We start from the raw sequence: 57,671 nt of genomic DNA on the forward strand, positions 1-57,671 counted from the left end.
ACAATTACGCTGACAAAATCTTCATCTGGCATGACCGGACCCGATATGACCGACCTTTGTATCTGTTGACCAGCTTGGAATATGGCCCGCAAGCCGAAACATATTACCGAAAGAGGTATCACATTGAAACCTTTTTCGGCGATATCAAATCTCGCGGATTCCACATTCATAAAACCAGGATTGAAGAGCCTCAAACCTTGTTCAATCTCTTGATCGTGGCTAGCCTGGCTTTCATCATCTGTATCTTGTTCGAGTTTGATGCCCGAACCTCAGCCCAGTTGGGTAAATTCTGCCGTAAAGACCGAATCGATAGCTTGTCCGTGTTTCAGATTGGACTGAGGGCTGTCCGATTTTATGTCAGGCATGCTTTAAATCTTTCTTTCCAATTTTCAAAGAACTTCCCGTAAAATAAAAGTGTACGGCAATGAAATGGCGTTTGGAAATCGAACTAAACACAAAAATAAAATTTCTAAACTGAACAGAAAAGACAGCTGTTCTTTTAGTCGTTTTAAGGAGGTAAAAAAGCCCGTTTTGTAGTCTGTTGGCTAGTTTTGCTGCCCGGCCCAACGAAACATCGCTAATTTTACGACTTTAGATAGAAGACTCGACTGTTTATTTATTTTTACCAACCGATCAACTTTGCAAAAACTGCCAATTATGAAAAAGATAATGCAATTTGCCTTTCCTGTATTCATGCTGTTAGCTATCGCCCAAAACACAGCTACAGCACAGCGCAGCGACACAGACCGCTACTTCGACGAAAGCCAGGGGTTTACACACCGGCTTTGGTATGGGGGGGGAATCATCCTGGGCTTTTTTGGCGCCAATGGGGAAAGTACATTCTCTCTGGGGGCTACTCCGCTCATTGGTTATAAGATCACTGATAACTTTTCTGTAGGGCCACGCTTTTCACTAATATACACCCACTACCGGCTACAAACCGGATTAGACCGGGTAACGACTACCAATCTCTTTGATTATGGCATTGGGGCATTTACGCGTTATAAAGTATTCCGCAGCTTCTTCATCCATTTAGAGTACGGGGCTGATAATGAAGAGTTTGTAACCGAATATGATAGTTTCAATGATGAAATCATCAGCACAAGATCCATCCGTAGCAATGCCTACGTTGGAGCAGGTTACAATGATGGGAACGGTATCTGGGGGTATGACATTTACCTGCTCTACAATACATTAGCGCCGGAAAACAGCCTTGGCCCACCCATTGAGTTTCGCTTCGGCCTGACTTATAATTTCTAATGGATGGAATCGCAGATACGCTTAACCATCCAGGTCCCTCAAGGGAAAGCTCTTCTGTGATCGTATTTCGTTCCTGACATTTTCAGTAATCGAAAAGCCGGTATCAAATTGCTCTGATACCGGCTTTTCTATACCTTTTACCGAACTATTTTAACGGCCGCCGACCATCACCTTAACAGCTTTGGCAGCATCACCGTTTTGCAGGTGCAGTACGTACAGCCCTGGTACCCAGTTGGCCACCTCAAAGGTGTGGTTGTTGGTCCCCTTGGCCGTTTCTAGGCGTACCGTTTCCACGAGTTGCCCCTGACTGTTCAGCACCCGGAGGATACTCTGCGGAGCCGCCGCCTCTTCCAGGAAGAACTGCACGTTCAGGAACTGTGTAGCTGGATTTGGTGCAGCAGCCAGGCTGAGGATAGCATCAGGCCCGGCTGTACGTTCCACCGTTAGCTCGCCTAGAGTCGGTGCCTCTACCCGGTTTACCGTGATAAAGTTGCCGGAAAGGTCCCAGCAATCTTCGCTCAGCATGTCTGTACCGGCATTGCTGCCCGGGAACGCAAACAGCTCACCGGTATAGGAAAGCCCCCAAATCCGGCTTACGCCCACTGAGGTATTCTCGAAGTCGTAAGTCCCATCAACGGAAATATCCAGGATATGGTTATCGGTATCCGTAATCAGGTACAGATAAGGTATGTTCTGGCTTGCGCCCAAATTGATAAAGGACAGCAAGTCAGGCATGGTATCCCCTACCGTTACGGTCACTTCGTCCTCACCATTATCAGTAAAAATGGTGCCTGCTTCCGGCCCTTCGTACACTACAGTAATGTAATTCTCCGAATACTCGAAGCAGTCTGCTGATGCTGGCGTAGTTGGGATTTCATTCCCAAAATTAAGGCTCAGGTCCCCTTCCAGACTCACGCCCCAAATGTGGTAGATACCCGGCATCGCGCCCTCAAAGTCAATCACATCAATTTCGATATCATCTACGATGACCTGATTATTCTGGTTCGTAATGATGTAACGATAGATCGGATCCTGACTGGTCGTGGAAACCACTACAAAGTCGGGCGCATTACCGCCAGGGCAGATGTACACGGTATCTGTACCGCCAACTTCAGACAAAACTCCGCCGTCCACAGCAGGGCCACGGGTGATCGTCAGGAAGTTATCAGAAAGTTCGTAGCAGCTCGTAGAGAGCTCAATGGCGGCGGCATCCTCTCCGAAAAGGTCATTAAGCAGGCCGCTGTAGGACAAGCCCCAGATGCGGAATACGCCTTCCGGCAATTGAGCAAAGTTGAAGCTGCTGCTTTCGATCGTATCAATGACGATGTTGTTGACATCCGTAAGCAGGTAGAGGTAGCTGTTGAAAGAACCGCTTGTGGTTACAAACTCCACCGTGCCATCAGTTGGCCCAAGACAAACCAGGAGATCGGTTTCGCCGCCACCTGTGGTCAGGCTTCCGCCTTCGGGTGCATCTCTGAGAACCGTAACAAAGTTGTCCGAAAGGTCTGCACAGCCATCAGAAAGCTGAATATTGGTCACCACCTGACCCGGTCCTGCCAGTAGGTTACCGGTGTAGGAAATGCCATAAATCCTTGCCGCCCCGCTACCGGAGGTCTCAAAGTCAAACTGATTCCCGCCCGGAACAAAACCGAGGATAATGCCAGCATCATTCGTCAGCGCGTAGGTGTAGTTGGCACCCGTGGCAGTTGAGCTGTTGGAGAACGTGATGACATTAGGCTCTCCGTCTCCCTGACAGATGCTGATCACATCCTGACCAATGCCTAAGTCAGTGAAGATGACACCGCCGTCCACGCCTACTGCATTGATCTCGACAAACTGCCCCGTCAGGTCGTAGCAATCATCAGAAAGTGGATCAATGAAGATATTAGCACCCGGAAGGACGGAAATCTGCCCAGTATAGGACACACCATAGATACGGTAAGTCCCTTCCTGAATATTTTCAAAATCAAAGACTGAATCAATCGCACTTACCAGGAAGTCATTCTCATCCGTAATCAGGTAAGCATAGGGATTATCAGAAGCCCCGGTAACTTCAAAAGCCACAGAGTCCGCCACACCGTCCCCGACGCAAAGGTCCAGGCTGATTGGGCCGGCAACCGTCCCGATAGAACCAGCATTAGGCTCTACACGAATAATCGTGATGAAGTTATCGGAAAGGTCAAAACAGTCATCGCTAAGTTCGACTACGCCAGCGTCATCTCCTACTTGTGCGGTGATATTACCCGTGTAGGCAAGCCCCCATACGCGGGCCACGCCCTCGCCCAGCGGCTCAAAATCGTAGCTGTCGCCTGCTATCAGATCAAGGATTACATTGTTCTCATCGGTGAGGACATAGGTGTAAAGACCTGCTGTGCCAGTGCTGTCAAAAACAAGCACATCTTCCATACCGTCACCAGGACAAGTTACGACCTCGGTTTCTCCATCCGTAGTCGCCACCATACCGCCATCCGGTACCTGACTGAAAATGGAAACAAAGTTATCCGATACAGTGAAGCAGTCATCCGCCAGCACATCGGTATTCACATCTGCACCAATTAGGATTGTAGCCAGGTTCCCGGCATAAGCCAGACCATATATACGGTAATCATTCTCTGCAAACTCATCGAAATCTACCTGATCTTCAGTAATGGTCGTCAGAATGATATCATTTTCATCAGTGAGCAGGTAGATAAAGCTGCCCGACACGCCTGCGCTGTCAAGGCTAACGATATCTTGCACACCATTGCCAGGGCAAACATACAGTTCGGTTGCACCGCCTTCGATACGAACAATGCCACCATTCGGCACTTCACGGACTATAGTGATAAAGTTATCGGAAAGGTCGAAGCAATCATCACTCAATGGCACATCCGCCGCATTATCGCCGGGCGCCGCAGTGATGGTTCCGGTATACGCCAGTCCCCATACACGGCTGATGCCGATACCGCCTGCATCAAAATCAAATGCATCGGAGGTGATCAAATCGATGATTACATTATTGGTGTCCGTCAGTACATAAACATACTGTCCGGCTGTTCCTGTGCTGTCGAAAGTCACGACATCGGCATTGCCGTCGCCAGGGCAGGTTGTCACCATTTCAGCGCCGGAGGTTGTCGAAACCATACCGCCCTCCGGAGTTTCCCGCAGTACAGTGATGAAGTTGTCGGACAGATCGAAGCAGTCATCGCTCAGCCCTACTGCAGCGGCATCATCTCCTACATTAGCGGTGATATTACCCGTATAAGCCAAGCCCCAAATTCGGCAAGTTCCCGCAGGAGCGCCGTCCAGGTCGAAGGCATCGCCGGAAGGCAAGTCCAAAATGATATTGTTGTCGTCTGTAATCACGTAAGTGTATAAACCGGCAGAAGTATTGGCGCTGTCCGCCATGATAATATCCGGCATACCGTCGCCAGGGCAGGTGTAAATTGTAGTCTCGCCATTTGGCATAGCTACTGTACCGCCCTCCGGCACTTCACGAACTACAGTGATGAAGTTCTGAGAAAGATCAAAGCACTGATCGGCCAGTGCAACAGCAGACGCGGTATCACCAACCTCTGCCGTGATATTGCCAACGTAGGACAAGCCCCAAATCCGGCAATTACCGGCCGGTGCACCGTCAAAGTCGAAGGTATCGCCACCCGGCAAGTCCAGGATGACGTTGTTCTCATCCGTAATCACATAAGTAAATGGCGTAATTGCAGCCAGAATACTGTCCACAGAGACGATATCCGCCACGCCATCACCCGGGCAGGTGTAGACGGTTGTTTCACCATCTTCTGTGGTAATCTCGCCGCCAAAGGGCACTTCGCGGATGACGTCCACAAAGTTTTCAGAAAGGCTGAAGCAGTCGTCGCTAAGCATTGCCGTGGAAGCCGTATCTCCCGGCTCGGCAATCAGGTTGCCGGTGTAAGCCAGGCCCCAAACCCGCACAATACCGGTTTGATTGGTCTCGAAGTCGTAGACATCCACCGGGAAGGCATCGAGGATAATGTTTTGCTGGTCTGTAACCACATAAATGAAGTTGGGCCCTACCACGCCGGCGCTGTCAAAGGCCAACACATTGGAAAGGCTGTCGTCCGGGCAAATAAAGGCAAGGTCACCACCGCCTTCCAGCTCCACCGTTCCACCTACGGGTACCTCACGCACAACGGTGATGAAGTTGTCGGAAAGATCAAAGCAATCATCGCTCAGCATCGCTACGGAAGCGGTGTCGCCAATCATTGCCGATATTGCCCCCGTATAAGCGACCCCCCAAACACGAACAATCCCAGTCTGATTGGTCTCAAAGTCGTAGCTGTTACCATTGACAAAATCCAGGATCACATTATCCTCGTCTGTGATGACATAGGCAAATGGCCCCGGATAAGTACCCATGCGCTCAAAAGTGAGGACATCAGCCATCCCATCGCCAGGACAGGTAAAGGCCTCTGTAATCCCACCGTCCAGGCTGATTGTTCCACCATCCGGTGTTTGACGAATCACCGTTATGAAGTTTTCAGAAAGGCTGAAACACTCATCGGTCAGTTCCACATCGGAAGCAATATCACCTACTTCGGCAGTGATGTTGCCGGAGTAAGCCAGGCCCCAAACCCGGCACGTACCAGCAGGGGCATCGTCAAAATCAAAGCTGTCGCCGCCCGGCAGGGCCAGGATTTCATTATTCTCATCCGTAATCACGTAGGTGTAAGCGCCCTGAGAAGTACCGGCGCTATCGAACTCAATGACGTCTGCCACTCCATCACCAGGGCAGGTAAAGACGGTGGTCTCTCCGTCTTCGGTGGCTACGGTGCCACCATTAGGCGTTTCCACAATTACGGTGACAAAATTATCAGAAAGATCATTACACTCATCAGAAAGTATTACTGCTGAGGCATCATCTCCTGCCCCGGCCGTGAGGTTGCCGGTGTAAGCCAGGCCCCAGGCATAGTAAGTGCCTTCTATGAGTGCATCAAAATCGTAAGTGTCTCCATCTGCCAGGTCTACGATGATTAGCTCATCAGTAGTGATGACATAGGCGTAAGTACCCGTGGAAGTACCCGTCGTTTCAAAGCCGATCACATTAGGCGTGCCATCAGGGCATACGATGATGGGGTCAAGCCCGCTCACTGCGGCCACTGTACCTCCTTCCACCGCTTCGCGCCGGACAGTGATGAAGTTCTCTGATAAGCCAAAGCAGCCATCAGCCAATGCTGCAGTAGCGGCGTTATCGCCAACCTCCGCCAGAAGTGTTCCACCGTAAGCCAGGCCCCAAACCCGGCAAACGCCCACATCGGTGCCTTCAAAATCGAAGCTCCCGGAAGGGGCTATCGCAAGGATATTGTTATCGGTATCTGTTATCAGGTAGGTATATTCGTCCGCTCCGGCTGAAGTATTGACAAATCCAAGTATATCAGCTACACCGTCACCTACACAAACGAAGGTCTCATCGCCACCATCTTCAAGCCGCACAGTAGCGCCATCCGCTTCCTGACGATCTACCGTGACAAAATTGTCAGAAAGGTTGAAGCAACCGTCCGAAAGGTCAGTTGCGGCAGCATCCATACCTTCCATTGCGGTAAGGTTGCCCGTATAGGAAAGCCCCCAAACCCGGCAAATACCGACAGGAGCATCTTCAAAGTCGAAGCTGTCACCACTGACAATACTTAGGATGACGTTATTCTCATCAGTCACCACATAAACATAGGGAGCAGTAGCGGTGGTTTGGTTGGTGAAGGTCAACACATCAGCCTGCCCGTCATTCACACAAACCAGTGCTTCTGTGCTGCCATCTTCGAGGGCCACGGTGCCCCCATCAGGTAAGGCACGGTCGATCTCAATAAAGTTGTCAGAAAGCCCAAAGCATTCTTCTGCCAGTTGTGTGGCAGCGGCATCGTCTCCGGGCTGAGCCAGCAAGCCTCCGGCGTAAGCCAGGCCCCAGACCCGGTAATTGCCTTCCGGCAAAAGGTCGAAGTCATAGCTGTCGCCATCAATGATTTCAATGATAATATTGTTCTCGTCCGTGAGCAGGTAAACATAGCCTGCCGTCATATCGCCTGTAGAAGTAAAGGACAGCACGTCCGAGATGCCGTCTTCCGGGCAAATGAACTGTGATGTACTGCCATCAGAGAGCGATACGTCTCCTCCATCGGGCACGAAGTTGATCACCGGAATGAAGTTGGTGGTCAGGGCGCCACAAATGGAGGCGAGGTCAGCCGTTTCGGCATTCTGTCCGGGCTCTGCGGTAACCTGCCCCAGCCAGGCAAACGCCCAAACCCGAAAGTTGCCTGCACCCAGCCCTTCGAAGCTCAGGGTGTTGTCGATGCTTACCTGCAGGATGGTGTTGTCCTCATCCGTGATGAGAAAACCAAATGGCATCGCCAGGGTACTGGTCGAGAAGTCGTAGGTCTCTGCCAGCCCATCACCTTCACAGGTGACGATTTCCGTTCCTCCTCCACGCAGCTCAATGGTTGCGTAATCAATACAATTGACCGGGAATTGGGCCCAAGCCGTTGTGGACGCGAACAACAGGCTCAGTATCCCGAGTAGTAGACTTTTGACCTTCATAGATAATTGCGGTTTTACTTTTTATTCTGACAGCTGCAAATCTGATGCCAGCTTCTTTTAGTTTGAAATCAAAGGCTTTTACCAGCTGCCAAAATAGTTGTTAGTTATTTTGGAATTATGAAATAGCTGAACTCAATCATTCAGTGCTGCGCAAGATAGCACTGATGCTGTAATAATGAATCCATCAAAAAACAAATGAGGGGTAATTTGTCCTGACGATTCTGCAAAACACATGTCATTCGTCAGGTTTGTATACGCAAATACGTAGAGTAGGTTTCCCAAAGCGTTAGCAATGCGCTCTTTACAGAATACGTTGACAAGTTATTATAATTTTTTCTATAAAAAAAGCTCCGGTTCGAAATTTGGGGGTCAATCACATAAGTTTATCAACACCTGATAGTCATCGAAAGCGGCATTCTCTGCTTTCATTTCCAGCATTTCCAGCCATGGAGCATCTGCATAGTGTGCGTCGAGGTCAGCGGCGGTTTCCTCACACCGGATTTCTACCTGCCCGTTTTGGATTTGTGCCAATCTCCAGTTGTAGGTTTTGATCATGCGGTCCCAGATACGCTGATTGACCTCGCCCGTATCGGTGTCAGGCATAATAGCTTCAGCTGCCTTAAAAGCATGATTGTTCCGGGCAAGGATCTTCCCTTTATTGATGATGTAGAAAGCGGTGTGTGGCCAACCTCTATCCTGCCCCAGCATCTTAGCGTACAATACTAACTGTAAATCTTCTTCATTGCGCAACAGGGCCTCCCGGTACCCCATACCCGACCATTTGAGATCGAGAATACAGTACTCTTCGCCTCGCTTGAGCACCAGGTCAGCATAACCTTTCAGATGAGCGCTCACAAAAGTACCTTCCAGGGCTTGCTCGGTAGCAGCAATAGCCCAGCCACCTTCCTGAATATGCCGGATCAGATTCCAGGCCGAGCGCTTGACCAGTTCCATAAAACGGACCCGCTCCGGCTCTCTGCCGTACATCAGCAATACGGTACCTTCTTTTTTTAGCAGCTCCTGCTCAATAGACTCCAGGTAGCGGACTACCTGCTCCTGCGTCCATCGGTGGGCCGATTCTTGCTTTAGCAGCTCTTCAAAAAACCGGTGCGCCAGATTGCCCTGCAACGCCCGCTCATCTACAATGCTTAGGAGAGCAGAAGGGCGGAGGTCCGCCTTGTAACGGAACAGCCATTTGTGTGGATAATAAAACAAATCACTCAGGCTGCTGTAGGATGCCCTTTCTTCCGGCTTAGCCAAATGCCCTGCACCTTTTATAATATGAATGAACGGTACCGGGCGACCGAGCCCACGAACCTGCAGGGAAGTCGTGGCAGGAGGGGCAAACCACCTTTCGAGCCCGCCTTCTTCCAGGGTACAAATGATCTGCTCCAGCCCTTCACAACGGGCTTCCAGGTCTCCCATAATCGGGTGCGGGTTCACTTCCTGCCCATTGATGTGCTCAGGTGCCACAAGCATCAGCCGGTCAGTGGCATGTAACAAAGGCCTGAGCCGGTGCCATAGCTGCAGTGCATTTTCCTGCTCCGGCCCCGTGAGTTTTATGCCCTCCTTGGTAAGGTATTGACGTTCCGGTTCGTACCAGCGGGAAAAAAAGTAAGCTTTCTCTGCCTGAGCGAAGTTCCACCAAACCAGGTCACTAACCGGCCCTGTAACACTGCCGGCTCTATTGGTATACCGCAGGAAGCCCTGAGCACGGCGGTTGAGCTGTACCGGAGCAGGTTCGTAAATCGTGCGCACCACCCGTTCCAATTCCAGTGCAGTCAGCTGTTCTTCCGGCAGGGCATAAAGCAGGGCACTAATCCGGCGTGCCTGTTCGGCCAATACCAGGAAGGAAGTGTTATTGCTGTTTTCCCCCTCTGTATAGGCCTGCGCCCAGTTCGCAAGATAATCGAAAACCTCGATGGCCTGCGACTTAGGTACCCGGCCGGATACCGGAAACCGATCCCGCTTGAACCAGAATTTGTACTGCTGCCCTGCCCGCACCGGGTCATCTTCACTGGGGCTGCCGGAGGCTTCCTCTTCAAGTGCTCTAAAATAAGCTGCAATTGTAGTGCTCCACTTTTCTCCGAACAGCCCGGGCCGTTCAGCCATCAGCAAGGCAATTTTATTAGCCAGCCCTCTTTCAAGGGGCTTCACCGCCAACGAAACGAACTCCATGACTTTATAAGGGTCGATCGGCTCCCAGAGAAAAACCGTGGCCAGCTTCAGTACTTGCAGGGTTGGGCGGGCCAGAGAAGCCGAAAGCAGCCCCAGTTCAGGGAGCCCTTCCTGTGAAAGAGCGTGCTCCAGGGACTGACACTGACCGGGTACTACCAGAGCAGGGCGGTAGCTTTCATTCTGACGCAGCAAACTGGCAAAATAGGCTGATAGCTCCGTATCTCTTTTCCCCTGAAGCAAAAGGAGAGAGCCGTCACCCTTCAAACGCACTTTCTCAGGTTTGCCCTTCACATCCGCCAGCAGACTACTCTGCAGGCGGGCGAGGTCACTGTCTCCATTTGCCTGAGGCGGGGCATTCCAAACCATTTCAAGGCCTTGGCTGTACAGGGCTTCAAGCAGCCTTTGGATCCCATTCGGCAGCAATTCCTGAGGTTCCTGGCAGACTAGTTTTTCGAAAGGCAGCTCCCCCTTTTCCACTTCGGCAATGATTTCGATCAGCCGGTCAGCAAAACCAGTGGCCAGCCCTACGGACAAGCCTTTTATCCGGGCTTCCAGTTCGGCAATACATTTTAGCCGTTCCGGCATCCCGGGGTGGCGTTCAAAATCCCAGCCCGCCATCATCAACTCATCCCGCCGCCCAAGCATATCAGTAGCTACGGCGAAAGGGTCGGTCTGAAAAGAGGCGCTGAAAAAGGCACCAGGAGCTGAGCGCAGGTAATGCCCCAATTGCTGACGGTACTGTTCAATGCGCAGGTACTCGTTATCTTTGGGAATGTCAGGCAGGCCTAATATGGTTTCGAGATAGCGCACCAGCCCCTGCGGCCCAAATACTGCCTGACCGGACTGATTGGTGCTTATGGCGGGCAAGGGCGCATCATCGAGGGTCATCCCAAAGGTTACGATCATCTTTTTAAAGGCTTAAAATGGTAAAATCAGGTTTACGAATAAGGTTGTTGCGGACCACAGGGCACAACCGCCGCAAAGCCACTGAAAATAAATATACGTATTCTCTACAGAAGAAAGCGCTGTGAATCTGTGTAATTTTTCTTATTTTGGACCTTATTCCCTCCATTTTTCACCCCCTCCATTTTATTTGAAAAGATAACACAAATAGCCATGAAGACTTCATTGTTTGCTATGCTGATCAGCTTGATTTTCTTAACAGCCGCTGCTCCGGTTCAGGCAGCGGTAGCAGTTCCGGAGGCAGCTTTGTCCCAAAAAGAACAGCGCACCCTTCGCCGGTTTGACCGGCAACAAAAGCGATTGGAAAAGCGCGTGGAACGTTGGAAAGAACGAGCACAAAGAAAGGTAGCTTCCGAAAACAACGCCGGCAAGCGCACCCTGAGCCTTATTTTAGGGAGTGCAATGCTTGTAGGCGGTATCGTATTGGGTGTTATTGCTTTTGGTGGTTCGGCAGGAGGCTTTTTCTTTTTCCTTGCGGGGCTTCTGTTGGTGGGCGCAGTAATCCTGCTGCTTTTCGCGCTTTTGAAAAAAGATAAGCAAACAGAAGATTAAGCTGGGGATTGTTTAGCCCCCCATTTCCTTTCTCAGGTCTTCCATTTGGCTATGCCAAAGCTGCTTTTGATCATCAACTTCATCGTCATCGCAGAAGTCCGTAATGACTAAAATGGTTTCGCCGGTAACCGGAGACTTTGAGATATCAAACTCAAGATATTCTTCTTCTTCTGCCTCCTCCCACCGAAAGCGAAGTTTTTCGTTTTCGATGTCTTCGATCAGTTCGGCTTCTTCTTCGGATCCGCTCCACGAGAAGGTATAGGTCTCTCCCTGAATGTCTACTTCATCACAAAACCAACGGACGAGGCAGGAAGGCGTGGTAAAGAACTTGTAGACGATAGCCGGAGAAGCTTTGAAGATGAATTCTAAGGTAAATTTAACTCTTTCCATGTGCAGTAGGGTTATTGGAAAATCAGGCAGGAAGAATGACGGAGAAGGGGGAAGGCCTGTTGAACATTCGATTGTGCCAACAAGCTTTGCTTCAAATACCGCTACACATCCTATGCTGCCCCACAATAAAGAATAAAAAAATGATTTTTCCAAAAATAAAGGCTCCTCCCCTCCTATGCCCGCCCCATAACAAATAAGGGTGCAACAACCCAAAGCCAAACACCATGCGCACGAAGCCTGCCTTAGCAAAATTTTCAATCCTCTTTTCAGGTTTTTGGATTGCAGGAAACTATCTTAGCCGTTGTGGCGTTGCTTGTATGTAAGTTAAGCCTATATTAAGAGGCTATTGACTTCAAGGCAAAAAAGCCTTATTTTTGTGGGCTGTAAGCCGTTTAAGAACCAAGGCATTTGTAAAGCAGGGCATAAAAACTATGCAGGTAATTCAAGCAACACTTTTTTCCGACCACGGCATCTGCCTGGCTTACGTGATTGAATCCCACCATATCTACTCCGGTTTGCACCGTACAGAACACTACCTTTGTAAACATTAATTAAATTTAGCGTACATGAGACAGCTTAAGATTACTAAGTCTATTACTAATCGTGAGAGTCAATCCCTGGAAAAATACCTTCAGGAGATTGGCAAGGTAGACTTGTTGACTCCAGAGGAGGAAGTGGATCTCGCCAAACGAATCAAGCAGGGCGATCAGGCAGCTCTGGAGAAGCTGACCAAAGCCAACTTGCGCTTCGTTGTATCCGTAGCCAAGCAATATCAGAATCAAGGTCTCTCTCTAAGTGACCTTATTAATGAAGGTAACCTGGGACTGATCAAGGCCGCTCAGCGTTTTGATGAGACCCGTGGTTTCAAATTTATTTCCTACGCCGTTTGGTGGATTCGGCAGTCCATCCTGCAGGCACTGGCAGAGCAGTCCCGTATTGTTCGCCTGCCTCTAAACAAAGTGGGTTCTCTAAACAAGATCAACAAAGCCTTCTCCGAGCTTGAGCAGGAATACGAGCGCGAGCCATCCGCAGACGAACTGGCAGAAACGCTGGAAATTGCTACTGAGGAAGTGGAAACCACCCTTGGGGTAGCCGCCCGCCACGTTTCCATGGATGCACCTTTCGTGGAAGGGGAAGACAACTCCCTGCTCGATGTGCTTGAGAACAGCAGCACTCCGAATACAGACTCCAAGCTGGATTATAAAGAATCACTGCGCCGCGAAATTGAGCGCTCCCTGAGTACGCTAACGGAGCGTCAGTGCGACGTGATCAAGCTTTACTTTGGCATTGGTGTAGAGCACCCTATGTCACTGGAAGATATCGGCGAGAAGTTTGGCCTGACACGGGAGCGTGTCCGCCAAATCAAGGACAAGGCCATCAACAAGCTGCGTTCCGCGAACCGGAGCAAGCTGTTGAAGTCTTACCTTGGCGCTTAATTTGTAACAGACTTAGTACGACATATAAAACGGGGCAGCGGATATCCGCTGCCCCGTTCTTTGTTTGCCTGCTCAGATCGGTTTATACAAACAGGCTCTCTCCATCCATATCCTCAGGAGCACCCAGGCCCAAAATCTCCAAAATGGTAGGCGCGATATCGCCCAGCTTTCCATCCCTGACCTTGCGCCCGTGCGTGTCGGCGGCGATGTAGAAAACCGGGACCGGATTGGTGGTATGCGCCGTGTGGGGCGAGCCGTCAGCGTTGACCATGAAGTCGGAATTGCCATGGTCCGCAATCACTATGGCTTCGTAGTTGTATTCCTGTGCCTTCTCAATGAGGCGCCTCAGGCTTTTGTCTACCGTTTCTACAGCAATTTTCGCGGCTTCAAAGTCACCGGTGTGCCCAACCATATCAGCGTTGGCATAGTTTAGGCAGATGAAGTCCGGTTGATTATCGTCTATATCTGCAATGATGGCATCAGTGACTTCCACTGCGCTCATTTCCGGCTTCAGGTCGTAGGTAGCTACTTTTGGGGAAGGTATAAGAATGCGGTTTTCTCCTTCAAATTCCTGCTCCCGGCCACCGTTGAAGAAGAAGGTAACGTGGGGGTATTTCTCCGTTTCTGCAATGCGGGTTTGGGTAAGCCCGGCTTTGGAAATAACTTCTCCCAGGGTATTTTCGATGTCTTTTTTGTGTAGCATCACATTGACGCCCTTGTAGGTCTCATCGTAGCGGGTCATCGTGACGTAGTGCAGCGGCAGCGTATGCATGCCGTGATCAGGCAAATCTTCCTGTGTAAGGGCAATCGTCAACTGACGGGGGCGGTCGGTACGGAAGTTGAAAAACACCACAGCGTCATCCTCCTGAATGGTGGCTACCGGATTCCCATCCTCTTTGGAACAGATGATTGGCTTCAGGAACTCATCCGTCTCACCAGACTCGTAGCGGTTTTGGATGGTGGTCAGGGCATCCTGCGTAGCTTCTCCCTTTGCATTGACAAGCGCATCATAGGCTATCCGGGTACGCTCCCAACGCTTGTCCCGGTCCATAGCGTAATACCGCCCAACTACAGAAGCCAGCTGTACCGGCTTGCCCTTTACGTGGTCCAGGACCTCCTTTAGGAAGCCTTTTCCACTCTTGGGGTCTGTATCCCGCCCATCGGTGAAGGCGTGGATGTAGATTTTTTCCAATCCAAAGTCAGCAGCAGCATCACAAAGTGCCATCAGGTGACGGTGGTGCGAATGTACGCCCCCATCAGAAACCAACCCCATGAAGTGGAGCGCTTTGCCGTTGTTTTTGGCATACTGCATGGCTTCGACCAGCGTTTCGTTTTGCTGCAATTCTCCGTCGCGAATGGCTTTATTGATACGCGCGAGCTCCTGATATACAATCCGGCCGGCGCCAATATTCAGGTGACCGACTTCAGAATTACCCATCTGCCCCTCCGGCAAACCGACCTGCTCACCGAAGGTCGTCAGTTCTGCATTAGGGTACTGATCATAAAGGCTGTCTACAAATGGCGTATTGCCCTGGGCAATCGCGCTGACTTTCGGGTCCGGGCCATGGCCCCAACCATCAAGGATTACGAGTAATGCACGAGTTTTCTTCATGCTAACAAATGTAGCAAACCGAAAGCATTATGGCAAGCTTCGTGTGGATTAAACACTAATACAGCAGCGTATTTTTTGTAAATCTAAATTTACTTTTTGTAAAACAAACTTGACATTAAGTAAATCTTAGATTACATTTGAATAAAAAACTATGTGGACCAACAATTTTTTACTGCCCCACCGATTCAAGCGCATGGGTTGGGCGCTCCTAGTGGTCTGTCAAGTGTTAATTTATGGGTTGAGTGGGAGCGAATTTTGAGGCTAATCAAGGCGGATGTTCCCGCGCATAGCAGCGCTACGTAAGGGGTTATCCAACGAAGAGTAGCCTCAAAAGTCGCCGCAGGCAACCCCTAGTTTTAGCCTTGACAGACCACTAGTCCCTTCCCTGGCTTTGGGCATAGCGTATCTGATCTGGGAGCCGACTCCTGCATTTCTGGATTGGAATGTATTTTGCATTGCAACTGAAGAAGGGATCGGACTTTTTGACGATGAAAGGAAGTTTTTCTTCTGGATGGAGAACAACGTATATGATGAGTTGGTGAGCCTCTTAATTATTTTCAGTGCAGGTATGGTTGCGTTTTCCGGGTCGGCGCAGGAAGATGAGTTTGTGCAGCGGATCCGTTTAGAATCCCTGGTATGGGCGACGTATGCCAATTATGGTGTTCTTATTTTTGCAATTATTTTCATTTACGGTTTCCCGTTTTTCTGGGTCATCGTGGTCAATATGTTTACGTTGTTATTATTCTTTATAGTCCGTTTTCATTGGATGATGCACCGTGCCGAAAAAGAGATGAACTATGAAGAATAAGCTGAAAATAGAACGGGCCCGGCATAATCTCACTCAGGCAGCCCTGGCCGAGAAGGCAAAAGTGAGCCGGCAAACGATCAATGCCATTGAATCCGGAAAGTATGTCCCTTCTACGGTTCTGGCACTGCGCCTGTCTGCAATCTTTGAATTACCGGTAAATGCCCTTTTCGAGCTGGAAGAGGAGGATTGGAAGTGAAGGAGGCACATTCAAAAAAAATGGTGGCACCTTGATCCATTTCAGGGCGCCACCATACTCTAGCTAAGTTTTAGAATAAACTAGCTTAGGCCTTCTCCACCTGAATCTGCACTTTCACTTCTCCGGGAAGCTCAATTTCCTGCCCATTGGCCACATCAGCTGACAGTTGCAGGTCTGCCGTCAGGGTTTCGGCTTTGATGTAGTCGCCAAATTGCGCTACGGCGGAGGCTACGGCATCAGCTTGCTCCATCACGACCTTAATTTTATCGGTCACCTCGAAGCCGCTGTCTTTGCGGATATTCTGGATCCGGTTGACGATATCACGTGCCATGCCTTCTGCTTCCAGTTCAGGCGTCAGGGTAATGTCCAGGGCTACCGTGAGCGGGCCGTCGTTGGCGACGAGGAGCCCGGGGATATCCTCGGCGGTGATTTCGAAATCCTCCAGCGTTAGCTCATAGGTATTGCCGTTCGCAGCCAGCGTGTATTTGCCGGTTTGCTCGATGTTGGCGATATCCTCCTGTGACATGCCGTTGATCTCCTGCGCAGCTACTTTCATGTCTTTGCCCAGGCGACGGCCGAGGGTTTTGAAGTTCGGCTTGATGCGCTTTTTCAGAACCCCCGAAGTATCGTCCAGGTACTCGATATCTTTCACGTTGACCTCTCCGGCGATGAGCGGCTTGACTTTGTCCACTTGCTCCTGGAAAGACTTATCCAGCACCGGCAGCATGATTTTTTGCAAGGGCTGCCGTACCCGGAGGTCTTCTTTTTTGCGCAAAGCGAAAGTCAGGGAGGAAATCCGCTGAGCGTAGTCCATGCGCTGCTCCAGGGGTTTGTCGATTTTGGACGTATCGGCAGTTGGGAAATCCGCCAAATGGACCGACTCATGGTTTTCCAGCTGAGTGGCCTGATTGAGATTCCGGTAGAGCCAGTCGCCGAAGAAAGGGGAGATGGGCGATAGCAGTTTCGAGACGGTTACCAGACATTCGTAGAGGGTCTGATAAGCCGCGAGTTTATCAGTATCCATCTCTGCGGTTTTGCCGTTCTGCTGCTGAGAAGGCTTCCAGAACCGGCGGCGGCACAAGCGGACGTACCAGTTGCTCAGATTGTCGACCACAAAGGTCTGAATCTTGCGGGCAGCCTGAGTTGGCTCGTAATTACTGTAGTCCTCATCCACCTCTTTCACCAGGCTGTTGAGCAGGCTGATGATCCAACGATCGATTTCCTGACGGTCAGCTAGTGGCAGCTGTGGCTTACTATTGTCAAACTGATCGATATTCGCGTAAAGCGAAAAGAAGGAATAGGTGTTGTAGAGGGTGCCGAAGAACTTCCGCTGTACCTCCCCTACTCCATCGAGGGAAAACTTGAGGTTGTCCCAGGGGTTGGCATTCGCCATCATGTACCAGCGTACGGCATCCGCGCCGTACTCTTCAATCGCACCGAAGGGGTCAACCACATTGCCCTTACTTTTGGACATTTTGTTGCCATCCGCATCGAGTACCAGCCCATTAGATACGACATTCTGATACGCCACACTGTCGAAGACCATCGTAGCGATGGCATGCAGGGTATAGAACCAGCCCCGGGTTTGGTCAACGCCCTCGGCAATGAAGTTAGCCGGGAACTTGCGCTCAAATACGTCTTTGTTCTCAAACGGATAGTGCCACTGCGCGTAGGGCATGGAGCCGGAGTCGAACCACACATCGATAAGGTCTGGCTCGCGGCGCATTTCCTGCCCGCTTTCGGATACCAGGACAACATCATCGATGTAGGGGCGGTGCAGGTCTTCCGGCACTTCCTGGCTTAGGCCGAGTGCCTGATTGGCTTTCTCAATTTCCCTGCGCAACTCTTCCACAGAACCGATGCACTTCTCCTCTTTGGCATCTTCGGTACGCCAGATCGGGAGTGGGATGCCCCAATAGCGGGAGCGGGAGAGGTTCCAGTCCTGCAGATTCTCCAGCCATTTGCCGAAGCGGTTCTCACCGGTAGAGGCCGGCTTCCAGTTGATCGTTTTATTGAGTTCGTACATACGCTCCTTGGCTGCAGTAGCTTTCACAAACCAGCTGTCAAGCGGGTAGTAAAGCACCGGGCGGTCGGTACGCCAGCAGTGTGGGTAGGAGTGCAGGTATTTTTCAGAGTGGAAAAGCTTATTCTCTTCCTTGAGCTTGATGACGATATCGGCATCGACCGGGCGTTCTTCCTCCTGCCCGTAGTCCTTAACGTAGCGGCCAGCAAAATCGGCCACTTCCTGTACAAAGCGCCCCTGCCGGTCCACGAGAGGCATATTATTGCCACCTTCGTCTTTGACCATCAGTGGTGGAATGCCGTACTTGGCCGCCACCTGAAAGTCATCCGCACCAAAAGTAGGCGCGATGTGGACGATACCGGTACCATCCTCTGTTGAGACGAAGTCGCCCAGCAGCACTTTGAAAGCCGGCTTGTCAGGCTGCACATAGGGCATCAGTTGCTCATACTCCATGCCTTCCAGCTCGCTGCCTTTAACCTCTCCAAGGATTTCCAGGTACGGGATGGGCTTATTGCCAGCCTTTACCTCCTCTGGTTTCAGGCCAGGATTGGCTTCCGTGAAGTAGTTATTCAGGCGGTCTTTGGCGAGGATAACCGTACCCGGCTGACCGGTGTAGCGGTTGTAGGCACGCACCTTGACGTAGGTGATGTTTTTGCCTACCGCCAGGGCGGTGTTGGAAGGCAGCGTCCAGGGCGTAGTGGTCCAGGCCAGGAAGTATTCGTCTTCTGTACCCTTGATTTTGAATTGGGCGATGGCAGAGATATCCTTAATATCCTGATAGGTGCCCGGCATATTCAGCTCGTGGGAGCTCAGGCCGGTACCGGCAGCAGGTGAGAAAGGCTGAATGGTAAAGCCTTTGTAAAGCAGGCCTTTGTTGTACAGCTGCTGCAGCAACCACCAAACCGTTTCGATGTAGTCATTTTCGAAGGTGATGTAGGGGTTATCGAGGTCTACCCAATAGCCCATTTTGCGGGTGATGTTGTCCCACATATCTTTGTAGCGCATCACCGTTTCCCGGCACTTGGCGTTGTACTCCTCGACTGTGATTTTGGTGCCGATATCCTCTTTGGTGATGCCGAGCTCTTTCTCCACATTCAGTTCGATAGGCAGACCGTGGGTGTCCCATCCGCCTTTGCGCTCCACGCGCTGCCCTTTCATACTATGGTAGCGACAAAAAAGGTCCTTTACGGTACGGGCCATTACGTGGTGGATACCGGGCTTCCCGTTGGCTGAAGGAGGCCCCTCGTAGAAAACGAAGTTGTTTTCAGCCGGGCGCTGTTCCACACTTTTATTGAAGATATCATGGTCCTCCCAGAATTTGAGGATATCCTGATCGATTTCAGGGAGGTTGAGCTTTTTGTATTCTTTGTACATCACCTTTCGTTTTTACCGGCGCAAAAATAAAAAAAAAGCGCTGCCGAACCTTATCCGACAGCGCTTTCCTGATGTATCAGGCGTTACAAAACATCAGCAGCCTGGCGGATGAGCCGGAGTGGTAATAATGCTGATAATTATGATAGCGGCTTGATACATACGTTCTAAACGATTATTTTACAAGCTTAAGATTTTTTACGCACAAAAGCAAGCAGGTTTTGCACCGGCTTGACCGAACCGCATTCAAGCAGTAACCGGCAGCGGAGGCAATGCTAAGCCCCGGCAGACACCCTGACATTTCACGATATATCCCGAAAAACTCTATCTCCCTTCCATCCTAATCCCCTTATCTTTGTTCCCAGTTTATAAACAACACCTCTATGCTCAAAACCGAAAACCTGGGCTACGCCTATGCCGGCAGCCCGCCACTCCGATTTCCAAACATCGAATGTGCCAAAGGCGAGCACTGGCTGGTGCTGGGCGAGTCCGGCAGTGGAAAAACGACCCTGCTCCACCTTTTGGGCGGGCTGCTCTCCCCAAAGGAAGGCCGCATCGTGCTGGGCGATACAGAGATGAACCAACTTTCCCGCAGTGCTCTTGATCAGTTCCGTGGGCAGCACATCGGCATTATTTTCCAAACGGCGCACTTTGTGCAGAGCCTCAGCGTGGGCGACAACCTGGCACTCGCCCAAAGCCTGGCGGGCATGAAGGTCAACCGGGAGCGCATTCGCGAACTGCTTAGCCGGCTGGGGCTGGAGCACAAACTGCGGTCCAAGCCTTCCCAATTGAGCGTAGGTGAAAAACAGCGGGCATCCATAGCCCGGGCCATCATCAATCAACCAGCGGTCATCCTTGCCGATGAGCCAACCTCAGCCCTGGACGACAGCAACTGCAAACAGGTCATTGAGCTGCTGGAAGAACAGGCACAAGCCGTAAACGCCACCCTCCTGGTCGTCACCCACGACGCCCGCCTCAAAGACCACATTTCCCACCAAATTTCAATCGACTAGCGCATGAACCTCTTAAAACTGAGCTGGAAAAACCTGACTAATAAACCGCTAAATATGCTCCTCAGCCTCGTCCTCTTCGGGCTGGGCGTGGGCCTTATCTCCCTTCTACTCGTGCTGAATGACCAACTGCAGGAAAAGTTTGAAAAAAACCTGGCCGGCGTCGACCTGGTCATCGGCGCCAAAGGCAGCCCCCTGCAGCTCATCCTCAGCAGCATGTACCATATTGATGCGCCCACCGGGAATATCCCTATTAAAGCGGCGACTCCTTTCCTGCGGGAAGGGCATCCCATTATCGAAACCAGTATCCCTTTGTCATTGGGCGACAGCCATCGCGGTTTCCGGGTGGTAGGCACGGAACCGGAAATACTGGATCTGTACAATGCCCAGATAGCAGAAGGGCAAATGTGGAACAAGACCCTGGAGGTGGTTGCCGGCGCTGCTGTAGCCGATGAACTGGGGCTTAAGATCGGGGATACCTTTAAGAGCTCCCACGGCTTTGACCAAAATGAGGACCTCATTCACGAGGACGCAGAGTCGTTTATTATTGTGGGCACCCTTGCACCCACGGGTTCGGTGATTGACCAACTGTTGCTCACCCGCTTCTCCAGCCCCTGGGCAGTGCACGAGCATGGGCACGAGGATGAAGAAGGGCATAACCACGAAGAAGACGATCCCGATCATGAAGGGCACAGCCACGAAGATCATGACCACGAGGGGCACGATCATGGCGATAGCGAACACCGTCACGACCACAGTTCCGGCAACGCCGAACCCTACCCTGAAGACCTGCTGGCCTACAAAGACAAGCAAATCACCTCCATCCTGGTAAAGTTCAAGGGGCACAACATACAGGCGCTCAATATGCAGCGCGCCATCAACGAAAATACCGAGATGCAGGCCGCCACACCTGCCATTGAAATCAACCGCCTGTACGCCCTAATGGGCACTGGTACAAAAGCCTTACGCTGGCTGGCCATCGTGATCATCATTGTCTCCGGGCTGAGTATTTTCATTTCGCTATACAGTTCCCTCAAGGAGCGGCGCTACGAGCTGGCGCTGATGCGAGTGATGGGGGCTTCCCGGGGCAGGCTGCTGGCGCTGATCATACTGGAAGGGCTGCTGCTGGCAGTGCTGGGATACCTGCTGGGCATGGCGCTCAGTCATGGCGCTATGTACCTGCTGGCAGATCAGATGAAGGAAACCTACCAATACACCTTCTCCTGGACCAACTTCCTGATTGAGGAAGCCTACCTGCTGGGCGGCGCACTGCTAATCGGTTTGGTAGCCGCATTGATACCCGCTTTGCAGGTGCAGGGTATGGACATCTCGGATACGCTGGCGGATGGGTAAGCCTTGTTAAAAAGCACGCGATTTGGGTTTGCTGAACCCAACTGTTCTGCTATCTTTATCCGCTCAACTTAAAAACCGCCTATGTCTGACGAAAAAATTATTTTTTCGATGGAAGGGGTCTCCAAGACCTTCCCTCCATCCAAAAAGGTTCTAAATAATATCTGGCTGAGCTTCTTCTACGGCGCCAAAATTGGTGTGCTTGGCCTCAACGGCTCCGGTAAGTCTACCCTGCTCAAGATCATTGCAGGCAAGGATGAGAACTACGAAGGCAAAATCAGCTTTGACGGCAGCTACAAGATCGGCATGCTGGAGCAGGAACCGGAGCTCGATCCGGATAAGACGGTGCGCGAAGTGGTGGAAGAAGGCGTGCAGGATATTGTCGACCTGCTCAAAGCCTACGAAGCCATCAACCTGAAATTCTCGGAGCCCATGAGCGACGATGAGATGAATAAACTCATTGAGCAGCAGGGCGATATGATGGAACAGCTCGAACACCAAAATGCCTGGGAGCTGGATAACCGCATCGATACTGCAATGGAAGCCCTGCGCTGCCCGCCCGATGATGCGCCCGTCAGCGTGCTCTCAGGTGGAGAACGCCGCCGGGTGGCTTTGGCCCGCCTGCTACTGAGCAACCCGGATATCCTACTCCTCGATGAGCCTACCAACCACCTCGATGCTGAATCGGTGGACTGGCTGGAACAATATCTGCAAAACTTCCCCGGTACGGTCATCGCTGTGACCCACGACCGCTACTTCCTGGATAATGTGGCGGGCTGGATTCTGGAGCTCGACCGGGGTGAAGGCATTCCATGGAAAGGGAACTACTCTTCCTGGCTGGAGCAGAAAGCCAAGCGCCTGGAGCAGGAAGAAAAAGCTGAAAGCAAACGCCGCAAAACCCTGCAACGCGAACTGGACTGGATCAAAATGGCACCCAAGGCACGGCAAGCCAAAGGTAAGGCCCGTCTAAATGCTTATGAAAAACTCGCCAGTGAGAGCGGCAAAGAGCAGGAAGCTAAGCTTGAGCTCTACATTCCACCCGGACAACGCCTGGGCGATAAAGTCATTGAGCTGAAAGGCGTCACCAAAAAGTACGGCGACCGCACCATTTTCGAAAACTTAGACTTGGAAATCCCGCGCAATGCCGTAGTGGGCATTATTGGTCCTAACGGTGCTGGTAAGTCGACGCTCTTCCGGACCATCATGGGCAAGGAAGCACCGGATGCCGGCGAGGTCATTATCGGAGATACGGTGGATCTCTCCTATGTAGATCAAAGCCACGAAGATTTACAGGACGGAGACAAAACCGTTCATCAGGCCATCTCGGATGGGAATGAAATCCTGGAAATTGGCAACCACACCATGAATGCCCGGGCTTACATCAGCCGCTTCAACTTCACGGGGCAGGATCAGCAGAAAAAGCTGGGCGTGCTTTCTGGTGGAGAGCGCAACCGGGTACACCTGGCTATGACCCTCAAGGAGGGTGGAAACGTCCTCCTGTTGGATGAGCCGACCAACGATATTGATGTAAACACACTCCGGGCGCTGGAGGATGCGCTGGATAATTTTGCCGGCTGTGTCCTGGTGATTTCGCACGACCGCTGGTTTATCGATCGCCTGGCCACGCATATCCTTTCCTTTGACTACGACGAAGAGCCGGTCTTCTTTGAAGGCAATTATTCTCAATATGAGGCGAAGAAAAAAGAGGAGCAGGGCGATCAAAAGCCTAAGCGCCCCCGGTTTAAGAATGTGATCAACCGGTAGATTTATCGTTGTAAAGGTGCAAAGAAGACGCTTCGGAAAGATGACCGGAGCGTCTTTTGCTTTTTTAGGCTCCTTCGAAGAATTGAGCAGGGTCCACTTCCCCCTTGTCAGGCAGTATAATCTCGAAGTGCAGGTGCGGAGTGGTATACCGCGCATTGCCTGTATTTCCGACACTACCGATCGCCTGACCTGCATTGACTTCTTCACCGGTTTCTACCCATTGCTCATCGAGGTGGGCGTAAAACACCATCGTACTGTCCCGGAGGCGCAACCACACCTGCCTGCCGCCGTTACCCCCATCCTTGACCCGCTCAATCGTACCTTTTGCAATAGCTAATACCGGCGTGCCCCGGTCTGCCTTGATATCAATGCCTTGATGCTTACGGCCGCCACGGGCATCACCAAACCTGGAAATGATGTGGCGCGGGCTCTTATTGGCTACGGGGAAGAGGAAGGGGTGGTTGCCTGCAAGCACATTTTCAGGCTGACGGCTACTACCCTGAGCTACCTGCACTACGTACTCATGCACAGCTGTTTCAACCTGATGCTCATAACGGCTCCCGCTGCCCATGTAAATGAGTGGGCTGAAAGCCAGGAGCAACAGCAGGAAGTACACCGGTAGTTTAAAGTTTTCCCAATTCATAGACCAGCATAACTCTTTTCGAAGCTGGATTATTGCAAATAAGACGAATACCGTTCACCGCATTAATCCTGAGTCACCTGATATTTCAAGATAGAGACAAAGAACACCCCACCTATAATATTGCCAATGGTAGACCAAAATTGAGTCACAAAATAATCTGACAGGCTAATTTCATCGGAAGACAGCATACCGGCAAATACCTCTGTAGACCCCACAATACTATGGTGCAGCCCTCCCAGCCCGATTACAGCGGTTACGATAATGACTACAACGATACGGGCGATGGTTTCCTTGGATGAAGTAGCCAGCCAGGATACCAGCCCCATCAGCCAGCCCGCCAGGATGGCACTGACCAATATTAAAGGGGCAGAGTAATCAATCAAATGCTTGGCAATGTCTTCGAGGGCATCATAAGTAACTAACCCCAGCCTGGGCCCGACATACGCTATCGCTGCTCCTATGATATAACCTCCTATGAGATTGCCCAGGTAAATGATCCCCCAAATCCTGCTTAGGTCTTTGAGAGACTCCCGCCCGTTTAGAACGGGCAACACAGCTAAAGTGGTATGCTCCGTAAACAGAGCGGAGCGCCCAAGAATGACGAAGATGAAACCAATTGGGTATGCAAGGGCCAGCACAACCTGCATGACCTCCATGGACAACTGGTCATTGAACATGGTGTACAATACACCGATCACCAGCAAGCTAAATCCCAGGTCCAGCCCGGCAGTCAAAGCAGAGAGAAACAGCGCCTTGTTGCTTCGGCGGTACTCCTCCATGCTCTCCTCAATCTGTTCTTTGACGATCCGCTCCATCGACTTTGGCCGGGTCACTGTTTCCTGCGATTCCTTTTTGATTTTTTCTTTCCTTTTGTCCCTACGCAATAGTTTCCTGTTCACATTATTAGTGTTGGTGTACTACAATAGAGCGCAGAAAGCACAATTGATGTTCGAACTCAAAAATTAGCAGTAAACATAGCCCGGCACTTATCGTTGAAGAGTAAATTTTGAACCATGAACAACCGGAAACTAAACGACAACAAAGTTGCTATTCTGGCAACCGATGGATTTGAACAATCTGAATTGCAGGAGCCCATGAAAGCCTTAATTTCGGAAGGGGCAACGGTACACATCATCAGCCTTTCAGAGGGACAAATCAGAGGCTGGGAAAAAGGCAACTGGGCGATCACCCCCGTTCATGTGGATATTGCTGTGGACCGCGCCAATCCGGCAGAATACACTGGTCTGGTTTTACCCGGTGGCGTGATAAATCCGGACAAGCTCCGCCGGTACCCGCACGTTACAGACTTCATTAGAGGCTTTGCGGGGCTAAACAAACCGATTGCAGCGATCTGCCATGCACCATGGCTGCTTATTGAAGCCGAATTGGTAAACGGCCGCACGGTGACTTCCTTCGAGTCCATACGCACCGACCTGGAAAACGCCGGGGCAAACTGGGTTAATGAAGAGGTTGTGACAGACGGTCTCATCACCACCAGCCGCAATCCAGGCGATCTTGACGCATTCAGCCATAGATTTATAGAGCAATTGCTTACCGAAACGCCGAGCAGTTCTTCCGTTTAGGGACTGACTTTTTAAAAACAACCTAAATTTATCAGAAAGGGGCACTCCATGCGCATGGAGTGCCCCTTTCCTCTTTCAAGCCCAAATAGGCCTTCCTGACTCCGGGAAGGGAGCAATCCCATCAATACTGGTAATGTATCCCCAGGCCAGGTTCGCCCGCACTAATGATCACTCTTCTTCCTCCGATGCCCGGTATTCCTCCACCCAAAAGTTATTGTAGCCCAGCCCTACCGTGATTCGGATTTCCTGTAAGTTAAGCAATTCCAGCAGCGCCAGAAAGGTGACAATAGCATGAATCCGATTGCGGCAGGCGCTGAAAACCTCAGTAAAAGTGGCACGACGCCCACCCTGAATCCGGGAGAAGATGTGTTCCTGCTGCCCTTCTATGGTGTAACTAAACTGCACAATCTGATGTATCGTCTTGGGGTTGGCATACTCAAAACGCTCCACGATACGCTCAAAGGCACGAAGCAGCTTGAAAAGGGTAACGGATTCCAGCTCCGCATCTACCAGTGCTTTAGTGGCGATACTGTGCAGTTCTTTGGTGACATTGCCACGGTAGGACTGCTTGGCGCGGCGGGCTTCCATCTGCCGCATTTCCTCCAGTACGCTTTTGACGCGTTTGTATTCGATCAGGCGCTGTACGAGCTCCTCCCGGGGGTCTATTTCGTTACCTTCCTCGTCCACCGGCTTGCGGGGGATGAGCATTTTTGCTTTGATGCGGCAAAGCGTGGCGGCCACCAGGATAAATTCACTGGCGAGATCGATATTCATCTCTTCCATTTGCCGGATGTAAGCCAGGAAGTCGTCGGTGATTTTGGCGATAGGAATATCATTGATATCCAGCTCGTCCCGCTCAATGAAGAACAATAACAGATCAAAAGGGCCCTCGAACTGAGGCAATTTTATGGTATAGGAAGTATCACTCATATGTTGAATGGAATTTGGGGTTCCATTAAGTTATTTAAGCCGCCATAAATGGCCCGCATGGGAATGCGAATGCCCAGGCTATGTACAGGAACCTCCCGGTCCAGCCCTATGATCGTCTGCATACGCCAATAGTCTTTGCTTTCGCGAAAAAGCGCATCAACAATGGGTTGATCCTGATCGATGAGCAGGTATTCCCGGAAAGCAGGAAGGGTCCGGTACTTTCTAAATTTTGCGCCCCGGTCATAAGCAGAAGTCCCATCCGAAAGCACTTCCACGATCAGTACAGGATTTAAAATCGCCTGATTTTGGGATGCTAATTCACCGCAAACTACACTCACGTCAGGGTAAACAAAATGATTAACCGCATCCAGGTATACCTTTTGATCGCTGTTAAAAACCGTACAGGAATCTTGTAGGCGACTGCGTAATTCAAAGTACATATTGCCGGCAATACGATTGTGGTCGATTGACCCACCTGCCATATCCACAAGCAGACCGTTGTGATATTCCTGCTTGACCGCTGATTGCTCCTCAGCGGCCAGGTAATCAGAAACCGATAGGTATTTCTCAGGCTGCGGCATTATCGCTACTTTTGGATTTCTACAAAAGTAACAACTTTAGCGTTGCCATGCCGAACAAAGGAAAACTCTATCTCATTCCCGCCCCGCTTGGAGAAGGCGCAGTACACACACTGCCGCAGCACGTCATTGACATCCTGCACCGGTTGGATATCTTCATTGCCGAGCGTGCCAAGACCGCCCGCCGGTTTATCAAGGAGACCAACCCGGTAAAGCCCTTCAGTGAGCTGACCTTTTACGAAATTACCAAGCATACGCCCCCCGAAGACCGGCAGCGCTTCCTGGCCGATGCCGAACAGGGCAGGGACATCGGGCTGCTCTCCGAGGCTGGCTGCCCGGGCGTCGCTGACCCCGGCGCAATTGTGGTACAAACGGCACATCACCGGGGTATTGAGGTAGTGCCCCTCGTTGGGCCGTCGTCTATTTTGCTGGGGCTGATGGCCTCCGGCATGAACGGTCAGAACTTTTGCTTCCACGGCTACCTGCCGCCTAAGAAGCCGGAGCTGCAGAAGGAACTGAAGTTTTTGGAGCAGCGGGTCTTCAAGCATACCCAGACGCAGATTTTCATTGAAACGCCTTACCGGAATATGAGCCTGATTGAAATGGCCATCAACACCCTTTCCCCCGATATGCTGTTTTGCATCGCGGCGGACCTTACCTTGCCTACCGAGTATGTGCGTACGCTCACCATTGCGCAGTGGCGCAAGACAAAGGTGCCGGATTTGCACAAGCGGCCGGCCATTTTTTTGGTAGGGAAGTAGGGAACTATGACTTTTCTGATTTTGTATTATTTTAAGAGATCTTGCGAACCTGTTCAACATTAATACAATGAAAGTACTACTGGACATTGACGATGATAAAGCCATACACCTTTTAGAAGTGCTAAAGGGACTTAACTATGTGCGTACCGAGCCCCTCAGCGAAGAGAAAGCATCACTTATCAGTGAGCTGAAAGCGGCTGTTTCAGAATTGAAAGATATTAGAGCCGGGAAAAAATCTGCTAACGTCGCCCAATCTTTCATAAATGAGCTATGATGTACTTACTATTTCTGTATTTGAGCGTCAGGCAAAAAAACTAGCTAAGAAGTACCCTTCTCTGTAAACCGACTTAACCCAATTAGTTAGCCTGCTAAGTGAAAACCCCAAAACCGGTACTTTAATCGCTGAGAATTGCTATAAAATCCGTATGGCAATCAAATCTAAAGGCAAGGGCAAATCTGGTGGAGCCAGGGTCATCACTTTTGTAACAGTGCTCGATCAATCCGTATACCTCCTTGCCATTTACGACAAATCAGACAAAGCAAACATATCGGACAAAGAACTTGAGGAGTTACTGAGCTACATCGAAGATTAGCCCTCCATCAATCCACCAGCAACCGCTGCTTTTTCGGGTAGCGTACCGCGTACTTCAGCGTGCGCTCAGCGGTAGCACCTGCCGGAAGGTTGAAAGACCAGGTGACCGTCCCGGTTGCCTCATCAAGCTTACCGCCTTCATGCCCCAATTGAACCACCTTAATATCGTCATCTTTGGGTAGGGGATACTGATCTTCTACCCGCAGTGACACCGGATAGCTATTGGTATTGCGGATGGTGGTTTTCCAGCTGCGCTCTACGGTTTTATTGCTGCCCAGAAAGCTGGTACGCGATTGATCCCGCACCCGCTCGCGTTTGACGATGATGTCTTCGTCCCGCCCGACAGACAGGGACAGGGTATCCTCAAAAGCGGCCATATCCAGATAGGTATCGCCCTGATAAGTGCCTTTGAAAAACAGGTTGGCATCTCCATTGAGCAGGCTGTACTGCGACCAATCAGTGATTTCGGCAATGAGGTAAGCCTCTTTGGATAGTTTAGGGACGAGGGCATAATGGTAGTTGGCCGGCACTTCGTAAGTCGCCAGGTGCACATCGTAGGGCTGATGATCTGCCGGGATAGTATAAGGAAGTTCGATTTCGAATTCGGTGCTTGTCGCCCGTTGTTCGATAGCGATAGGGACGGGTGCAGGCTTTTCCGGTTTTGGGCGGGCTTTCTTACTCCTAACACCCGAAGCCATGCCCATAACCATCACCTCATCCAGCATCATACCCTCCGAGCTTAGGCGCACGTTAACGGTGCTTCCCCTTACCACCACCTGCTGATTAGCGTATCCGACATAGGAGACCAGCAGTGCCGACTGTCCGGCGGGTATTTCCAGCTCAAAACGCCCTTCCATATCCGTCACTGCTCCGATAGTAGTCCCTTCAACCAGAACTGACGCCCCAATCAGGGGTTCCCCGGTTTCCTGGTCCAGAACGGTCCCGCTCACCCGCTGACTGCGGCCACGGTTCGCTGCAGGCTGACGGGCAGGGGGCGCATAGTAGTTGTTGAAGGTAAGGTAATAAGGGCTTAGCCCGGGTTTCACATTGCTCACCGTAGGATTGCCAGTGGACAGGGTCAGGCGGGTATTCAGCCAGTCCTCCCCGGCATCCTGATACACTTTGGCTTTGTAGTCCAGTGTCAGCGGTTGCTCCGTACCCTCCACCCGGATATTGTAAAAGGGGTCCCAGCCAGCCTTGGGCACCACATACTGAAGCTCCACTTCTGCCGGTATGGCTTTGGGGGTGTTCACCACGACTTTGACGATGACTTCGGGATCAGCCTCTGATTTGGCGTTTAGCTCCAGGAGTTGATTGCCCAGCCGAACCATCTGCTTTTTATACACGACCGATTGCTGCCGGATACGCTGCAGGTGCCCCTCAATATCCATTAACCGGGTACGGTACAATAGGGCGGCGCGTTCCAGTTCATCCACCGCTACGCCATCATTGCCGCCCAGCGATTGGTTTGTCAGGAGCAGGTCACACTCGCGTACATAAACCTGTGACCGGTTGGATAAAGCCTGTAAGCTGTCTCTTAATGCCAGTTGCTGCTCCTGCAGGACTACAGTCAGGCTATCTGAATCCGCTTCATTCAGGTAGTTGACTTCCTGCGCAATTGAGACAACGGTGACGGACTGATCGATCTTCAGCTGCAAACTTTCTTCCTGCAATTGGAAGGGCAGTTTTTTGAACAGTAACTGCGTCTCCCCTGCCGGCAATTCAACCGTAGCGGTACGGGTAACCTGCGCGCCCTGCCGGTAGACAGTGACATGCTCAATTTTGGAACCAACGGTGAGCCCGGACTGAGCGTAGAGGTTGCTCAGCGCACAAAGCAGGATCAGGGAGAGAAAAAGCGTTTTCATAGCGGTTAAAGTTTTAGGGGATGAGTAAGCCTTTCACCCCCTAAAACTACGCTAATTATTTGGCGGCATCAACCTCATTCACGAAGTCAATCACGCCTTTGAAGTAGTTATCGGCATCATCGTACATGGCCCAGTGGGCGCCTTCCGGACAATAATGATAGGAGCCATTGGGCAACTTACCTGCCATCATTTCCATAAAATCAGGGTCCATGGTATCGTACTCCGCACCTATAGAAAGCGTCGGCACAGTGATTTTAGCGAGGTCCTCTGTCCGGTCCCATTCCTTGAGGGTGGCATCGCCCACTACGCCAAACTCGCTTGGCCCCTGCATCATGAGGTAAATACCGTAGTTGATGTTGGTCAGGGCGCGGATGACCGGGTCCGGCCATTCCGCCAGGGGCATGCGCAGTACGTGCTTGGGGTAATAATGCGTCTCTACCAGCTCCAGATAGCGCTCATCCGTGTACTGCCCGGCGGCCTCCAGCTTGCGGATTTCCGCCAAAGCATCAGCAGGCAAGCCCGGGGCCAGTTCTTCCTCCGCGTACTTCACGTAGGCGGGGATGGAAGACATCATGTTCGAAATGATAAGCCCCTTGAGATTTTCCTGGTATTTCAAGGCGTACTCAATGCCCAGAATGCCGCCCCAGCTATGCCCAAGGATGTAGAAATTGTCTTTGTTCAGCCCCAGCGCCTTGCGCACCTGCTCTACTTCCTCCACAAAGCGGGGGATGTTCCAGAGCGAGGTGTCTTCCGGCTGATCGCTGAAATGAGAGCCCAGCTGATCATAGTAATAATATTCGATGCCTTCTTTTGGGAAGTAGCTGTCAAAAACCTCAAAATATTCATGGGTAGCGCCCGGCCCGCCGTGAAGGAGGAGCACTTTTTTGGTCGGATTATTGCCCACCCGCTTGGTCCAGACCTGAAATTCGCCGGAAGGGGTATTAATGGTAATACGTTTGGCCCCGCCGCTGATTTTGTCGTCCATACCCGAATAATCCAGGTATTGCTCGTAGTCTAGGCCCGGAGTTTCGGTTGGCGCTCCTTCGGCGGATTCGTTGGATGGTGCGGGAGAACAGCCAAACAGCAGGACCAGCCCCAGCAGCAGTGTTAAGTTTTTCATTTTGTCGTTTGTTTTAATTCACAATAAATATAGGGCATAAACAGCGTTTTCAATAGTTGGTTTTGAAGCTTTGGATGAGACAGATGAAAAAAATATGGCTTCGGCAGGTATCTTTTGCTGTGTGCGGCAAATAGAGAAAGTGTATCCATTAACAATCACTCCTTCAAACCAGTTGACATGATGAATTACAGCATTTCTTACAGCCGCTTATTCACAGGGATTATTCTTACCCTGACCCTTTTCCCTATGATTTCATGCGAGAAGGCGTCTTTCGTTCCTGCTCTCGAATCCGAGCTTGCTAAGCCTCAAAACCTGGCAGAAGCAGAGCACATGCCCAGGGAAAAAGCGCATACGCAGGATTCCGCTTTCGTTTTCGATATACAGGAGAGCTACTGTACTCAGGATGGGGTCCACCTGAGTGTTCTCATCGACCGGCCGGAAAACTACAGCTTTAAATGGGCGATCGACGGCAACCACGCCGGGCACAACAGTTATACTCCGGGCTGCGTATGCGGAAACACTGCCACCGTTTTTATCACCCGTTTATCAGACGGCATGTCCCTGCGCCAAGCCATTGACCTGCCTGCATGTGGACCTGACTTCGAATAGTACACTTCGCAACCCCAACAAAAATGCCCGAAAGCAGTGTCAACCACTACTTCCGGGCATTTTATCTTTCAAGGTAGCAACCTACCGTCTTATTTGGCAGGCGTAGCCGGCAAGTCGTTTTCAGCTACGCGTTCTTCCTTGTGCACGCTACCAAAACCATGAATGTTTTGGTGGATAAAGTCTTCAGGGAATTCCTCCACTCCCGGAAAGCCCAGGCGAATATCCCGCCCATTGAACGGGATGTAAGCAGTGCCAAAGATGTAATCCCAGCACGCCAGTGAAATACCAAAGTTCACACCATACCGGTGTTCTTCAGGAAGATCATAGGAGTGGTGCCAGATATGCATTTCCGGACTATTGAAGACTTTCTTCATAAATGGCCCAAGCGCAAATGCTCCCACGGCTATACTTGCAGCCACTGTACCCAACTGAGCAGCCAGGGATGGGTCCTGCAAGAGGTTGATATCAAATCCGCCGGTAGCAATAAGCAGTCCAATCAAAGCGCCCAATACACCACCAGTCACATAACCAGGGACCGTAATATTGGAGTGGTTATAGTGGCCGATAGCCAGCGTAAAAATGTGGATGATAAAGAAATCATACAGACCAATTCCAAGCAGAGCCAGCGGGATGTACTCCAGTGACCGGTAGACCACATTTTCTACCCAGTGGTAACGCAGGTGTGCAGCAAAGCCCATCTGCTGAACCGAGTGGTGCACTTTGTGGAACTCCCACAGGAAATCACTGCGATGCAACAACCGGTGTACCCACCACTGAACGAAGTCACGGACCAGAAAGCCAACCAGTAAGATAAGCCACATGGGCGAAGCATTCAGTGGATTGGAGGCCTGTAAGTCGAAACCACCGGTAATGGCTTTGATGCCATCGTTAAACAGGTTGACCACCACGTCCGAAGCCGCATTATAGATAATGAGGGAAAACAGGAAGAAGTTGAAAAACATATAAAAGAAGTCCAACCAGAAGTCCTTCCTGAATTTTGGCTGGTCTTTGCGCCAGGGCGTTACCACCTCCAACAGGAAGAAGAAACCTGAAACAATCAGCAGCCAGTAAAAATAGTTTTGCCACCCCGGGTGGGTGATCTCATCCCACAGATAGCTTGCATAGCCCCTGTAGCCATCAACAAATATATCCCAATACTTCATGACGAATAGTTAAGTTTTTAGTTTACAGATTACATTACAATTCAAGGAGGTACCACTCGATCGCCTCCATGTCCAAGTTGGCACGGCGGCTGGATTCCTCGGGAGCATAATTGGCGGCCAGGTAATCAAGGATAGCATTTTCCTGGTCGCCCAGGTCCCAGAGTCCCTGCGTCTCCTGCATCCAGACAATCATATTCTTCCAGCCATCACGGGTAGCTTTATTCTGAGTGACCAACTTGGCAGAATGACAGGCCGTACAGGTAGCCCGAACGGTTTCCCAGCCTTCCGCAGCGATCAGCCCGGTCTCCAGGTGTATACCATCTTCCACCCGGTCCATATCAGCCGCCTTTTCAGCCATACGCTGTTGCGAGATTTCTACAGGGACTGTTTGAGGGCCGTCAAACCACCCATTCAAAGCGGGCTGAAACAGGGCAAACAGGAACAAACCGACGACCGCAAAGAAAATAGCGGACACCGTTTGGACAATAAGACCGATGGTACCCAGCCACCGCTTTCGGTAGGCTTGTTTTTGCTTTTCGGTCAAATGATCAGGTAGGTGTAACATAATATCAGATTACTTTTACAGCGATTCTATGACAAGCATTATTGAGGTAGCCTTTAGGGTTCCAGCCAGGCAGGATCATCGGCTGTGCGGTGCCCCGGCTGTCGGTAGCACGGGCCCATACCTCGTAATAGCCTTTTTCAGGAAAGCTGACTTCAGCATTGAAGTGCTGCCAGGCCAGACGGTTAGCGGCAGCCTCCAGTTTTGCAGGCTTCCAGGTGGCGCCAAAGTCAATAGAGTATTCCATTTTTTCCACACTCAGCTCACCCGCCCAGGCATGCCCGCGGATCGGCAGCTTCTGTCCTGATTTGAGGGAAGCGCCAGTCTTTGGATAAGTGATGACGGATTTGACCGGCATGCTCTCAATGATGCACATGTCTTCGTCTTTCACTTTGGTACCCGGTGCTACCGGCTTACAGGGGACCCGGTAGGAAGGGGCTTCCATCTTTGGCCCATCGTGCACTTTATTGCGTACCAAGAGCTTGGTCAGCCATTTGCCGGAAGTAGAGGCTGGCCAGCCACCTGTGACCAGGCGAAGCGGGTGCCCGTTTTGGTAAGGAATATCCTGCCCGTTCATTGCCCAGGCGATAATGGTCTCATCCTGCATCGCTTTTTCCATGGGTACACCACGGGAGATCGGCTTCTTCTCCGGATTACCGCTCACGTGGCGGTCCATACCTTCATAGCCTACATAAACGGCATCTCCCTTAAGCCCAACATCATTGAGCACATCTTTCAGGCGCACACCCGTCCAGGAGGCACAGGCTACTGCGCCTACCCCCCACTGATTACCCTTGGCGGGCGGGTTGAACTCGGAACGGCCATTGCCGCCGCACTCCAGCGTCAGTGCATAGGTGTGGTGCTGGAATTTATCTTTTAGTTCCTGGATAGTGTAGGATTTCTTTTGGCGTACAGACTCGCCCTCTATGGACAGCGTCCAGGTATTCACATTGATTTCATCCTCCTCTGGCGGAATACCGTTGTTACGGATGAAAAATTTGTCTGCCGGTGTAAGTTTATCATCCAGCAGGTGAGCCGGCGTCTCCACATTGAGCGGGCGGTCATTCAGTACAATCAGGTCCGGGTGCTTACCCGGTATTTGAAATGGGGCGTCTTCCTGTGCCAGTCCGGCAGGAATCATTCCGGCCGGGAAGTGCTTTCCGTAAACCATAGGTGCTCCCAGTGCAGCTCCGATGGCAAGCAGGGCTCCTTTACGCAGGAAACCACGCCGTGTTTCCGGGTCAGATTCACGCCCCCAGAGCAGGCGGTCCGCTTCGATAGGGTCTTTGGCATAAAGCTCGTGCAAGCCTACTTTTTTCTTGCGATTCTTCATTGTAAAACTGTATTAGTAATGCAGATTTTTTGGCTTTTGTACCTGGGAAAACCTCTGGTACAACACGTTTTGAAAGTGATATACCGGAGGTTTTAATTTTATTCCGCAGCCTTGCTGAGCTCAGCTTCAAGCTCGGCAAACCGCTTTTTGTGTTCCGCATCGTCAATATCCCGCTCAATAGCCACGCCACCTTTGTTAATATAATTGTGGCTCCACTCTATCCAGGATCCGTCGTAGTTTTTCACATCCTCAAACCCCAGTATTTCAGTGAGCACATAAGTGGTGTGAGCGGAACGCACACCAGACTGACAATACGCAATAACTTTCTTGTCAGGCGTAATGCCTGCTTTCTCAAAGTTGTATTTCAGGTCTTTTAGTGATTTGAACCTGTGGTCTCCGTTGAGGTCCACCGCATCTGACCAGTTCAGGTGTATGGAACCAGGAATACGTCCGTAAGTGAAAGCACCCTTTTTGTATGGGTAGCAAACTCCTTTGCTAACGTAAGGCACGCCCTGATACTCTTCAGGTTCGCGGGTATCCAGCAGAATATAGTTCGTATCGGCCATAGCAGCCAGTACATCTTCCATACTGGCCAGCCGGGTATAATCCGGGGCATTGCTGAAGGTGTACAGTACTGGATCAGCTTTGGTCACTTCGGTAGTCAGTTCAAAACCATCAGCTTTCCATGCAGCTTTGCCACCATTCATCACAGCCATGTTTTCATGGCCATACATATCGAGCATCCACATGAAGCGGATGGCATCTACGCTGCCTTTAGTATCATAGATAACCAGCAAGTCATCTGCACTGATACCATTGCTGCCCAGGAGCGCAGCCATTTCTTCAGGTGATGCCCGCATGCCTCCGTAATCGTAACTTCCGCCTTCGTAATCCGGGCGCCAGAAATTAACCGCGCCGGGCAGGTGCCCCTTTTCGAAGGCGTCCTTTTTGCTGATTTCGATGACTTTGAAGGCTTTTCCTTCATCGTACATCGCCTTTACATCGGCGGTTTCAACTAGGTGATTGGCTTTGACAGAAGACTTAAGCGATTCATCTACCTTCTCTTCGACCTCGGTAGTTTCTGCTTCTTTCTCAGAATTAACTTCTGACTGGCAGGAAAATACGAAAAAACTTAGGAAAAAGCCTAGCAGTAGCAGGCTCGAATGGTGTAAACGTGACAATTTCATGATAATCATTGGTTAAGGTTTAGAATATGGCGTGCAAGCCAAGGCCCAGCCAGTTGCCACGGCGGATTGCGCCGACACCACTCTGACTGAAGAATTGATTGACGCGGGCACCATCACCTGCAGCGCCGGGGTCACCATCGCGCCAGGTGTAGTGTAGCATCAGCTTAAGATTGCGGCGGTCCAGATACAGGTTTACACCGGCATCGTAGGTCTGCTCTGAACCGGAGAAGGAGCCAACTGCAGAAGCATCTGCCTGTTCTTCCGCTGTTTCGCCACCATTGAACTGCATCACCATGAATACCGGCTCCAGCATGTACTTGCCTACCGTAATGTTGTAGCCCACGCGTACGTGGCCGGTATTAGAGGTGTAGTCAAAAGCACGGGAGGCCCCATCACTGCTTGTACGGGTGCTGGATCGGGTCATAAATATCCACTCTCCATCAAGGTTGAGCGGCCCCCAGTTGAGCAGCATACCAGGGCCAAAAGCCAGGGATTCTTCGAACAAGTCCGTCTGCCCCTGATAGGAAGCGTTGAAGTCAAGGGAAACCCCTTTGCGCTTGTTGTAAAAGTTGGTTTCGTACCCAATTTTGTACTTCGTCAGTTCCGGGTCGCCGAGGTAAAGTACCGCCCGCCCTGCAATCAATGGAGCAAACTCCCGCCCCACAGTTTGCCCCAGCGGGCTTGTCGTCAAAGGGTTGAAAACACCAAGGTTGTAATTGAGCCCGACCTTCTCTCCCTGAAACAACCCGCCAATATTGAGGCCTGCAGCCCGACCAGGCCCAGTGCCTACCAGATGACGGCGTACATAATTCTGAGACATAGACTTTTCGAAGGAGTTGACCGACCAGCCGGAAGTAATGCTTTCCCGCTGCATTTGCGGACGGAACCAGCCGCCCGTCAGCCAAGCAGCCTGACTGCCCTTGGTGAGCTGATACTGGAAAAATCCATCCCATACACCAAAGTTAGGTTGGGCTGGATTAGCCCCTCCTATGCTTGAGCTGAGCAGATCACGCCCCGCCAGGTCATAAAACATAGCCAAAGAATATTTTAACCGTGGATAAGGCTGACCCCGCATGATGAGCCGGGCCCGGCGCAGGTTCGTATTCAGACGGTTATCCACACCTTCGTATTCTCCTGTTTCGGCGTTGTAAATTTCCTGATCCATAGAGTACAGCGACCAAAGCTGCACCATCATTCTTATATCAAACTTGAAATCTTCCTTCTTTTTCAACCACATTTCCTTCACAGGAATCTTCTCATCTGTAGCCGTCTTTTCCTGTGCCTGTACCGACGTAGCAGCCACAAGCACAAATGCCAATACTAACCCAAAAGTTAAGCCTTTCATTTACTGAATTTGGTTTTGGTTAATGTTTTGATTTACAAATATCTGCGCATTGCACCGAATAGTTTGTGCGTTTGCGCACACAAGGAAGCAACACGGGCAAAATATAATAGGCTTACGAGTTAGTGCAGTAGGCGGAACAGAGCATGAATTGCGATTGCATCAGATCAATACACAAGGGCTCTATTCCATGACCGGTCAGAATTTAATGCCAAACTTACAGCATTTCACCCAAACATGTTCAATACAAAAGGCAAATTTTCAATTTTTATATTAAAAAAAACACGCTTTACCAAAAAACCTACCAAACCAATATAAAAAACCGGAATAATCTACTTTAGACAGCGAAGCCCCGCCAAGTTAGACCTCGACGGGGCTTCGCCCGTTAACCCTATTTCCCTATAGGATTTACGCTTTATGCAATGTCGCTAGTCTTTAATTTGTAGCCTGACGTAATAATCCCGCTGCACTTTTAGGCCATCCGTTCGCTTAAGGTTGATTCGTTGCCATTCCGTATCTGGTTTTAGTGCGACCGGCTCTCCTTTGTGCAATAAAGTTACGGGCATATCAAATCCGGATATGGTTTGCTCCCAGCGGTAGGACAGCTTGCCTTTTTCCCATTTACACGCCAGTACAGGTATACGCGTATCGCGCAGGTACTGATCAAAAACAGGCTTCAAGTCCAGTCCTGATTTTTCAATGAGGTACTCCTCAATTTGTTTCGTGGTCACCGTTTGGTGGTAAAAGTCTTTGTTCAGCCCCCGGAGTATGCTGCGCCATTTTTCATCATCGCCCAGAAGGGTGCGAATGGTATGAAGCATATTCGCTCCCTTGTAGTACATATCCGAAGAGCCTGCATGATTGACATCGTAATCGCCGATTACAGGCCGGTCATTCATAATCGCCTTGCGGGTACCAATTACATAATCTGCACTGGCTTCGCTGCCATAATGATAATCGAGGTAGAGGTTTTCAGAGTAAGCGGTAAACCCTTCGTGTACCCACATGTCGGCAATATCTTTGTAGGTGATGTTGTTGGCAAACCATTCGTGTCCGGCTTCGTGTATGATGATAAAATCGAATTTTTTGCCCCAGCCCGTTCCGCTCAGGTCCATGCCCAGGTAGCCATTTTGGTATTTGTTGCCGTAAGTTACAGAGCTTTGGTGCTCCATGCCCAGGTAGGGGACTTCCACCAGCTTAAAGCCATCCTCATAGAAAGGGTAGGGCCCAAACCAGTGCTCGAAGGCCTCCAGCATCATCGGCACCTGCCTGAACTGTGCTTTGGCTTTGTCCAGGTTGCCGCGCAGCACATAATAATTGCAGTCCAATGCTCCTTTTTCCCCCGCGTACGTTTCTGACCAGTGTACGTAATCTCCGATATTGACGTTCACGCCGTAGTTATTGATGGGGTTGTCAACATACCAGTGGAAAGTGTGGGTCCCGTCCTCATTTTTTTCTACACTGCGGAGTTTGCCGTTAGACACCTCCACCAGCGTATCCGGCACCCGGACGCTGATCAGCATACTGTCTGGCTCATCGTACATATGGTCTTTGCAGGGCCACCACAGGCTCGCCCCTTCTCCCTGACAGGAGGTCGCTACGAAAGGATTGCCGTTTTCGTCTTCGTCCCAGCTCAGCCCGCCGTCCCATGGCGCACGGACTGCCACCCGGGGCTTTCCACCGTACTCCAGTACCAGTTCGTATACCTGCCCCGCCTTAAGGCTTTGGGGCATTTGTATGTAGTAAACATTGCCATCACGGCTGTATTCCAATAGCTGCCCATTTTGCACCGCGCCCCGAAGTGCCATTGGCGGCTGCAGGTCAACTTGCATGCGCTTGCCAGGCTCCAGCACTCTATACTGGACTGTGTTCCGCCCTTCGATAGTCCGCTTGCCCGGGTCAACTTCTATATCCAGGTGATAATACGTCAGGTCCCACCATGCACGTTCGGGCGTTACGGCCCCCCGGAGGGTATCCTGACGGTCAAACTGGGCTGCCAGGAACACAGGTAGCAGCAGAAAAAGAAAAATCAGGGCCGTAGAAGCGGAAAGTTTTAAGCAGTTCATAAATCACTAAAGTTGTTGAGGATCAGCAATAAAACGTTGCTAACAAAACAAAAATTGGGGTTACAGGAAGGGATTATGTTGCTTTTCGTACCCGATATTGGTTTCGGGCCCATGCCCGGGGTAGACGGTCACATCGTCCCCGAGTGGGAACAGCTCGTTCTGAATGCTCCGGATTAAGGTATCAAAATCGCCCCCCGGCAGGTCGGTACGGCCTATACTGCCCATGAAGAGTACATCCCCGGCAATCAGAAAACGATCGCTTTCGCAAAAGAACGAGAGGCTTGCCGGAGAGTGGCCAGGCGTGAACAACGCTTTAAGGGAAGTATTGCCAAAGGTGATTACCGCCCCTGCATCAATGAACCGGCCGGGTTCCCCTGCAAAGTTACCGGAAGGCAAAGGAAGGCCAAACATGGAAGCAGACTGAGGCGCTGCTTTCAAAACGGGCACCTCACCTTCGTGCATTTCCAGCTCCAGCCCGTAGGTGTCCATGATAAATTGGTTGCCAAAGACATGATCAATATGACAGTGGGTATTGATCAGGCGAACCGGCGTCAGCTCCTGTTTTTCGATGGTGGCTTTAAAGGCAGCCCTTTCCTCAGCTGAATAACAACCGGGGTCAAAAATGATGCATTCTCCCGTCTCATCATAGACGATGTAGGTATTTTCCTGGAAAGGGTTAAAAGTCTGTTTGAGTACTTGCGCCATTTTTCGGGGCAAGTTAAATAAAAAAGCCCGGCTGTGGCACAAACGCCTGCATTACCAACAATTCTCTAATCCGGCGGCTCAATCGCAAAAGAAAGTTCGCTGTTTTCCGTTCAAGTTAAATGATAAAGTAGCCTGCGCGGCAAAATTACCCACCCTTAAAATAAACCGATGGCCCCGTGCGACTGTCTTTATAATGCGTACTATAACATGAAACTACTGCTCCGGCACTGCCCGATGCGCCCAAATCGAATTTTCCATATGCGTACATACCTGCTTTCACTGCTTTGTCTCCTGCTATCAGCCACTGTTGTTAACGCTCAGGGCATACAGGTGGAGTTCGGGAAAAACCGCGTGCAGTACCACGATGATTTTGCAGAATGGTCACAGTACGAAAGTGACAACTTTGTAACCTACTGGTACGGTGAAGGGCGCTTTATTGGACAGGCTGTAGTACAACTGGCGGAATACGACTTCCAGGAAATCCAAAATGTCCTGGAGCACCGGATCAACGAAAAAATCCAGATTATCGTTTACACAGACCTGACCGATGTCAAGCAGAGCAATATTGGCAGTGAGGATACTTTCGTTAATAATGCAGGGCAGACGAAAATTGTGGGCAACAAAGTTTTTGTCTATTTTGATGGCAACCACCGCAATTTACGCAAACAGGTCCGTGAGGGCATCGCAAGCGTATACCTGAATGCGATGCTGTTTGGTTCCAACATACAAGAGATTGTTCAGAATGCGGTAATGATGAACCTGCCGGTCTGGTTTAAGGAAGGGTTGGTGGGTTATGTAGGCGAGCGCTGGAATACAGACCTGGACAACCAACTGCGCGACTATATCCTCTCGGATGAATTCGAGGGCTTTGAGCTGCTTGCTGAGCGGGACCCGAAGCTTGCCGGGCATTCTCTCTGGCACTTTATCGGCCAGCAATACGGAAAATCCCAGGTTTCCAACCTCCTGTACCTTACCCGGATCAACCGGAGCATTGAGAATGGCTTTCTTTATGTCCTGGGTATGCCGTACGAGCGTGTAGGGCTGGACTGGGCTGTTTTCTATAAAGACCGGTACTCGGTGGAAGAACAGCGCCGTGATACGCTTTCCTCCGCCCCTTTGGCTATTAAAAATAAGCGCAACTTACCCGTTACGCGGGCTAAAATAAGCCCGGACGGCAGACAGGTGGCCTATATCATTAATGAGATTGGGAAGCATCAGATATACCTGTATGATATAGCCAAAGGGACTTCAGACCGCATTTTCAAAGGCGGGTTCCGCAATGCCTTTCAGGCTACTGACTACAACTACCCTATCATTGACTGGAACCCCAACGGGCAGGAAATCGCCATTCTCTATGAGAAAAGGGATGTAGCTTACCTCCGCATCCATAATGTTCGTACCGGTAAGCATACCGAAGAGCCATTGTCTTCCGAATATCAGCGGGTATACAGCATGTCCTACGTTAATCCCATCACTATGGTCTTCTCGGCTACCGTCAGAGGGCATTCTGATATCTTCCTTTACTACACCAATACCCGGCAGACTCAACGCATCACCAATGACTTCTGGGATGACCTCGACGCCACTTACGTAGAAATCGATAACCGCCGTGGCATCCTTTTCGCCTCCAACCGGCAAGACACCTTGCTGAAGCAGGAAAAACTGGACAGTATACTGCCCATTGATGATTTCGACCTTTTTTATTACGACCTGGAGGACCGCTCTGAGGAGCTGGTCCGAATAACCAACACGCCCTATGCCAATGAGCGTGAGCCTATGGCAGTGGACACCTCCTGGTTTTCCTACCTTAGCGATGCATCCGGTATTTACAATCGGGCATCCGGTTACCTTGAGGAATACATCCACCACTATGATCAGTTGATTCAACTGGAGGATGGCTCTGAAATAAGGCTTCATGTCGATTCTGCCATGACTAGCCTGGACAGCACGCTAATCGATACCATCATCATAGAGCCTGTGATCAAAAAGCGGGCCGTGACCCAGCCTAATACCAACTACCACCGTAATATCCTTCGGCAGGATAATGCCCGCAGAACCAATCGGGCCGTTCAGCTGGTTTTGGAAAACGGGCAACACCAGCTGCACCTCTTTCAGCCTGCCCCCTCAGATGCCATCAGCAGCGCTGCGGAAACCGGATTCCAGCAACAGCGGTCTGCTGAAGTCAAAAAAGCAACGGTCATTGAACCGAAGAAAAAGCAACAGGCGCCACCTTCCTCAAGGCAGAAACCTGTCATGTCCATTCTGACGGAGTCGGATAGGGTCAGTGTAGACACAGTTCGGGTAGACCAAAGCCGGAGAGATACAGGCAAGGTAGATATTGACAACTACCTCTTCCAAAGCGAGTTTGATGACGAAGAGAGTGAGCCCACCGTCATTATTGTTCAGGAGCCCGAAAACGAAAATGAGCCCGAGCAGGTCAGAATTATTACCAGCGACCGTCAGCTTTCTGATGTCATGAACCGCCCGGGGCTGCGCACTAAAAAGCCTTACGAATTCCGGTCTTCAAAAATCATTCCTTACCGTTTGGAATTCAGGACCGATTTTGTGACCACACAGCTTGACAACAGCCTGCTTTTCGACGGGCTAAACAGTTTCGCTGCCAACCCTGATGGCTTCAACCTGCCCAATCCTGGTATTTTGCTTAAAGCGAACTTCAAGGACCTGTTCGAAGATTATGAATTTGAGGGGGGCGTTCGGGTACCGACCACCTTCAATGGTACTGAATACTTTGTCACCTTTAAAGACAAAAAACGACGCCTTGACCGGCAGTATGCCATTTACCGGCGCAACCAGCAATTTTCATCAGAGAGCCTTTCCTTTGTGCCCAGCCGCCGGGAAGTCAACATCCTGCTTGGCCAGTATGGGGTACGCTATCCACTTGATATTTTCCGCAGCCTTCGGGCTACCGGGACCTTACGCCGCGACCGGGTCACTCAGCTTGCTACGGAGCGTAGTTCCCTCCAGGTGCCTACCACCAGTGAACAGCGGGCAGGGCTAAGGCTGGAGTATGTGTTTGACAATACGCTGGATGTGGCGCTCAATATCAAGAATGGCTCCCGTTATAAGATTTTCGTAGAGGGGGTTAAGAAATTCGACCTGGGCTTTACCGATGGAGTTTCTTTTGACTTAGCACGCGGAGCCATGGGTATTGTCGGCTTTGATGCCCGCCACTATCAACGCTTCCTGAAGCACTCTGTGATTGCCCTCCGGGCTGCAGGTGCCACTTCTTTCGGTTCAGAGCGTATGGTGTATTTCCTGGGTGGAGTGGACAACTGGCTGTTCAACAGCTTCAACAATGAAATTCCAATTCCGGCAGCCGGACAAGATATTGCCTTCCAGGCGCTGGCCACCAATATGCGGGGCTTTGACCTCAACATCCGGAACGGCAGCTCTTACCTGCTATCTAATATCGAGCTGCGGATGCCCATCTTCAAGTATTTTTCGAAGCGGGTACGCTCCCAGTTCTTCCGCAACTTCCAACTGGTTGGCTTCTTTGATGTGGGTACTGCCTGGGAAGGCAATGACCCCTACAGCGAGGAAAATCCGCTGAATACCTCAGTGGTGGACAACAGCGGTCTCGTCTCTGTGAGAGTCAACTATTTCAGAGACCCTATCGTGGCAGGATATGGCGCAGGAGTAAGGGCGATGCTTTTTGGATATTTCGTACGGGTAGACTACGCCTGGGGCATCGAGACCCGCGTGGTTCAGGACCCTATGTTCTATCTTTCCATTGGGACTGACTTTTAGTGAATTTTGAAAGTGCTATTTTTGATCTTGTTTTGTAAAGAAACCAGAGTCTTGCCCACTGGAATGCTAAGGTGACGTTGACTGAAGTCCAATGCGATGAGACTACTGTAAGGTTATTAAAGACTGATGATATCTGTTATTAAAGGAGCTCAACCGTTAATCCTCTCCATACATATCCCCAAGACAGCCGGTCAGACATTGCTGCAATTGCTGGAGCTTGCCTACGGGAAAGAACAAGTCCTACACCTCAACAGAGGGTTCGCTGAAGCGAAAGCAGCAAAACATTGAAAACCTTAACCCACCCTACTACCAAGTCTTGCACGGGCACCTTCCCTACCGGTCCTTTCTTGCCCATTATCACCATCCTGAAGCTAAATTCATCACTTTCATGCGCGATCCGGTAGAGCGGGTCCTGTCCAACTTTCGCTATTACCGAAAAATGAAAGCAGCGCGGCTAAAAACCGGCAAAACCATACGCCACCACTACGACCTGGAAACTTTTATTGAGCTGAAGAAACGGCAAAACGTAATGGCTCGTTTTCTTGATGGGCTGGAACTGACCGACCTCTTTTTTCTGGGGCTGCAGGAACAGTTCGGGCAGGATGTCAGGCTTCTAAGCAATAAGCTATTGTGGGAACTCCCGGAAACAGCCTTCCAAATCAAAAAGAACCCGACACGTCCAACGGATGAAACGGATAAGGCGATACGCCAACGCATTGCGGCGCTCAATCAGGCAGATATCCAACTTTACAACCGGGCAGTAGCTTTAAAAGCATCAGGATATTGGCAATAAAAAACAGCTGCTCTCCTATATCAGACAGCAGCTGTCGGGCCTTTGGCATACAAAAGCCTGGTATATTGAAGGTACAGCACGTTAAGCTGTAGCAACTCTAATCTTATCTTTGATGGACTGAATGAGCGCAGGGGAAGGTTTTCGGCGGTGGATCTTGCTCTTGATGAACTCCCGGAAGGATTTTTCCTGACTAAGGACTTTCAGGTAGGCGGGGTTGGATTTGATTTCAATCAGCAGTTCTCGTTCATCACTTTCACTAAGTTCGTTGTCGAGATACATGGTGACTTTTCTGACGAGTTCCTGGTAATTCTGATCTCTCATTGTGATACGTTTTTTACTGTTGGGTAGTCCGCCCGGTCAACGTAAAACAGAGGCTTGGCCAAGGTGGCACCGTCACACCACCCGTGCTCACCGGATGCGGGCAGGGTAGCGTATCTGTAAATCGGTGTTCGTGGATAAGGCGTTGCATCTCTTTTCGTTTAAGGATAGCCGGCAATGAAGCCTGAGTGCCATACACAGCAGGCTCCACCAACGGACTACTTTGAGTAGTAGGTTAACGAATTATTTGCGCTTGTCTTTGTAGCCCAAAGATTCAGCGTATGTTTTCAATTGTTCTTTTAGCATATTTCTGGCCCGGTGCAGACGGGAGCGAACCGTACCGATAGGGATATCCACAATTTTGGAAATCTCTTCGTACGTGAACCCTTCCACATCGCAAAGCAGGATTACCACACGGAAATCGACCGGCAATGCATTAATCGCATTGGTCACCTCATCGCCCATCATACCCTGAAACATCTCCTCCCTAAGGTCGTGGTAGGACGTCAGGCTCGAGTCTTCCTCATCATGGTAGTTGATGATCTCCTCATAGTCGACCTGTGTAGGCTGCTTGCTCTTTTTCCGGTACTGATTAATGAAGGCGTTCTTGAGGATACGGAACAACCAGGCTTTGGCATTGGTTCCGGCGTTGTAGCTATCGATAAAACGATAAGCCTTGAGGTAAGTCTCCTGTACAAGATCGTTAGCGTCCTCCTCATTATAGGTCAGGTGGTACGCGAAGGTGTACAGGGCATCAATCTGAGGCAGAAATTCTTCCTCGAAAACGTTGCTGTTCGAACTGCTCATCGTAGTTATTTCCTTCGTCTGTACCATAAAGATAGCATTTTTGGGCAACCAGCAAATTCCCGGGCGTTGTAAATCCGTACATTGCCGGCTGAAGCTAAGAAGCTGCAGCACCACTGTTTGTGCTGCATTTTACCCTTCACACGACCATCAACTGAGATCGGAAAAAAAAAGTTTCCGGGGCCGGAAGAAAAATGTCAGCTCCTGCCCTGAGCGCCTACAAACCAAGTGCTTGCGGGAACCATTTAAGGGGGCTGTTGTTTCATCGTTCCAAAGCCCGCACCGACATGCCGGCAAACCTAAACCTGATTTTTGCTGGACAAAACCACGATTTTTATGACCTTTACGAGCAAACCATTAAATGTGGACACATTATCTCCCAAGGAAGACCCCACGGCTTCATCCAGAAAGCGTGACCATATTGAACTGGCGTTCCGCTCCCAGGTGGAAAGCGGCACCCTCGACCAGCGTTTCTACTACGAGCCGCTTCTGTCGGGTCACCCGGCAAAAGGCAGCCTCAAGAACTTCCTGTTCCTGGGCAAAACCATGCGCGCGCCGGTATGGGTATCTAGTATGACTGGAGGAACCGACTGGGCCAATACCATCAACCACAATCTGGCCCGGGCTTGTAAAGAGTTCGGAATGGGCATGGGGCTGGGCTCCTGCCGACCTTTGCTTTACAGCAACGAAAGCCTTCCCGATTTTGATGTCCGAAAGGAAATCGGGGATGACCTTCCCCTTTTTGCCAATCTGGGTATTGCCCAACTGGAAGAGCTCATCGACCGCGGAGAATTGTACCGGGTCCGGGAACTGACTGATAAGCTGCAGGCAGATGGCCTCATTATCCACGTCAATCCACTACAGGAGTGGCTGCAGCCGGAGGGTGACCGTTTTGTGCGCAGCTCCCTTCAGGTCATAGAAATGGTACTGGAAAAAGTAAACCTTCCCATCATTGTAAAAGAAGTAGGGCAGGGCATGGGCATGGAGAGCCTGCGGGCGCTTATGCAGCTCCCCCTTGCAGCCATCGACTTTGCTGCAAATGGAGGCACTAACTTTGCACGCCTGGAAATGCTCAGGAGCGATGAAGCCAAAGCTGCCATTTACGAACAACTGGCACATGTGGGGCACAGCGCTGCCGAAATGACCCTTATGGCTAATCAGTTACTTGAAGAACTCGGCGACAAAGCCGTCTGCCGGCAGTTCATCATTTCCGGTGGCGTAAGGACTTTTCTCGATGGTTACTATTTGACCCAAAAACTGAATGCACCTGCTATATACGGGCAGGCTTCGAGTTTCCTGCGGCACGCCCGCGGCAGCTACGAAGAACTTCAGACCTACGTGGCGGCTCAAATAGAAGGTCTTGAATTAGCCAACGCCTTTCTCCGGGTACGATAAAACAACGAATAAAGCGGTGCCCGCACCGCTACTTTAACCTACAAACATGCAGGATAAGACGATTTCAGGTTTTTCACGCCTGTCCAAAGAAGAAAAACTGAACTGGATTGCGGAACAGTTTTTCGAAAAACCACAGGAAACCATCAAAGAGCTCAAAAGCTTTTGGCATGAGGATGCTGAGCAGCAGCGTGTTTTTGATGGCTTTAGTGAAAATACCGTCAGCAATCACTTCCTCCCCTTTGGTATAGCCCCCAACTTTGTCATCAATGGAGATGTTTACGCCGTGCCGATGGCGATTGAGGAAAGCTCGGTGGTCGCTGCCGCATCAAGTGCTGCCAAGTTCTGGTCCAAAAGAGGTGGCTTCCATGCCAAAGTATTGTCCACCCGTAAAGTCGGGCAGGTGCATTTCAGTTGGACCGGCAATAGTGCCGCCCTCAAAGCAGCTATGCCCGACATCGAGCAACAGCTCCGGGAGGACACCCGCCACATTACCACCAACATGGAAAAACGGGGGGGTGGTATTCAGGATATAGAGCTGGTGGACCTCACTGCCGAAGAACCCGGTTATTACCAACTGCGTGTGACTTTTGAAACCTGTGACTCCATGGGTGCCAACTTCATCAATTCCGTACTGGAAGAATTCGGCGTGAGCCTGCAGCAAATGGCTGCAACCCATGATCTACTCCGCAGGGAAGAAGCCTCCCTCGACATCATCATGGCTATTCTCTCCAACTACACCCCCGAATGCGTGGTCCGTACCTGGGTGGAATGCCCTGTGGAAGCCCTTGATGCCGCCGGCCAAAACATGGATGCAGCCACCTTTGCAGAAAAGTTTGCCAAAGCCATCCGCATTGCTCAGATCGACCCGTACCGGGCCACGACACATAATAAAGGAATCTTCAACGGTATCGATGCCGTGGTACTGGCTACCGCCAATGACTTCCGGGCCATCGAAGCCTGCGGCCATGCCTATGCTGCACGGGACGGCCGCTACCGCAGCCTCAGCAGCTGCACCGTAAAGGATGGGGTATTCAAATTCTGGATGGACCTGCCCCTTGCGGTGGGTACTGTAGGTGGGCTGACCCGCCTCCACCCTATTGCCCGCCTGTCTTTGGAAATGCTGGGTCATCCGAATGCGGAAACCCTGATGATGATCATTGCCACGACCGGGCTCGCACAAAACTTCGCAGCTGTGCGTTCACTCGTCACCACGGGCATTCAAAAGGGGCATATGAAGATGCACCTGCTTAATATTCTCAACCACCTAAAAGCTACGCCGGCGGAGCAGGAGCAGGCTGCGGCATTTTTCGCCGACAAGGTAGTGTCCTTTACCGCGGTGCGCGACTACATCAAGCAAAGCCGCAATAACCGGCTGGTGCCCGAACACTTTTTGAAGAAATAGCAAAACCTAAAAACCATCGAACAAGCGATTCACACTAACGGCAAAGTTCTCCTGACCAGTGAATATGCCGTACTCGACGGGGCACTGGCGCTAGGTCTGCCACTCCGTCGCGGGCAGTGGCTCCGCGTAAGAACCGCACCACAGGCCGCACATCACAGCTGGCAAAGCCGGTTAGCGGATGGCACCTCCTGGTTTGAAGGCAAATTCGCTGCCGGAGGAATGCTCCTGCAGGCCAATGACTTGCAGACCGGCAAGCGCCTGGAAACCCTTTTCCAGGGCATCGAAAAACAACGCCCCGGATTTTGGAGCAATCAGCCCTACCTGAACTTCGAAACCCAACTGGAATTCCCCCGGGAATGGGGGCTGGGCAGCAGCTCCACCCTGATTGCCGGGATTGCCCGCTGGGCTGGCGTCGACCCTTTTCAACTCCTGGAAGATACCTTCGGCGGGTCGGGCTACGATATCGCCTGCGCCAACAGTCAGCATCCGGTACTATTTCAGCGCCGGCAGGGACAGCCTTCTTATGTTGAGGTCCCCTACGCACCCGCCTTTGCGGACCACATCTGCTTTGCTTTCCTGGGCCATAAACAGGACAGCAGGGCGGGCATTGCCAGGTACCGCAGCCGGGGCAGTGGCACTGAGAAGCTACGTGACCGTCTTTCGGAACTGACACTGCTTTTCTTACAGGCACGCACTGCTACCGAAGCCACCCTGGTACTCGAAGAACACGAAGCGTTACTTTCCAAAACTTTAGGCTTACCCACTGTAAAGGAAAAGCACTTCCCTAATTTCCCAGGCGTCGTCAAGTCGCTCGGGGCCTGGGGAGGCGACTTCGTGATGGCCATCAGCGAAAAACCCGCGCAGGCAGTGCAGCAGTACTTTAAGGTCAAAGGCTTTGAAACCGTTTTCGGCTATCGGGAGTTTGTTTAGCTTCTAATCTAGTTGTGGCGAGCGCTGAGGCAGGATCACTTTATGGTCTTGATTTGGAATGCAGGTATTGAGCTTTTGCAGTACCTGCTGCAGTGCCGGTACAAATGGCTTATCGTAAGAATAGCAGACTTTGGTTTCACCTTTGTACTGAATTTTCAATTCTGTTTTGAGGGAAGGCCGGGCAACAGGCGTATACGCCACGCAGTCCGTGCCCACCGCCATCAGCCGGTTGCGCTCCGCTTCCTGTACGATCTCATTGTAGCATGTTTTGGACAGCACCCGATTGACAGACACCTCCGCTTCCGGGTCGTCAAATCCTTCGATGAGAATGGTCAGGGCCTCTCCCTGCATACGGTAAACCCGCAACTGTCTTTGAGGAAATTCCTCCGGCTCCACTGTCTGCCGGATTTCCAGGTAGAAAACGCCAGGCAATGGCGGTTCTCCCTGACCGAACAGTACAGAGCAGGTAAAAAAGAACGCGATCAAAACGGTGCAACAGTATTTCATTCTTCGGTTTTCTGTCAAAACGTACCGGTCAGAGCGCATGTTCGGCTACAGGAATTGCCCGATACCTTGGGCAATTTGGGAATACTTCTTATTTTTGGCTCCGAACAGGATGGCACCGGCCTCCTAACGGCAATCAATAACAGAATCAACAATCGAGATATGGAAGCGAATGCAGAAAATAAATCAACAGCGATGGATTGGATCCTTTTCTTAGTATCCACTGCTGTCGTCATCCTCATGCTGATTTTCATGAACGAGTGGTTTTGGGTCGCGCTGCCCTTCTCCCTCACCTACCTGGTGAAGGCCCTGCGCGCGATGTAAGAACAGCTTCAGCATTGAAGAGACTGGAACAGCCGGCTTTCCTGTGGGGAAGGCTGGCTGTTTTATTTTTGGAGGTCTTTTCCTCACGATCAATACCGCCTTGCAAGTCCAGATCGCCCTTCTCCTCTCCCGCCTCTAAAAGCAGAGTTGGGCGGAGGTGAAACTGGTGGCCCCGGGGGTTGAGATGGGGGAGGAGGAACATGAGGCAGTGTAGCCTGGTACAATAAGACATGGCAAAAGGCATTCAAAGAGAAAGCAAGTGCGACCCCTACAGGGTCGGGCATACCGCTTCATTGCCCGTTCAACCGATATTTGACGCCTACAGCGTCAGGTGCCTACCCACGGAAGCACTGGTTTTCCCGCCTAGCAAAAACGTATCCCCTCCTCTATAGCTCCGCACCCCCTGGTATAGCAGGAAAACCTGCCGGATCCTGATAAAAAAGGGAAAGAAGCTCCCCTACAGGACTTGCTGGCGTAGAGCTTAAACTAAGGCCTTACCAGGTGCTCTGCCTCAGATTTCCTGGGAACACCTCTTGTATCCCGGTGGAATGACGTAAGGAAAGCCCCTGGAGAACCTGCCGGAGAGCAGGAAGCTCCCTGACAGGAGACTCGGTTTTGCTGCTGGTGCAGAGCTTAAACCAAGACCTTACCAGGAACTCTGCCCCGGACTTTCCTGGGGAACCTGCCGAACCTCGGTAAAGACTGGGAAAAAGCGCCCCGACAAGGCTTGCACCCTCCTTGCTTTATTGCCCCAAAAGATTTAATATTGTTGTATCCCTGTGACCATTACAATCATCGGCCACTTCCCCAACTTGCAAAATAGACTCATGCTCCTTTGTGGACTCGCAAAGGGTTAATTCTTATTTTGTATGGTTGTTAATAAGAAATCACCGCAGTTGGTTCCGCCAGAGCGGAATGACAGGAAGCGTTATATTGTATTGTTAATGCTGTTGATTGGTAGCGCTGCACTACTTTTTTATAGCAAGGATATTACTAAGCTTTCGCCTGAAAGAAGGCAAAAGCTGGAAAAGGAGCTGGAAGAGCTTGAGAATGCTGAACAGTATGCCTTGGTTGCCGCCAAGGATGGATGGTATAGCTGCTTCAATTGCCCGGGGGAAGTCAAAATTTTTCTTCACCGAGGAGAAGTTTGGAAATATGGCGTGACTAAAAAAGGAGAAAGAGGCAGATACGGAAACTGGCACGTTAATCAAGGTCTTACCTATTTTGTACAATTCCAGGGTTCCTATCAAGAGTGTCTTAAGCAGGAAAAGATTAAAATCTATACTTATGCTCAACTTCCAGAAAATCTAAGACGACAGTATCCATTAATTCGCCCACCAGGCAACAAACGAGATACCTAATGAATACCACTACCACCCGCACTTTCCGCCTCGGCCTGATGGCCGAAGAAGCTGATTTGAAATTTGTCCTTGATGCCCTGACGGAGCTGGAAGATGATTTCAATACCGCAGCACAAGGATTGACCCTGCCTGTTTTATACGTGGTTATTGACCTTCGTATCAATAAAGACAGAGACACCTTTGACTGGGATGAAACCCAAATTGCATATTATGTACCCATCAAACGGGAGGATGCTTCTGCCGAAAGATTCCGGCAGGCGGTGATCAGGCAGGTGCTGGAGCAATTACAGGAGTGGGAGGAGGTGCCTGCTGCGCTGACCGAAAGGATAAAAAAGCTCAAAGGCGCGTAACCGAAACGAACGCATTACTAAAAGTTGTACCTGGTGGCCTGTCAAGTGTTAATTCAGGGGTTTAACGGGAGCGAATTTTTGAGGCTAATAACCTGTCCTTGACCATTGAAACTGGGTTCTGAGAACAGAGAAGCACACAGAAGTGTTTCATAAGGAGTATTTTGTAAAAGCTCAAAGACGCCGCAATGAATACAAATCATTCCTACCATACTGTTTTTATTGATCATTCTGTGCTCAATTCCGTAAAAGAAGGGAAGTTTTACACGACTATCAGACTCGGTGACCAGCTATTTCTATTCGATGAAAATGGAAAGCGGACTTTGATATCAGAGCCAGAAGTCAGGTGGAAAAATGCCGATGAAGTGGTAATGATTGCAAAGATTAAAGCCTCTCATTTGGATTCGGTTATTGAAGGGAATATTTATCGTGTTTTTAATGATGAGGTCAATGATGAACGCTATATCATTGATGAAAGCGGCGAGAGAGTTTTGTTTGATAAGATGATTTTTAAGTATGACTTGATATGACCGTAGTTCTTACTCCTCTGCTTTCCGCTATAGTATCTCCGGTCATGATGGGAGGAATCGCTGTTGGAGGGATAATTGTTCTTGCTTTTTTATGGGGTAAAATCCGACCTTTGATTATTGTTGAATCTAAAGATGGTGGTAAGTTCTTCTTTGGAATCTCTCATTCAAAAAAACGAAAGAATATGCATCCTTTATCGCAAGATGGAATCAATGGGGTCGAGGTTGATGAAGACACCTGCTTTGGACTGTCGAACACTCCAACTAAAATCATTAAAGAAATTGGTACAGTAAGCGAAGAAAAGGCACAAGAAATACTTGACAGCGTAGAGGACAAAAAAGTAAAAAAATAGAGAAAAGGGGGAAAGGGACAAAAAATGAATAGCCACCCTACGCCATTTTCCGCGAAAGCAAAACCGAAGCAAAATCACATTCCGGATCCTCCGGTACAAAGTCAAGGACCGTCATGCCCAGGCTATTGAGTACCTCCTGATAAGCGGCCGGCGAAAGACTGCTGTGGTAGACCGGCTGTCCGCCCACGTGCCCGGTAACTTCCCCTGCATCAGGGCCCACCGTGAGCAAGAGCAGGCCTTTGGGTTGCAAATGTTGGGCAAACCGAGCCAGAGTTGCGCGTTGCTCAGCGGGCGTCAGGTGGAAAAAGCTGTGCCAGCTGATGATGCCCTGAAAGGATTGTGGCAAGTCCAACGCCCGCATGTCCATATGGTACCAGGTGCTGTCGGGGAAGCGCGCTTTCGCCAGCTGAACCATCGGCGCGGCGAAGTCAATACCCGTGACTTCATAGCCCTGCTCTATGAAATAACGACCGATCGGCTCCCCTCCCCCGCAACCGGCATCAAGAATAGCCGCTGATGCCGGCAGTAAATTCTCAAACCGGCGGAGCCATTTCTTTTCAAACAGCAACCGGCTGCGCTCGGCGTCGTACTGCAAACCGTACTGCTCGTACACGCTTCTTGTTTTTGCAGCCAAGGCGCTGATATTTGCATTTTTGTCCATGTTTTTTAGTGATTAAGGGCCTGCCTAAAGAGTAATCCTAATGGCCTACACCTTTTGCCCAATGTAGAACACGTAGCTATAGTACTGCTTAAACCGTTCGTACAAATCAGCTTCTGCCCGGTCATTTTCAATAAAGGCTTTTACGGCAGGATTGCCGGGGTGCTTCTCCAGGAAGGCTTCCCGTACCGCCACCTGCGGACTGTAGTAATGATCGGTCCAGCAATTCTCCGGGATAACGAAAGCAGCCCTGGGCGTATAACCTGCGGCTTCCATCTGCGCCATTTTGGCGGAAGCGGTGTTGATCTCCGGGTAAGCAGCGGCCCAATAATCCTGTAGCTCTGAGGGGCGCTCTTGCGTGAGCCAGCTAATCTCTGAAACCGCCAGGTAGCCCCCTGTTTTGAGAAATGCCCGCCATTCCCGGATACCACGCTCAAAGCCAATGTTATAAATGGCACCTTCGGACCAGATCAGGTCCAGGCTGTCAGGCTCAAAGGGCAATGCCTCCATATTGCCGGTGATGCCCTTCACCCGGTCTTGCAGCCCAGCTTGTGCAGCATTAGCGTTGAGTTGTTCAATGAAGACAGGGAAAAGGTCCAGCGCAGTGACCTGACTGCCAGGCAGATACTCTGCCAGCAGTAAAGTGTGAGCTCCGGTGCCGCACCCAATATCGGCTATCCGGACAATTGGGCGTTGAACCTCAACAAAGCTGAGCGCCTTCAGGGTCGTTTCCGGGCTGCCGGGGCCCTGTCGTTCCAGCATGGAATAGTATTCGCCTAATAATTCAAAGTCAGATTCCTCCATAGGGTAATGTTGTATTTTTTTTGCCGAAGAAGGCTCTGATCGCCAGTCAGCCCCCAAAGAGGCTTTACAAGCTACACAGATGCCGACAGCTTGACCGAACTTCCGGCGGCTGCACCAGTTCAAGCGGTGTAAGCTCATTCAAAGACCGGACCAAATGCAAAATCGTTCTATTTCCTTTTTCCTGATGCTGCCACTGCTACTCACCGCCTGCAATGCCCAGAGACCTGCCCTGCCTGATAGTCAACGGCAGCCCAACCTGATCGAAATGCTTTGCAGCTGCACCAACAGTGAGGGTCAAACCATGCAGGAGGCGGCAAGGCTCTATCAGGAATCCTCAGGTATCAGTTGGGAAGAAGTATTGAATTCGCCTCCGCACCTGACGGAGGATTGGGTGCGCCGGGACTTCTTTCAGGACAGCGTTTATACCGGCAAACTCCGCGCCATTACGACTCAGGCGAAAAAGGAACGCACCTTCGATCCTGAAAAAGACACCGAAGCCATATTTGAACGGGCTAAGGAGAACTACCCCTTCTGCGCCCGGCAAATGCGGTCCAGGATGGTCTCTTTATTCTGAGAGACCGTATCAGACCTTCTCATCCACGCCCTTTGCCGCTTTCTGGTCCATAAACCAGTGCAGTTGACCGTGTGTGGGCTGTACATGCGCTGCGGGGTAATCAGCCGCTCCGGGTGCCTTGTTAAGGATAGCAGAAACTTTTTCCGCTTTGCTTTGCCCGGTGACCAGAAAGGCGACTTCCCGGGCATTATTCAGCACGTGGCCGGTTAGCGTTACCCGCTCCTGGCCACTTACCGGATGTTCTGCCAAAGCACAAACCTCTTCCGCTTTCAGCAATTCCATCTGATGTGGAAAAATGGATGCAGTATGGCCGTCTCCGCCCATACCCAGCATAATGAGGTCAAACACCGGCCACCCATCTTTCATGGCCAGGCACTCCTTGATTTCCTCTCCGTAACGTCCCGCTTCGGCCTCAGCTGGCAACTCCCCGCGCAAACGGTGAACGTTGCAGGAAGGTACGCCCGCCGGCGTCAGGAAAAGATCATCTGCCATTTTGAAATTGCTTTCGGCATCATCCGGAGGTACACATCGTTCATCGCCCCAAAAAAAGTGGACTTTCTCCCAATCTATCCGGTCCTGGTATTCCTCCGTCCAGAGCCGAAACAAAACGGCAGGGGTACTGCCCCCCGAAAGAGCGATATTCACCGGCTCTTTTTTTTCAGCCAGCCATTTCTCAAAAAACTCAGCAAAGTCACGGGCCACCTGCCCGGGGGTATCTGCAATGTGGATGTGCATACGGCTTTAGGTTTTTGTGTGTGCTGTTAAAGTTCGCAAAAATTCCGGGAGTCTGTCAAGTTTCGGCAGGGATTTCGCCAGCTTACCCGGTCACCTTCAATTAGATTGTCTGCCACATCGGGCCCCCATGTGCCGGCCGGATAGCCGTATAATTTGATGTCCGGGTTGTTCTTCCAGGCGTTCAGGATCGGGTCCACAAAGCGCCAGGCTTCCTCCACACTGTCGCCGCGGGCATAGAGTGTCGCGTCTCCCTTCATAGCATCAAGGATCAGGCGCTCATAGGCTTCGGGCACGTGGGCATCGGTCAGGTCTGAATAGTGGAAGTCCATCTCCACGTTCTTCACGTTGAAGCCGGCACCGGGCACTTTCATACCAAATTGCAGCAGCAGCCCCTCGTCGGGCTGAATGCGCATGATCAGCTGATTGTTCATATTCATCATTTCTTCATTGCTGCGGAACAAATGATGGGGAGGCGATTTAAAATAAACCACTACCTCGGTGGCTTTGGTAGGCAGGTGCTTGCCGGTTCGGATGTAGAAAGGTACGCCTGCCCAGCGCCAGTTGTCAATAAAGAACTTCAGGGCTACGTAAGTCTCTGTCATGGAATCATCACCCACGCCTTTTTCTTCCCGGTAGCCTTTGATGTGCTTACCGCCAATATCCGCACCGATGTACTGCCCCCGGATGGCATACTGCTCCACCTCGGACTCTGCTATGGGGCGCAAGGCTTTGAAAAGCTTCAGCTTCTCACTGCGGATGGACCCGGCATCTGCATTAATGGGCGGTTCCATAGCCACGTGAGCCACGATTTGCAGCAGGTGATTTTGGACCATATCCCGCAGTGCACCGGAGGAGTCGTAGTAGCCGCCCCGGTCGCCCACACCGATTTTTTCAGCGGAGGTAATTTCGATATGGTGTATGTAATTGCGGTTCCACAGTGGCTCGAAGATGCCATTGGCAAAGCGGGTCACCAGCAGGTTTTGCACGGTCTCTTTGCCCAGGTAGTGGTCAATACGGTAAATCTGATCTTCGTCGAAGTGCTGCTGCAGGCTTTTGTTCAGGCTTTGGGCAGATTCCATATCGTAACCAAAAGGTTTCTCAATGATTAGCCTCCGGAAACTACCCTCCTTCTTGTTCAGGTCTTCCTGGGCCAGGTACTTCGGGATTTCGGTATACAGGCGGGGTGGTACCGACAAATAGAAGACATAGTTGCCCGATGTACCCATTTGCTCGTCGATCTTCTCCAGGCGTTGGCGCACCTTGGGATAATCTTTAGCTTCGAGGGTATCAATGGGTTCGTAAAACAATTTTTGGGCAAAGTCTTGCTTCTTGCTGTCCTCAATGAATTCATTATCTGTAAAAACCTCCTGCCTAAATGCATCATCGCTGTAGTCCGTACGGCTGACGCCCAGCACGGCGAAAGACTCAGGCAGCAAATTACTACAGTAGAGTTCATAAATTGCCGGGAGCAGTTTGCGCTTGGCCAGGTCGCCGGAGGCACCGAAAATCACAAAAACCTGTGGGTCCATTGGGTTATTTTTTGATGAATTCGAGCAGTACCATGCAACCAGGAATGCAT

The 57,671-nt window shown here is 50.8% G+C and carries 49 protein-coding genes and 1 pseudogene; 25 read left to right on the forward strand and 25 right to left on the reverse strand.

Annotation, left to right across the window (positions count from 1 at the left end):
- Positions 1–74: 74 nt before the first annotated feature.
- Both IX84_RS34460 and IX84_RS01565 read left to right on the forward strand, forming a co-directional pair.
- Positions 75–218: pseudogene (locus IX84_RS34460) on the forward strand (transposase); the annotation flags it as partial.
- A 439-nt stretch (positions 219–657) separates the two neighbouring features.
- Positions 658–1,260 (forward strand): hypothetical protein, encoded by a 603-nt coding sequence (locus IX84_RS01565; protein WP_044215997.1) that lies wholly within the window; start codon positions 658–660, stop codon positions 1,258–1,260.
- 150 nt (positions 1,261–1,410) lie between these two features.
- Here IX84_RS01565 and IX84_RS01570 read toward each other — a convergent pair whose 3' ends face one another.
- Together IX84_RS01570 and IX84_RS01575 are read right to left on the reverse strand one after the other, a co-directional pair.
- A complete protein-coding gene (locus tag IX84_RS01570) occupies positions 1,411–7,803 on the reverse strand; it encodes a T9SS type A sorting domain-containing protein (protein ID WP_044215999.1) in 6,393 nt (2,130 codons plus the stop codon).
- A 369-nt stretch (positions 7,804–8,172) separates the two neighbouring features.
- On the reverse strand, positions 8,173–10,887 hold the full coding sequence (locus tag IX84_RS01575; RefSeq protein WP_044216001.1) for a PD-(D/E)XK nuclease family protein: 2,715 nt from the start codon (positions 10,885–10,887) through the stop codon (positions 8,173–8,175).
- A gap of 210 nt (positions 10,888–11,097) precedes the next feature.
- Here IX84_RS01575 and IX84_RS01580 point away from each other — a divergent pair, with 210 nt between their 5' ends.
- Positions 11,098–11,496 carry a hypothetical protein gene (locus IX84_RS01580; RefSeq protein WP_044216003.1) on the forward strand — a complete coding sequence of 133 codons (399 nt, stop codon included), beginning with the start codon at positions 11,098–11,100 and terminating at the stop codon, positions 11,494–11,496.
- A 12-nt stretch (positions 11,497–11,508) separates the two neighbouring features.
- On the opposite strand, the gene IX84_RS01585 is transcribed toward IX84_RS01580, so the two are convergent.
- The gene (locus tag IX84_RS01585) at positions 11,509–11,886 is read right to left on the reverse strand and encodes an START-like domain-containing protein (protein ID WP_044216004.1); all 378 of its coding nucleotides are present in this window, start codon (positions 11,884–11,886) and stop codon (positions 11,509–11,511) included.
- Positions 11,887–12,452: 566 nt separating this feature from the next.
- Between IX84_RS01585 and IX84_RS01590 the strand changes: the two genes are divergently transcribed.
- On the forward strand, positions 12,453–13,322 hold the full coding sequence (locus IX84_RS01590; RefSeq protein WP_044149981.1) for a sigma-70 family RNA polymerase sigma factor: 870 nt from the start codon (positions 12,453–12,455) through the stop codon (positions 13,320–13,322).
- Positions 13,323–13,404: 82 nt separating this feature from the next.
- On the opposite strand, the gene gpmI is transcribed toward IX84_RS01590, so the two are convergent.
- Positions 13,405–14,934: a 2,3-bisphosphoglycerate-independent phosphoglycerate mutase gene (gene gpmI, locus IX84_RS01595; protein WP_044216006.1), complete on the reverse strand. Its 1,530-nt coding sequence runs from the start codon at positions 14,932–14,934 to the stop codon at positions 13,405–13,407.
- A 391-nt stretch (positions 14,935–15,325) separates the two neighbouring features.
- Between gpmI and IX84_RS01600 the strand changes: the two genes are divergently transcribed.
- Positions 15,326–15,742 (forward strand): hypothetical protein, encoded by a 417-nt coding sequence (locus IX84_RS01600; protein ID WP_052515683.1) that lies wholly within the window; start codon positions 15,326–15,328, stop codon positions 15,740–15,742.
- Positions 15,732–15,938 (forward strand): helix-turn-helix transcriptional regulator, encoded by a 207-nt coding sequence (locus tag IX84_RS01605; RefSeq protein WP_044216007.1) that lies wholly within the window; start codon positions 15,732–15,734, stop codon positions 15,936–15,938. The genes IX84_RS01600 and IX84_RS01605 overlap by 11 nt, the downstream gene beginning before the upstream one ends.
- 85 nt (positions 15,939–16,023) lie before the next feature.
- Here the strand turns inward: IX84_RS01605 and ileS are convergent, their stop codons facing one another.
- Positions 16,024–19,335 (reverse strand): isoleucine--tRNA ligase, encoded by a 3,312-nt coding sequence (ileS, locus tag IX84_RS01610; protein WP_044216009.1) that lies wholly within the window; start codon positions 19,333–19,335, stop codon positions 16,024–16,026.
- A gap of 380 nt (positions 19,336–19,715) precedes the next feature.
- On the opposite strand from ileS, the gene IX84_RS01615 reads away from it, so the two are divergent.
- The 3 genes from IX84_RS01615 to ettA all read left to right on the forward strand — a co-directional run bounded on the left by IX84_RS01615 (position 19,716) and on the right by ettA (position 23,456).
- Positions 19,716–20,345, forward strand: a complete 630-nt coding sequence (locus IX84_RS01615) for an ABC transporter ATP-binding protein (RefSeq protein WP_044216011.1) — start codon at positions 19,716–19,718, stop codon at positions 20,343–20,345.
- A 3-nt stretch (positions 20,346–20,348) separates the two neighbouring features.
- On the forward strand, positions 20,349–21,695 hold the full coding sequence (locus tag IX84_RS01620; protein WP_044216012.1) for an ABC transporter permease: 1,347 nt from the start codon (positions 20,349–20,351) through the stop codon (positions 21,693–21,695).
- A gap of 81 nt (positions 21,696–21,776) precedes the next feature.
- Complete coding sequence (gene ettA, locus IX84_RS01625; RefSeq protein ID WP_044216013.1) at positions 21,777–23,456, forward strand: energy-dependent translational throttle protein EttA; 1,680 nt, start codon at positions 21,777–21,779, stop codon at positions 23,454–23,456.
- 64 nt (positions 23,457–23,520) lie between these two features.
- Here the strand turns inward: ettA and IX84_RS01630 are convergent, their stop codons facing one another.
- Together IX84_RS01630 and IX84_RS01635 are read right to left on the reverse strand one after the other, a co-directional pair.
- On the reverse strand, positions 23,521–24,099 hold the full coding sequence (locus tag IX84_RS01630) for a M23 family metallopeptidase (protein WP_052515684.1): 579 nt from the start codon (positions 24,097–24,099) through the stop codon (positions 23,521–23,523).
- A 62-nt stretch (positions 24,100–24,161) separates the two neighbouring features.
- Positions 24,162–24,998 carry a formate/nitrite transporter family protein gene (locus tag IX84_RS01635; protein WP_044216015.1) on the reverse strand — a complete coding sequence of 279 codons (837 nt, stop codon included), beginning with the start codon at positions 24,996–24,998 and terminating at the stop codon, positions 24,162–24,164.
- Positions 24,999–25,112: 114 nt separating this feature from the next.
- Here IX84_RS01635 and IX84_RS01640 point away from each other — a divergent pair, with 114 nt between their 5' ends.
- A complete protein-coding gene (locus IX84_RS01640; RefSeq protein WP_044216016.1) occupies positions 25,113–25,682 on the forward strand; it encodes a type 1 glutamine amidotransferase domain-containing protein in 570 nt (189 codons plus the stop codon).
- 168 nt (positions 25,683–25,850) lie between these two features.
- On the opposite strand, the gene IX84_RS01645 is transcribed toward IX84_RS01640, so the two are convergent.
- Together IX84_RS01645 and IX84_RS01650 are read right to left on the reverse strand one after the other, a co-directional pair.
- On the reverse strand, positions 25,851–26,612 hold the full coding sequence (locus tag IX84_RS01645; protein ID WP_044216018.1) for a segregation and condensation protein A: 762 nt from the start codon (positions 26,610–26,612) through the stop codon (positions 25,851–25,853).
- Complete coding sequence (locus tag IX84_RS01650) at positions 26,609–27,193, reverse strand: Uma2 family endonuclease (protein ID WP_044216019.1); 585 nt, start codon at positions 27,191–27,193, stop codon at positions 26,609–26,611. Before IX84_RS01650 ends, IX84_RS01645 begins: the two co-directional genes overlap by 4 nt.
- A gap of 47 nt (positions 27,194–27,240) precedes the next feature.
- On the opposite strand from IX84_RS01650, the gene IX84_RS01655 reads away from it, so the two are divergent.
- The 3 genes from IX84_RS01655 to IX84_RS33880 all read left to right on the forward strand — a co-directional run bounded on the left by IX84_RS01655 (position 27,241) and on the right by IX84_RS33880 (position 28,544).
- Positions 27,241–27,951: an SAM-dependent methyltransferase gene (locus tag IX84_RS01655; RefSeq protein ID WP_044216021.1), complete on the forward strand. Its 711-nt coding sequence runs from the start codon at positions 27,241–27,243 to the stop codon at positions 27,949–27,951.
- Positions 27,952–28,018: 67 nt separating this feature from the next.
- The gene (locus IX84_RS01660; RefSeq protein ID WP_044216022.1) at positions 28,019–28,225 is read left to right on the forward strand and encodes a hypothetical protein; all 207 of its coding nucleotides are present in this window, start codon (positions 28,019–28,021) and stop codon (positions 28,223–28,225) included.
- 151 nt (positions 28,226–28,376) lie between these two features.
- Entirely contained in the window at positions 28,377–28,544 is a 168-nt protein-coding gene (locus IX84_RS33880; RefSeq protein ID WP_202965191.1) for a type II toxin-antitoxin system RelE/ParE family toxin, read from the forward strand.
- A 7-nt stretch (positions 28,545–28,551) separates the two neighbouring features.
- On the opposite strand, the gene IX84_RS01670 is transcribed toward IX84_RS33880, so the two are convergent.
- Together IX84_RS01670 and IX84_RS01675 are read right to left on the reverse strand one after the other, a co-directional pair.
- Positions 28,552–30,408 (reverse strand): mucoidy inhibitor MuiA family protein, encoded by a 1,857-nt coding sequence (locus tag IX84_RS01670; RefSeq protein ID WP_044216024.1) that lies wholly within the window; start codon positions 30,406–30,408, stop codon positions 28,552–28,554.
- A 55-nt stretch (positions 30,409–30,463) separates the two neighbouring features.
- On the reverse strand, positions 30,464–31,528 hold the full coding sequence (locus IX84_RS01675) for a proline iminopeptidase-family hydrolase (RefSeq protein ID WP_044216026.1): 1,065 nt from the start codon (positions 31,526–31,528) through the stop codon (positions 30,464–30,466).
- A 177-nt stretch (positions 31,529–31,705) separates the two neighbouring features.
- Between IX84_RS01675 and IX84_RS01680 the strand changes: the two genes are divergently transcribed.
- The gene (locus IX84_RS01680; RefSeq protein ID WP_044216028.1) at positions 31,706–32,137 is read left to right on the forward strand and encodes a hypothetical protein; all 432 of its coding nucleotides are present in this window, start codon (positions 31,706–31,708) and stop codon (positions 32,135–32,137) included.
- Positions 32,138–32,226: 89 nt separating this feature from the next.
- On the opposite strand, the gene IX84_RS01685 is transcribed toward IX84_RS01680, so the two are convergent.
- The 7 genes from IX84_RS01685 to IX84_RS01715 all read right to left on the reverse strand — a co-directional run bounded on the left by IX84_RS01685 (position 32,227) and on the right by IX84_RS01715 (position 40,495).
- Positions 32,227–33,300, reverse strand: a complete 1,074-nt coding sequence (locus tag IX84_RS01685) for a sterol desaturase family protein (protein WP_044216030.1) — start codon at positions 33,298–33,300, stop codon at positions 32,227–32,229.
- 34 nt (positions 33,301–33,334) lie between these two features.
- Positions 33,335–33,865 (reverse strand): hypothetical protein, encoded by a 531-nt coding sequence (locus IX84_RS01690; RefSeq protein ID WP_238578213.1) that lies wholly within the window; start codon positions 33,863–33,865, stop codon positions 33,335–33,337.
- 4 nt (positions 33,866–33,869) lie between these two features.
- Complete coding sequence (locus IX84_RS01695) at positions 33,870–35,195, reverse strand: sulfite oxidase (protein WP_044216032.1); 1,326 nt, start codon at positions 35,193–35,195, stop codon at positions 33,870–33,872.
- Between the two features lie 98 nt (positions 35,196–35,293).
- On the reverse strand, positions 35,294–36,382 hold the full coding sequence (locus tag IX84_RS01700) for a sulfurtransferase (RefSeq protein ID WP_160213615.1): 1,089 nt from the start codon (positions 36,380–36,382) through the stop codon (positions 35,294–35,296).
- Positions 36,383–36,401: 19 nt separating this feature from the next.
- On the reverse strand, positions 36,402–37,727 hold the full coding sequence (locus tag IX84_RS01705) for a porin (protein ID WP_044216034.1): 1,326 nt from the start codon (positions 37,725–37,727) through the stop codon (positions 36,402–36,404).
- A gap of 425 nt (positions 37,728–38,152) precedes the next feature.
- On the reverse strand, positions 38,153–39,790 hold the full coding sequence (locus IX84_RS01710) for a M1 family metallopeptidase (protein WP_052515686.1): 1,638 nt from the start codon (positions 39,788–39,790) through the stop codon (positions 38,153–38,155).
- Between the two features lie 60 nt (positions 39,791–39,850).
- Complete coding sequence (locus tag IX84_RS01715; RefSeq protein WP_044216036.1) at positions 39,851–40,495, reverse strand: MBL fold metallo-hydrolase; 645 nt, start codon at positions 40,493–40,495, stop codon at positions 39,851–39,853.
- Between the two features lie 258 nt (positions 40,496–40,753).
- Between IX84_RS01715 and IX84_RS01720 the strand changes: the two genes are divergently transcribed.
- Positions 40,754–44,263, forward strand: coding sequence for a hypothetical protein (locus IX84_RS01720; RefSeq protein ID WP_238578214.1), 3,510 nt, complete (start codon positions 40,754–40,756; stop codon positions 44,261–44,263).
- Between the two features lie 217 nt (positions 44,264–44,480).
- Positions 44,481–45,056: a sulfotransferase domain-containing protein gene (locus IX84_RS01725; RefSeq protein ID WP_072013638.1), complete on the forward strand. Its 576-nt coding sequence runs from the start codon at positions 44,481–44,483 to the stop codon at positions 45,054–45,056.
- Between the two features lie 81 nt (positions 45,057–45,137).
- Here the strand turns inward: IX84_RS01725 and IX84_RS01730 are convergent, their stop codons facing one another.
- Both IX84_RS01730 and IX84_RS01735 read right to left on the reverse strand, forming a co-directional pair.
- Positions 45,138–45,377 (reverse strand): hypothetical protein, encoded by a 240-nt coding sequence (locus IX84_RS01730; RefSeq protein WP_044216043.1) that lies wholly within the window; start codon positions 45,375–45,377, stop codon positions 45,138–45,140.
- A gap of 240 nt (positions 45,378–45,617) precedes the next feature.
- Positions 45,618–46,208, reverse strand: a complete 591-nt coding sequence (locus IX84_RS01735; RefSeq protein ID WP_044216045.1) for a sigma-70 family RNA polymerase sigma factor — start codon at positions 46,206–46,208, stop codon at positions 45,618–45,620.
- Between the two features lie 306 nt (positions 46,209–46,514).
- Between IX84_RS01735 and IX84_RS01740 the strand changes: the two genes are divergently transcribed.
- The 3 genes from IX84_RS01740 to IX84_RS01750 are packed head-to-tail and all read left to right on the forward strand — an operon-like array spanning position 46,515 to position 49,905.
- Positions 46,515–47,573, forward strand: coding sequence for a beta/alpha barrel domain-containing protein (locus IX84_RS01740; protein ID WP_044216047.1), 1,059 nt, complete (start codon positions 46,515–46,517; stop codon positions 47,571–47,573).
- Positions 47,574–47,619: 46 nt separating this feature from the next.
- A complete protein-coding gene (locus tag IX84_RS01745; protein ID WP_044216048.1) occupies positions 47,620–48,975 on the forward strand; it encodes a hydroxymethylglutaryl-CoA reductase, degradative in 1,356 nt (451 codons plus the stop codon).
- Between the two features lie 27 nt (positions 48,976–49,002).
- Positions 49,003–49,905: a GYDIA family GHMP kinase gene (locus tag IX84_RS01750; protein WP_262501594.1), complete on the forward strand. Its 903-nt coding sequence runs from the start codon at positions 49,003–49,005 to the stop codon at positions 49,903–49,905.
- Positions 49,906–49,908: 3 nt separating this feature from the next.
- On the opposite strand, the gene IX84_RS01755 is transcribed toward IX84_RS01750, so the two are convergent.
- Entirely contained in the window at positions 49,909–50,412 is a 504-nt protein-coding gene (locus IX84_RS01755; protein ID WP_044216052.1) for a hypothetical protein, read from the reverse strand.
- 192 nt (positions 50,413–50,604) lie between these two features.
- Here IX84_RS01755 and IX84_RS34290 point away from each other — a divergent pair, with 192 nt between their 5' ends.
- The 5 genes from IX84_RS34290 to IX84_RS32725 all read left to right on the forward strand — a co-directional run bounded on the left by IX84_RS34290 (position 50,605) and on the right by IX84_RS32725 (position 53,321).
- On the forward strand, positions 50,605–50,733 hold the full coding sequence (locus IX84_RS34290) for a hypothetical protein (RefSeq protein WP_262501593.1): 129 nt from the start codon (positions 50,605–50,607) through the stop codon (positions 50,731–50,733).
- Between the two features lie 869 nt (positions 50,734–51,602).
- On the forward strand, positions 51,603–52,094 hold the full coding sequence (locus IX84_RS01765; protein ID WP_044216056.1) for a hypothetical protein: 492 nt from the start codon (positions 51,603–51,605) through the stop codon (positions 52,092–52,094).
- A complete protein-coding gene (locus IX84_RS01770; RefSeq protein ID WP_044216058.1) occupies positions 52,094–52,444 on the forward strand; it encodes a hypothetical protein in 351 nt (116 codons plus the stop codon). The genes IX84_RS01765 and IX84_RS01770 overlap by 1 nt, the downstream gene beginning before the upstream one ends.
- Positions 52,445–52,629: 185 nt before the next feature.
- The gene (locus IX84_RS01775) at positions 52,630–52,971 is read left to right on the forward strand and encodes a hypothetical protein (protein ID WP_044216059.1); all 342 of its coding nucleotides are present in this window, start codon (positions 52,630–52,632) and stop codon (positions 52,969–52,971) included.
- Positions 52,968–53,321 (forward strand): hypothetical protein, encoded by a 354-nt coding sequence (locus tag IX84_RS32725; RefSeq protein ID WP_152604878.1) that lies wholly within the window; start codon positions 52,968–52,970, stop codon positions 53,319–53,321. The genes IX84_RS01775 and IX84_RS32725 overlap by 4 nt, the downstream gene beginning before the upstream one ends.
- A 37-nt stretch (positions 53,322–53,358) precedes the next feature.
- On the opposite strand, the gene IX84_RS01780 is transcribed toward IX84_RS32725, so the two are convergent.
- Positions 53,359–53,982, reverse strand: coding sequence for a class I SAM-dependent DNA methyltransferase (locus tag IX84_RS01780; protein WP_044216062.1), 624 nt, complete (start codon positions 53,980–53,982; stop codon positions 53,359–53,361).
- Positions 53,983–54,027: 45 nt separating this feature from the next.
- The gene (locus IX84_RS01785; RefSeq protein WP_044216064.1) at positions 54,028–54,783 is read right to left on the reverse strand and encodes a class I SAM-dependent methyltransferase; all 756 of its coding nucleotides are present in this window, start codon (positions 54,781–54,783) and stop codon (positions 54,028–54,030) included.
- 154 nt (positions 54,784–54,937) lie between these two features.
- Between IX84_RS01785 and IX84_RS01790 the strand changes: the two genes are divergently transcribed.
- Positions 54,938–55,357, forward strand: coding sequence for a hypothetical protein (locus IX84_RS01790; RefSeq protein ID WP_044216067.1), 420 nt, complete (start codon positions 54,938–54,940; stop codon positions 55,355–55,357).
- A gap of 9 nt (positions 55,358–55,366) precedes the next feature.
- Here the strand turns inward: IX84_RS01790 and pgl are convergent, their stop codons facing one another.
- Together pgl and zwf are read right to left on the reverse strand one after the other, a co-directional pair.
- On the reverse strand, positions 55,367–56,092 hold the full coding sequence (pgl, locus tag IX84_RS01795; RefSeq protein WP_044216070.1) for a 6-phosphogluconolactonase: 726 nt from the start codon (positions 56,090–56,092) through the stop codon (positions 55,367–55,369).
- Between the two features lie 26 nt (positions 56,093–56,118).
- Complete coding sequence (gene zwf, locus IX84_RS01800; protein WP_044216072.1) at positions 56,119–57,621, reverse strand: glucose-6-phosphate dehydrogenase; 1,503 nt, start codon at positions 57,619–57,621, stop codon at positions 56,119–56,121.
- Positions 57,622–57,671 lie beyond the last annotated feature (50 nt).

This window comes from Phaeodactylibacter xiamenensis, from assembly GCF_000759025.1.
GTDB classification, from domain to species: domain Bacteria; phylum Bacteroidota; class Bacteroidia; order Chitinophagales; family Saprospiraceae; genus Phaeodactylibacter; species Phaeodactylibacter xiamenensis.

Coding starts and splice junctions, on each gene's coding strand:
- IX84_RS01580 (WP_044216003.1), top strand. CDS start 11,098: ATGAAGACTTCATTGTTTGCTATGCTGATCAGCTTGATTTTCTTAACA.
- IX84_RS01620 (WP_044216012.1), top strand. CDS start 20,349: ATGAACCTCTTAAAACTGAGCTGGAAAAACCTGACTAATAAACCGCTA.
- IX84_RS01570 (WP_044215999.1), bottom strand. CDS start 7,803: ATGAAGGTCAAAAGTCTACTACTCGGGATACTGAGCCTGTTGTTCGCG.
- IX84_RS01590 (WP_044149981.1), top strand. CDS start 12,453: ATGAGACAGCTTAAGATTACTAAGTCTATTACTAATCGTGAGAGTCAA.
- IX84_RS01585 (WP_044216004.1), bottom strand. CDS start 11,886: ATGGAAAGAGTTAAATTTACCTTAGAATTCATCTTCAAAGCTTCTCCG.
- IX84_RS01740 (WP_044216047.1), top strand. CDS start 46,515: ATGACCTTTACGAGCAAACCATTAAATGTGGACACATTATCTCCCAAG.
- IX84_RS01745 (WP_044216048.1), top strand. CDS start 47,620: ATGCAGGATAAGACGATTTCAGGTTTTTCACGCCTGTCCAAAGAAGAA.
- IX84_RS32725 (WP_152604878.1), top strand. CDS start 52,968: ATGACCGTAGTTCTTACTCCTCTGCTTTCCGCTATAGTATCTCCGGTC.
- ettA (WP_044216013.1), top strand. CDS start 21,777: ATGTCTGACGAAAAAATTATTTTTTCGATGGAAGGGGTCTCCAAGACC.
- zwf (WP_044216072.1), bottom strand. CDS start 57,621: ATGGACCCACAGGTTTTTGTGATTTTCGGTGCCTCCGGCGACCTGGCC.
- IX84_RS01735 (WP_044216045.1), bottom strand. CDS start 46,208: ATGGTACAGACGAAGGAAATAACTACGATGAGCAGTTCGAACAGCAAC.
- IX84_RS01660 (WP_044216022.1), top strand. CDS start 28,019: ATGAAAGTACTACTGGACATTGACGATGATAAAGCCATACACCTTTTA.
- IX84_RS01695 (WP_044216032.1), bottom strand. CDS start 35,195: ATGAAGAATCGCAAGAAAAAAGTAGGCTTGCACGAGCTTTATGCCAAA.
- gpmI (WP_044216006.1), bottom strand. CDS start 14,934: ATGAAGAAAACTCGTGCATTACTCGTAATCCTTGATGGTTGGGGCCAT.
- IX84_RS01645 (WP_044216018.1), bottom strand. CDS start 26,612: ATGAGTGATACTTCCTATACCATAAAATTGCCTCAGTTCGAGGGCCCT.
- IX84_RS01640 (WP_044216016.1), top strand. CDS start 25,113: ATGAACAACCGGAAACTAAACGACAACAAAGTTGCTATTCTGGCAACC.
- IX84_RS34290 (WP_262501593.1), top strand. CDS start 50,605: ATGGATTGGATCCTTTTCTTAGTATCCACTGCTGTCGTCATCCTCATG.
- IX84_RS01770 (WP_044216058.1), top strand. CDS start 52,094: ATGAATACCACTACCACCCGCACTTTCCGCCTCGGCCTGATGGCCGAA.
- IX84_RS01715 (WP_044216036.1), bottom strand. CDS start 40,495: ATGGCGCAAGTACTCAAACAGACTTTTAACCCTTTCCAGGAAAATACC.
- IX84_RS01630 (WP_052515684.1), bottom strand. CDS start 24,099: ATGAATTGGGAAAACTTTAAACTACCGGTGTACTTCCTGCTGTTGCTC.
- IX84_RS01700 (WP_160213615.1), bottom strand. CDS start 36,382: ATGAAATTGTCACGTTTACACCATTCGAGCCTGCTACTGCTAGGCTTT.
- IX84_RS01790 (WP_044216067.1), top strand. CDS start 54,938: ATGCAAAATCGTTCTATTTCCTTTTTCCTGATGCTGCCACTGCTACTC.
- IX84_RS01755 (WP_044216052.1), bottom strand. CDS start 50,412: ATGAAATACTGTTGCACCGTTTTGATCGCGTTCTTTTTTACCTGCTCT.
- IX84_RS01780 (WP_044216062.1), bottom strand. CDS start 53,982: ATGGACAAAAATGCAAATATCAGCGCCTTGGCTGCAAAAACAAGAAGC.
- IX84_RS01575 (WP_044216001.1), bottom strand. CDS start 10,887: ATGATCGTAACCTTTGGGATGACCCTCGATGATGCGCCCTTGCCCGCC.
- IX84_RS01720 (WP_238578214.1), top strand. CDS start 40,754: ATGCGTACATACCTGCTTTCACTGCTTTGTCTCCTGCTATCAGCCACT.
- IX84_RS01765 (WP_044216056.1), top strand. CDS start 51,603: ATGGTTGTTAATAAGAAATCACCGCAGTTGGTTCCGCCAGAGCGGAAT.
- IX84_RS33880 (WP_202965191.1), top strand. CDS start 28,377: ATGGCAATCAAATCTAAAGGCAAGGGCAAATCTGGTGGAGCCAGGGTC.
- IX84_RS01690 (WP_238578213.1), bottom strand. CDS start 33,865: ATGTTACACCTACCTGATCATTTGACCGAAAAGCAAAAACAAGCCTAC.
- IX84_RS01670 (WP_044216024.1), bottom strand. CDS start 30,408: ATGAAAACGCTTTTTCTCTCCCTGATCCTGCTTTGTGCGCTGAGCAAC.
- IX84_RS01565 (WP_044215997.1), top strand. CDS start 658: ATGAAAAAGATAATGCAATTTGCCTTTCCTGTATTCATGCTGTTAGCT.
- IX84_RS01775 (WP_044216059.1), top strand. CDS start 52,630: ATGAATACAAATCATTCCTACCATACTGTTTTTATTGATCATTCTGTG.
- IX84_RS01710 (WP_052515686.1), bottom strand. CDS start 39,790: ATGAACTGCTTAAAACTTTCCGCTTCTACGGCCCTGATTTTTCTTTTT.
- IX84_RS01685 (WP_044216030.1), bottom strand. CDS start 33,300: ATGAAGTATTGGGATATATTTGTTGATGGCTACAGGGGCTATGCAAGC.
- ileS (WP_044216009.1), bottom strand. CDS start 19,335: ATGTACAAAGAATACAAAAAGCTCAACCTCCCTGAAATCGATCAGGAT.
- pgl (WP_044216070.1), bottom strand. CDS start 56,092: ATGCACATCCACATTGCAGATACCCCCGGGCAGGTGGCCCGTGACTTT.
- IX84_RS01605 (WP_044216007.1), top strand. CDS start 15,732: ATGAAGAATAAGCTGAAAATAGAACGGGCCCGGCATAATCTCACTCAG.
- IX84_RS01680 (WP_044216028.1), top strand. CDS start 31,706: ATGATGAATTACAGCATTTCTTACAGCCGCTTATTCACAGGGATTATT.
- IX84_RS01705 (WP_044216034.1), bottom strand. CDS start 37,727: ATGAAAGGCTTAACTTTTGGGTTAGTATTGGCATTTGTGCTTGTGGCT.
- IX84_RS01650 (WP_044216019.1), bottom strand. CDS start 27,193: ATGCCGCAGCCTGAGAAATACCTATCGGTTTCTGATTACCTGGCCGCT.
- IX84_RS01615 (WP_044216011.1), top strand. CDS start 19,716: ATGCTCAAAACCGAAAACCTGGGCTACGCCTATGCCGGCAGCCCGCCA.
- IX84_RS01655 (WP_044216021.1), top strand. CDS start 27,241: ATGCCGAACAAAGGAAAACTCTATCTCATTCCCGCCCCGCTTGGAGAA.
- IX84_RS01730 (WP_044216043.1), bottom strand. CDS start 45,377: ATGAGAGATCAGAATTACCAGGAACTCGTCAGAAAAGTCACCATGTAT.
- IX84_RS01785 (WP_044216064.1), bottom strand. CDS start 54,783: ATGGAGGAATCTGACTTTGAATTATTAGGCGAATACTATTCCATGCTG.
- IX84_RS01675 (WP_044216026.1), bottom strand. CDS start 31,528: ATGAAAAACTTAACACTGCTGCTGGGGCTGGTCCTGCTGTTTGGCTGT.